Here is a 57,671-nt window from a genome sequence, read left to right as displayed (position 1 = left end):
ACGTATCAATTCCCTGTGCAGAGAAGAGATCTTGTGCACGACGCATATGGCTCGCTGACGTAACGAGGATCACCTTGCTGTCTACTAAACGCGGCGCTAAAAGTTTGGCCTCTTGAGCAGTGTCATAAGCTTTTGGGTTTTGTCTAATGCGATGTGAACTGATCCCCAAAGATAGGGCTGCTTGTGCCATGAGCTCGCTACTTGTTACATTGCTTAAACCTGCGCCGGAGACAATTAATTCAGCATTAGGGTAAATGCGCGCAAGTCTAATGCCCTCAACAAGTCTTGCTATGCCTGTACTCGAAAGTTGCTGATTTGCTGTTAGCTTTGTATTGGGGTGCACGCCGCTGCCCAGAACGACAATTGCATCAATCTGCGGGTGTGCTTTTACAGAGAATGTTTTCTGAGTTTGCTCTTTGTACGTAATTATGAAGTTTGCAAAAAAAGGGGTACTGATCATCCATAACGTTAGAACAGTGCTTAGACAGGCTAGGTAGCTTTTTTTGTTTGCTTTAGAGGTAAGCAGTAATAAAAGAAAAATAATAATAAGAGACATAGGTAGCGGCATCAGTAGGCTACCGAGAATTTTTTTTAGTTCAAACATAATTAGCTCTAACTTTCCCAGTTAGAGCTAGTTTACCCTGTCTGTCTATTATCGGCTAATAGATTGCTTACACGTATTCAAAAAGTGTCTGTAAACAGGGTTATCTTTCATGCTCTTTTTCATTGCTAGGTACATTGGGCGACTGAGGCCGAGTGCACCGAGTGGAATGGACTTTATAAGTCCCTGGCTTTCATATGGTGTTACTAGCCAATCCGGCAGTGCTGCGACACCCATACCAGCACTGACTAGTTGAAAGATCAGAAGGCCCTGATCGACCGACTTGAGTGTACCATCAAAGCGAGCATTTTGAATAAAGTGCTTAAATATATCTTGTCGCTCTTTAGGGATCGGGTAAGAAATGATTGTTTCATCTTTGAGATCTAGTGCCGTGACATAGGCTTTTTTGGCAAGTTCATGATCCGGTGCAACAATTAACTTCAGTTTGAAATCAAAAACGTGTGCATATTCCAGCTGTTCAGGCTCTCTAATATCTGAAGTAAGTACAATATCCAACTCGTCATTTAGTAACTCAGGGATCGCGTCATAGCTGAATCCTTGTTCGTAATCTACGCGGATATCTGGCCAAAAATTATTGAACTCTTTGATAGTTGGTAATAACCAATGAAAGCAGGCGTGGCATTCAACACTCAACTTTAGTTGAGATATTGGTTGATTCAAGCTTTCTTTGAGTCGGCATTTAGTTGCTTCTACTTTAGGTAATACTTCACCGGCTAGCTCTAATAGCAACATACCTTGTGGGGTGAACCGCACAGGTTGGGTTTTACGTTCAAATAATTGACAATCTAATTTATTTTCTAGATCTTTAATTTGATGAGACAAAGCAGACTGAGTTAAAAATAACTCACGTGCAGTGTTCACCAGTGATCCAGTATCTTTCAGGGTAGCAATGGTTTTTAGGTGCTTAATGTCTATCATCATTAATAAATCTCATTCTAAACGTGAGTAAAACTCAGATTACATCCATATTACGCTGTACTAGCAGGTCATTCAACGTCTAGACGTCTACAATTCCACCAGCGATTGTTCAAAATTTCACTAAATCACTATAACACTATTTTTGACAGCGTTGTCATTATTTATTTAACTTTTTTTAAAAAAAATACAATTTAATTTTGCTCAAGTTGCATTTGAGAATCGATCAGTTGAGAAAAATCTACATTAGAATTAGGTTTTAGACGTCTAAATATCTAAGGCGGGGTAATTCATCATGGTCACTATTCATAATTTAGGTTTTCCCCGCATTGGCAAAAAGCGTGAACTCAAATTTGCACTAGAAAGTTACCGGGCTGGTAAGATCTCTCGCACAGAGTTGATCGAAAAAGGGCGTGCGATCCGTGCTGAGAATTGGCTTTACAGGCAGAGCAAGGTATTGAGCTATTACCTGTCGGAGACTTTGCTTGGTGTGATCATGTATTGACGACTTCAATGTTGATTGGAGCAATACCTGAACGTCATCGCCAAAGCTGTGATGACGCCAATATTGACACTTTATTTCGCATTGCTCGAGGTCGCACACCTTCTGGTTGTGTATGTGCTGCGGGTGAAATGGCTAAGTGGTTTAACACCAATTATCACTACATTGTACCTGAGTTGAGTATTAACCAAGCTTTTAAACTAGGCTGGCAGGAGTTATTTGAGCAAGTTAGTGAAGCTCAGCAGTTTAGATATAAAGTAAAGCCTGTGTTGATAGGTCCTGTTACTTATTTATTTTTGGCAAAATGTGCAGGAGAAGAGTTTGACAAACTGACATTGCTAGATAGTTTGTTGAATGTTTATCAACAAATATTGGCAAAGCTCGCAGAGCAAAATATTGAGTGGGTTCAAATCGATGAGCCTATTTTAGCACTGGAAATTGACGACAGTTATCGATCTGCATTAAAAACCAGCCTAGATAAATTGTCCGGTCAGGGCTTTAAAATATTACTTGCAAGCTACTTTGACTCGGTGGCCAATTGTTATCAGGACATCGCCTCTTACCTTGTTGAAGGCATACATTTTGACTGTGTGACTGGTGAGCCAGGTATTGAAAAACTCGATGTACTATTGCGTGATGAGCAAATATTGTCTTTGGGTATTATCAACGGTAGAAAAAACGAGGAGATTGCCTATGGATAGCGCCATCATGTTCATTGCTTCACACGCCTGTCGATCTTGAACAAGAGGAAAAACTCGACTCTGAAATGAGATCTTGGCTCGTCTTTGCGAGACAAAAGGGTACCGAGTTATCTCTGTTCAAGAAGGCATTGTCAACTGACGGCTGTACTACGATTGCTGATTATTCAGCGCCTATCAAAGCGAGAAAGAATTGACCACGAGTAAATAACCTAGATGTTCAAGCAAGAGTAGCTAAATTAACGGAAACAGATGGTCAGCGTAACAATCCCTTTTCAACACGCAGTCTAAAGCTGGCGAATGTTTTACAGTTACCTTTATTGCCAACCACAACCATAGGTTCATTTCCACAGACACAGTCGATTAGAGTCGCACGACGCGCTTTTAAAGTTGGAGAGCTTACAGAAGCCGCTTATCACGCAAAAATGGAGGCCGAAATTTGCGATGCAGTGCATGCACAAGAGGCACTTGATTTGGATGTGCTGGTCCACGGTGAAGCTGAGCGAAATGATATGGTTGAGCATTTTGGTGAATTGCTAGATGGATTCGCCTGTACGTAATTTGGTTGGGTGCAAAGTTATGGCTCTCGCTGTGTTAAACCGCCTGTCATTTGGGGAAACGTTGCAAGAGCTAGGCCTATGACTCTTGGCTGGACTGCGTTTGCCCACTCGTTAACTAAAAAGAAGATAAAAGGCAGGTTAACGGGGCTCATTACGCTACTATTTTGGTCTTTTATCCGTGATGATGGAGATAAACAAGGAATTGCCCATCAAATTGCCTTGGCACTTCGGGATGAAGTTGTTGACCTGTAAAATGCAGGTATCGAGATCATCCAAATTGACGAACCTGCATTCAGGGCAGGGATGCCACTCAAAGAGTCGCAGTGGTCAGCTTATTTAGATTGGGCAGCATACACTTTTCGTGTTTCTGCTGGTAGTGTAAAGAATGAAACGCAAATACACACACATATGGGTTACTCCGAATTCAATGACATCATTGAGGCGATAGCTGATTTGTGCTCTTAATTGCTCAAAGGAGTTGAAATGTACGAACCTAGATATGCCCTACGCGGGCATATCTAGTAATACTTAATCTGAGTGTTCAATTACTTTGGCTGATTGCGCATGTAAAAAAGCCAGCGCCTTTTGACTCGGCATTGGTCGAGAAACCAAATACCCTTGTCCCAACTGACACCCTTTACGTTTTAACCTTGCCCACTGTTTTGGCGTTTCAATTCCCTCAGCAACCACCTTCAACTGCAATGACTTTGCCAGCGATAAAATGGCGTCGATAAGCGGGCTGTCCTTTGTTGAAAGTTGCTCTACAAAGCTTTTGTCTATTTTTAAAACGTGAATGGGTAGCTGATGTAAATAACCGAGCGCTGAGTAGCCGGTCCCAAAGTCATCTAGGTACAGCTGTACGCCTAGCGGAGTAATACCGTTAATGATTTTAGTGGCGAGGTTTAAGTTTTCAATGAGGCCCGATTCTGTAATTTCTAAACATAAACTGCCGCTTGGCAATTTATACTCGTCGTACAGCGCGTGGATATATTCAATAAACTCTAAACTTGCAAAGTGCCGAGATGAGACATTGACAGTCATTTTTATGTCTGACACACCTTGTTGCCGCCAATTTGATAATTGCTTTGCTGCAAGGGTTAAAATATGTCGGTCTAATTCGATAATTTGCCCCGTACTTTCGGCAATAGGAATAAATTGATCAGGTGCAACTAATCCATTTTTTGGATGATGCCAGCGAACCAGTGCTTCAAAGCTGACTACCTTGGGCTGATTTAACGTAAAAATTGGTTGGTAGAACAATTCAAACTCGTCATTAAGAATTCCATGCTGTAAATCATTTTCTATGTCTGCTTGATGTTTCAATTTACTACGCATGGCATTGTTAAAATAACGGACCTGGCTTCGCCCGGCAGATTTAGCTTCGTACATGGCCGCATCGGCTTGTTGTAACAGTGTGATGGCATTGTCCGAGTCGTGTTCGGTGAATGCGACCCCAATACTGCTAGATGCCTGCAGCACATGTGTATCTATAGTGAATGGGTTTGCAATTGCTTGCGTCAATCTTTGTAGTGCTTTTGCGACTTGCTCTTCATCTTGGATATTTTCCATGAAGATAGCAAACTCGTCGCCGCCGAGTCTGGCAAAGGTATCTGTTTTACGAATGCATGTTTGTAGTGCTTTAACTATCGCTATTAAAAAGCGATCGCCTACATCGTGACCTAAAGAGTCGTTGATACTTTTAAAGCGGTCGAGATCGAGGTAAATCAGGCAGTGAAGATTTGACTGTGTTTGGCGACCGAGAGATAAGATTGCATGCTTCATTCTCTCTATTAATAAGTAGCGGTTGGCTAACCCTGTTAAGTCGTCGTGTAAGGCTCTATGCTCGAGCGCTTGTTTAGCCAATCGACGGTCAATGGCCATACTAATTTGTCGACTTATATAAGTTAGGATCGTGTAGTGCTGGCGATTAAATGTTTCATGTTGCTCATAACTTTGCAAAACAATCACGCCTTGATATTGATCATTGACTATAAAAGGCACCCCAAGCCAAGCTTGGGGAGAGCGGCCTATCATTTCAAAATGACCTTGACTAATATGGTGCTGAAATTGCTGGTGGTCACACAATAAGGCGGACTGTGTCCGGATCACATAATATGAAGCGGTATGCTTCAGTTGCGACTTGGACACTTTTTGCTGCGCAAGACACTTATTACCATCCTCTATTAAATACTCGATCTCAAGCATATCTTGTTTGGTATCGTAGATGCCGATAAAGCAATTGTTAGCTGGTAACACGGTATTGATTATTTTATAAAGCTCATCGTAAAACGTATCAAGCTCTTGAGAATGGTAAGTTATATTGGCGATTTTCAGGATACATTTTTCGATTAGCTGCGCTTCATTGAGCTGAGAAACCGTTGCCGTGAGGTGGTCTACCGTGCGAACTTGGTATATTTTGGCGCTTAATAAGTGAGCGACGGTTGAGAGTATTTGTAAGTGGCTTGAAGTAAAATAGTTTTGCTCTGGATGTTCGCAATCGATGACGCCGATTAATTGTTCTTTATATACCAACGGAACGCAAAGCTCGGAGAGCGCAGGCTGGGAATCCGCGATATACATCGGCTCTAGAGACAAGTCACCAGATATAAATGGTTTTTTTGTTCGTGCAACATGGCCAGTTATTCCGGCCGCGATTGGAATAGTCTGCTGTGCTACCTCATAGCGTTCACTGTGTTGTGCAACACCCATACTGGCAACAACCTCTAAACACTGGCAATCTTGATCAGCTAAATAAATTACACAATCAACAAAACCTAAGCGTTTAACAACTTGTGAAGTAACGTAATCAAATAGCTCTTCTAAGTGGGTAATTTGCAATAACGAGGATGAAAACTGATTGATAATGCTCAACTGTTCTGTTTTTGATTCTAGTTTTTTTTCTAACAGCATAGGCAATACTCGGTTGGACATTGATTGTACGTTATCTTACTTAACAATGTAATCTCAAATTATGTTGTAAAAAAGTAGAAATACCACTGTAAAAAAAAGCGCACAATCCGTACTTTAAACAGGTACGGTTGGGACGTAAATGTGTTAAGCCTTTTATATATTGATACCTTATTTAGCATTACATCCAAATGAACACCGCAGGAATACAGTTGAGCCAGCACATTATGTCGCCTACAAAATACCTTGAATAGCTTTACTAAAAGCCTTACAGCGCCTATGATCGGGCAAATTCAGCAGTGGAAATTAGCAATGACAAGTAATCAGACCCTTACCATTACTCGCCCAGATGATTGGCACGTACACTTAAGAGACGGTGAAGTTCTTAAAGATACTGTGCGCGATATTAGTCGATATATGGGCCGCGCAATTATTATGCCTAACCTAGTACCTCCAGCGACTTGTACAGACACTGCGCTAGCATATCGAGATCGTATTATGGCAGCTGGGCCAAAAGCGGGTTTTGAACCGTTAATGGTTTTATATTTAACAGACAAAACGACGCCTGAAGAAATCAAAAAAGCAAAAGCAAGCGGTCATATTTTTGCTGCCAAGTTGTACCCAGCGGGGGCGACGACTAACTCTGATTCAGGTGTAACCGATATAGAAAAAGTATATCCAGCATTAGAGGCAATGCAGGAAGTGGGTATGCTGTTATTGATCCACGGTGAAGTAACTGACTCGTCTATCGACATTTTTGACAGAGAAAAAGTGTTTATTGAGACTAAGTTGGCAAAAATTGTTGATGCATTTCCAAAGTTAAAAATTGTACTTGAGCATATCACGACAAAAGATGCGGTAGAGTTTGTTCGCTCTGCACCGGACAATGTGGCGGCGACTATTACAGCACATCACCTGCTATACAATCGCAATCATATGTTAGCTGGTGGGATAAGACCTCACTATTACTGTCTTCCTATCCTTAAGCGCAATATTCACCAGCAGGCTTTAATTGATGCTGCGACCAGTGGAAGCAAAAAGTTTTTCTTAGGTACGGATTCTGCTCCGCACGCAAAAGATAAAAAAGAAGCTGCGTGTGGCTGTGCGGGAGCATATACCGCACATGCGGCAATAGAGTTATACGCTGAAGCTTTTGAAGAAGCGGGTGCACTGGATAAGCTAGAAGGTTTTGCGAGCTTCTTTGGCCCAGACTTTTATGGCTTGGAGCGCAATCGGGATACCATTACGTTGGAGAAGAGTGCTTGGCAAGTACCAGAGTCATATCCACTTGGTGACACTAATGTTGTGCCAATTAAAGCAGGCGCTACAATAGATTGGCAGGTTGTAGAATAACCATTATGTAACACCATTTATTGGATGTAATAATAAGGCTGCTTTTGCAGCCTTTTTTGAATCTAAACCAAATTGTTAGCTTACCAAAGTTAGACGCTATAAATTGGCTAACTCAAGCACGAATAACCCACAGTTAGGTAGCTCTCGATAATAAAGGTGAGTGACTATTTATAATCACTTTCATTTTGTCTAACTCTTTTTTTGACCAAACTATGCGATGTGAAAGCTTTGGTTATCCACGTGTGCTATGTATCTGTATCCCTCTAAATTAGTCATGTTCGCGCAGTAACTAGTATTATTCGACTATATTGGTTTGAGTTGTTTGTAATACGATTATGGCTGGATTCTGGTTCTCTTATTTTCAAATTTTAGTTGTGTGGTCTTACAAATGTGCAGTTAATTCTGATTGAGTTGCATTGGTTTTCCACGTAGTTTCAGGAAGCCTAACCTTGAGTTGACTGATAAATCTATTAAAAAGAGGTCTGATAACTTAGATAGTTTAAAAGTTAAAGAGAAAAGAATGTTGAAATTTTTATTAGAAAAATAGTGAATCCTCGTCAGAACAAGATATGCTAATTCTTTATTAAACATGGGCTTAATAAAATTCTGACACATGCAAAATGAAAAAAGTTAATGCAGGTTATGTTAATTGTTAAGGTGTACCTATTTTTAATAAATCACGATTTGATTAAAATAATGTCTATTAATTTGAAATTATATAAATATAATATACTCTCAGTATTAGAGCTTTTTAATACTTCAATGAAAATTGTAATCAACACTTTGTGAGAGAAATCTAATGCGTGAAATAAAATCTTTTATTAAAAATGCTAGCTTCAGTGAGCTAACTAAAGCACATGAACTACTTCAAGATGCAATTGCTCAACAACAAGAGCAAGCACAAGCTAAAGAAGAAGTACTAGCTCTGCTAAAAGAAAAGGGATTAACGCTAGATGACTTAGTTGGTTCTGGTGCTATGGACAAGCGCAGCAAAGTCAGTCCAAAATATCGAATTGAAATCGATGGTAAAGTCCATGAGTGGACCGGGCGCGGTAAAACACCAAAAGCGTTCGCAAACGTAAATTTAGATGATTATAAGATATAAGTATAAAATATTTTTAATCACTTTCTAAATTGAAAGGAACTATTCGTTTTAGCAGGTGGAGCACTAAATTGCTTCACCTGTTTTTATTTTCAATACAAAACCACGGCTTACCTGCTTCCATTTATATACTTCGATAGAACCTTACTTCTCTTTTATTCTAAAACTATTTCTTTTTTACTATTGAATTAATTACCTATAATAATTACAAAATATATTGTTGTACCTTATATAGGGTTTCTGTGCGATTACATAATTGTGTACTTTTATGTATGGCTATACCTTGGCGTAGCTCCTCGGGAAGATTCAGTGGTATACTTTTCTTTTGCGTAGATTGATTACTTGAGGTGCATTATTTATACGCTAAGACCCTACCAAAAAGAAGCGGTGGAAAACACCATCACACACTTTAGAAAAAGCAACTATCCTGCTGTCATTGTATTACCCACAGGGGCTGGAAAAAGTTTGGTTATTGCTGAGTTAGCGAGGGTTGCAAAGCGGAAAATATTAGTACTGACACATGTCAAAGAGTTGGTAGAGCAAAACGCTCAAAAATATGAGAGTTATGGATTAAAAGCGAGCATATTTTCTGCCGGTTTAAATAAAAAAGAGCTCGATCAGCAGGTCACTTTTGCATCTGTTCAATCATTGGCTCGTAATCTAGAGCAACTAAATACATTTTATTCTTTAGTCATTATCGATGAGTGTCACCGTGTCAGTGGCGACGAAGACAGTCAATATATGCAAGTAATAAACCGTCTGAAAGAATTTAATGCGCAACTAAAGCTACTGGGCTTAACTGCAACGCCTTATCGTCTAGGGCTTGGGTGGATATATCACGAGCATTACCATGGCTTTATAAGAGGTGATAAAGAGAGCCCATTTTCAAAGTGTATTTATGAATTGCCATTGCGCTATATGATCAATAATCAGTATTTGACACCGCCAAAGAAAGTTGATCCAGCGATTGAAAATTACGATTTTTCAGCATTAAAGCCAGATAGTTTTGGCAAGTTTAGTGAAAGTGATATGAATAACTTGCTAAGTAACCATACCCGCGCCACTAAAAGTATTATTGAGCATGTATTAAAGGAATCAGAGTCTCGGCAGGGCGTGATGATATTTGCTGCAACTGTGCTACATGCAAAAGAAATTGCCAGTTATTTGCCGAGTTCAGAGACTGAACTCGTTATCGGTGATACTGAAAACAAACAACGCGATAATATTATCGTTCGATTTAAGAATAAACAGATAAAGTTTTTAGTAAATGTGTCCGTATTAACGACCGGGTTTGACGCGCCCCATGTGGATTTTATCGCGATCCTGAGACCCACTGAATCTGTTAGTTTATATCAACAAATTGTGGGTAGAGGTCTTCGTTTGGATGAGGGTAAACGAGATTGTCTTGTCATTGATTACGCAGGTAACGACTTTGACCTTTTTCACCCAGAAGTCGGCAGTGTTAAACCCAACCCAGACAGTGAACCTGTTCAAGTTCTTTGTCCAGGCTGTGGGTTTGCCAATACATTCTGGGGCAAACTGGATGAGCAAGGTAAAGTTATTGAACATTTTGGCCGCCGTTGCAAAGGCGTTTTAGAGAATGAGGCCGAAGGTGAGTCGGTACAATGCGATTATCGCTTTCGGTTTAAAGAGTGTGATCACTGTGGTGCTGAAAATGACATCGCCGCACGCCAATGCCTCAATTGTGGCGAAGTCATGGCTGATCCAGACGACAAGTTGCGTGACGCACTAAATCTGAAAAATGCGTTAGTCATACGGTGTTGTGGCATGACTGCTGAAGTTATCAAGTCTGAGGTACTTAAAGTCACCTACTTTGATGAAGATGGCGCTGAAGCAAGTGAAGTGTATGACTTCAATGTCAAAGGCAGCAAGTTTTACTTTCATAAGAACTTTGCTAAGCGAGTTAAATCAGGTAATGCGTTGGGTAAATGGGGAAGTGCAAATGACGTTGATATAACAACCTTGACGGCCCCTGATTTTGTCATTGCAAAGCAACATAAGAAGTATGGCTGGCAAATAGTAGAGAAGATTTTTGACTATAAGGGTAATTTTAGAGTTGCAGACAAAAGTTAATACAATTGCAAGCCGCAGTATGTATAAGTCTGCGGCTTCATCAGGGACTTACTCTTGTGCCATTAAGCCCCAACCATCACCGTATCCTTCATGGCCATTTGCGATGGACTCAAGATATTGCTCTGTTTGAGCGAGCAACTCATGCATTGGAACCATAGTCACGGTAGTTAAAACTTCCCAAACACCAGTGTCTGGACATTTCCCTAACTTAGTTTGCGGTGCTAAATCGTCTTTACTGATGGTTTCAATAAAGCGCTCTGCATTATCTTTTTGCTCAAATAATATGTAGAAATCAATTTTTTGCATTTGCGTAAGATCGACGCCAGCAGCTGCTATCTCAGATAACAGTTGACCATTGTCATCGTTTGGAAATTGCATATCATCACTCAATTAGTAAAATTATGCATATTGTCCGTTATCCTAGCTGAAATAAAAAGCATCGCAGTAAAATATTTGTCGAGAATATGCGGTAGCTTATGATAGCTTTACCCGTATGTAGCGCTTAAAAAGAATCAAAGCGTTGATAACTTTGCTAAAAGGGTTTGTGTGTCACGTCTAATTTGTTTTTTGATCACTCTCTGTATGTATATTCAACCTGTTTTTGCTAATGAGCAAAAACGAATTTCTGAGATCAAAGTACACTCCACCAGTGAGCTTGCTGAAGAAAATGCTCAGCTGTATTTAAAAAAGTACCAAAATACTGTTTTCACACACCGTCAAGAGCAGGCTATTTCGGCCGATTTACAGTTGGCGCTACAGGCTGTGGGTTATTATAACTTTGAAAGTGAACTTACTTATTCCAGCCAAGCGCAGAGTCTCAATATAACCTTGTCATTGGCACCTGCATTGCGTTGGCAATCTGTCGAAGTGCAAATTATGGGCGAAGGCGGCAAAGATCCGGAATTGAGTTTGTTGCTCGATTCCTTACCGATCAAAAAAGGCGAGCAGATCCGTCATGATTTATACAGCGTAGCGAAAAATCAAATTGAGAGTGCATTATTGGAGCGGGGTTATTTTGATTTTGTGTGGGTGCAAAGCACACTGGAGATCCATCGTACTGTAAAGCAGGGGACTGCAAAGCTTATCGTAGACTCCGGAGCACGTTATCAATTTGGTGAAATGAAACTATCAGGTACTTCAAAAGCTGCACATTTTATTACAGAGCTGGCGCCTTTTAGGCCACACACAAAATATGACGCAAAGTTATTGAGCGATTTTAGTCTCGCTTTAAATGAAACTCCCTATTTTGCCAGTGTAAAAGTATACCCTTTACTTAAATCACGTACTGCTGGTCAAGTACCGATCCGAGTGGAGGTGACTGATAAGCCTGCCAACAGCTTTGAAGTAGGAGGCGGTTACAGCACGGATCTTGGTGCAAAGTTTCGCGGTAAATGGAATAAACCATGGGTGAATGATTTTGGTCACTCCTTTAATACTGATTTGAATATCTCTCAGCGCAAACAAGATGTAAGCGCAACCTATACCATCCCAGTTGAAGACCCTAACACTGATGTACTGCGTGTGTTGGGGGGTTATCAACTGCAAGATGATTTAACTGACGGGGTTAAAGTGACAGCATGGAATGTACAATTACAAAGACAGTGGGTTTTGAAAAGCCATTGGGTCAGAACGGCTTTTATAAAACGTGAGCATGAAAGAAGTGAGCAAACTGGACTTATACTTGATACCGAGATGCTACTGCCGGGAGTGAGCTATGCCAAAAAACAGAGCCAAGGGGGAATGACGCCGTATTGGGGAAGTGAACAGCTATTTACTATTGAAGTAGCCCATGAAAGCCTGATCTCTTCAACATCGTTAACAAAAGTGCATTGGAAACAAGCGTGGCTGAGAAGTTTTCAGGAGCGACACTTAATGATACTCAAGGCTGAACTGGGTGCCGTTATTGCAAAAGACTTTGATAAAACTCCACTCAATTTACGTTTTTTTGCCGGAGGCGATCAAAGTATTCGTGGCTTTGCATTTCAATCGATTTCACCCAAAGGTGAGCAGGGGGAATTACTGGGAGCCAAATACTTAGTTACGGCCAGCTCAGAGTATAACTATCAATTTTTGCCAAATTGGCGGGCGGCTGTGTTTGTTGATCTGGGTACTGCAACCAATGACTTTGAAGAGAAGTGGGCTGTGGGAGCTGGATTCGGCGTGCGCTATATTACTCCAATAGGGCCTGTGCGTGTAGATCATGCGTGGGGACTGAGTAAACCAAGCCGCAGTACGCGCTTGAGCATTGTGATAGGGCCAGAAATATGATGAAACAGCGCATATTACTTCTGTTGAAAAGCAAGTGGCTTATGCTGTTACTCGCTGGAATGATAATGCTCACAGTGCTATGTAAAACGCACACAGGAAACCGAATATTGCTCTTAGCAGCAAATTATTGGGTATCGGGACTCAAAGTTGAATTACTATCTGGGCGGTTATTTTCAGGCGGTTTGATTCAATTAGAATATACAGCACAAGGCGCTACTGTTACTGCTAAAAACTTGCATTTGAATCTAAATTGGTTTGATTGTGCAACTCTATGTCTAAGTGTAAGTAGTGGCGAGATAAATGTACACTTAGCAAATTCCTCAGAGGTGAAAAATACGTCATCTTTAGCGCCCACGAGTACTACTGAGGCCAGTGATGAATATATTAAACTCCCATTTTCAATTGGCATTGAAAGTCTTACGGTCAAATCAATGACGCTGAATACTGGGCAGCAACAGGTATCAGCAGAGAACCTCGGACTTGCCGCTAAAGCTAGCGATGCTCATATTCAAGTGGGCTACCTCAGCGCACAAAAATTGATAGTCGACAATCGGGCAGTGGCAGAAAAAAGTGCTTTTGTGGTGCCCGATAAAATTGCGCCTTTGCAGCTTCCCTCGGTATTCATTCCTCTAGATGTTGACATACAACGATTACATCTAGAAGAGATGGTATACCGGACGCCGAGCGATGCACCAACGATACTGGGTGATATTCGTGCTGATATTAGTGTTGAGCAACAAGTAGCAGAGGTCAATCAGTTTCAGTTTACCTATAAAGACGCAATTGCTCGAATGGACTTGCGGTATGATGTGTCGACCAGCGTTATAAAAGGCGCTTTGAGTTATGGCAATGTGTACTCGACAGCAGTATTGCTAGTTGATGGAGACATGGATAATCTAATTTTACGAGGCCGCGTATCAGGAAAAGCCAGCGGCCTTATTTCCTTACAAGTTTCACCTACAGTGGTTAATTGGCCCTTTAACCTTGATGCTCGCCTGTCAAGTTTAGACATTGACCGAGTGGGCAGAGTGAATCACTTAAACCTATCAGGTAGTGGAGACTTAGATAACTATCAAGCCAATATTGACGCGGTATTTGACAGTTCCGGGCATTATGATGTTGGCGAAGATATCTTGTTAGATATGTCTCTGACAGGGCGTTTGTCGAAGATTAATTTCGAGAAAAGTCGTATCACAGTTGGCGATGCATACTCAGAATTGTCAGCTCAGGCTTCATGGCAAAGTGGATTGAAAACACAATTGCAGGGTCGGCTACATGCACTTCCTTTACCACATTTGGGGATTGAGGAGGCGGCAACGTTATCTGGTGAGTATGAGGTACGGTTTTTGTCTGTGCATGATCAGTGGTCAGTTACTATTCCCAAACTAGACTTGAAGGGGAAGGTGGCAGACTTGCCTTTGGAAATTGCGCTTAGCGGAGAAATGGCTGACGATTATATAGGCAAGCTAGAACAAGCCCAGATTAAATATGGTCGCAGCACAGTGATTGCAGCCGGAGTGATTGGCGACAGTGCGGACTTACGTTTCGATGCGAATATAAATCACAGCGCGAATAAAGTGTTACCTTTGGATGCGGTGATGGACGCGCAGCTACACGTAAAAGGTAGTGTTACAAAGCCACAATTAATGCTAAATGCGCAGCTCTCTAAAATTGACTTAGAAGATAAAATATCAATCGCTCAGGGTACATTGTCAGCGCAGCTCGATACACAAAAAGACTATCAGGGACGGATCGAGCTTGATATTTCTGATATCAATGCAGCACAGCTCGATCACGGACAATTACAATTTGTTTTAGATGGAAACCGCCAGTCTCATGCTGCTCACTTGTCATTGCGGAGTGCGCAGTTTGCGTTGATGACAAGCCTGCATGGGCTACTTGATAAAAATATCTGGCGAGGACAGATCTCAAAAGGTGCATTCACAATTGACGATTTAAAAGGAAAGCTTGCAGCACCAGTCGACCTGCAAGTAGGCCAAGATAGTTTCAGTTTGGCAAACACTTGTTGGTTGATCAATGGTGGTAGGGCGTGTGCCTCGGCTATGTTGGCGGAACAACAGGGCGAGATGAGTGTGAATTTAGAGCATATTCCACTAAACAGTGTAAAGAGATGGATAGATAATGGCGTATCTGTTCAAGGCAAGCTGAATGGCGCAGGCAAGGTCTCCATCAAGCATGGAAATGTTGCAGCACTCGATACTAAGCTTTGGGTTAAAGATGCACAGGTGGCGATTGATTTGCCTGCAGAGGTCGAAGTCACCGAGGGTTTACCTATTAATGTGTTGAATGTGCAAGAGTTTGAAGTGTCATTAGCCACAAGCGAGAAAGATATAGAGGCTCAGTGGCATGTAGAGTTTGAGAAACTGGGGTTAATTAAAGGTGGTTTGTCTTTTGCTGATATGCAATTAAGCCAGCAAGCAACGGGATATATCCATATTAATGAGATCAAGCTACATCAATTTACGCCATACGCACGTGCCTATTCTTGGCCTGATATAAGCTTGGATGGTGCGCTAAACGGCACGATCAATTTTTCAGGAGATCTGAGTAACCCATCACTTTTCGGCCAATTACATGCTGAAAACCTGAGTGTTGAGTCGAGTTATTTACCGATGCAAGTAACTGAGTTGACGTTATCGACTGAGTTTGATGAGCGTCAGCTGTCTTTGCAAGGAGGCTTTAAAACACCGCAAGATGGATTAGCACAGGTGTCAGGGCATGTTGATTGGCAATCTGAATTGACACTAGATGCAAGCGTTAAGGGGACAAACCTTCATGTCACACCTATGCCTGGGGTAAAAGTGGCTGTGTCACCCGATCTGACAGTCGGTTATGCTGAGAAGTTAATAGATATTCGCGGAGTGGTGTCAGTGCCATTTGCTCGATTCACCTTAGATACACTGCCGGAAGAGGCCATTGTGGTAAGCGATGACCAGATCATTATAGATGACACTGAGTCCGAAAAGGGCCGGGCGCTTATAGACTATCGTGCTGATATTGATATCAAGTTACTGGACGATGTTAGGGTGGTTGCACTTGGACTTGATGCGTATTTGACTGGGGCACTAGATATAGAACGTCAAGTTGGCAATGCTCCTTTGGCTGGTGGAGAAGTATCCTTGCTAGAAGGAAAGTATACGGCGTTTGGACAAGACTTATTAATTGAAACTGGACAACTCGGGTTTAATGGACCATTAGACAAGCCTTATCTAAATATTCGAGCGATTCGCAACCCCGAGACCACAGCTGACGATGTCATCGCAGGCGTATCTGTTACAGGCAGCATAGCTTCTCCGCAATTAACTATTTTTGCAGAACCTGCAATGGATCAGGCTAAAGCATTAGAGTATTTGTTAAATGGCGCGCGGCTGGGTGCTGGAGAAAGTTCGAATAATACCTTATTAGCTCAGTTCCTGCTTGCGAAAAGCATTGATAAAAGTAAAAGATTATTTACAAAAGCTGGAAAAAAGTTAGGATTAAGAGATATAAATTTAGCGGCAAAGGGAAGTGGTGATGATACACAAGTTGAACTTTCAGGTTACATTACACCGAGCGTACAAGTCAGCTATAGAGTTGGTGTATTTGCCTCATTGAGTGAAATAGCAGTACGTTATCGAATATTTTCAAAGCTTTACTTAGAAGCGACGAGTGGTCTCTACGATAGTATTGATCTGTTGTACAAGTTTGATTGGGGTGATTAATGCGCTATTTGAGCTGTTTGCTCGTTGCCTTGTTTTGTTGTTCGACCCTTGCTAAAGAAGCAAAATATGTAAGAGTCACAGATGGGGCCCATCCTTACGTTATTGAATTGATCGAGCTTGCACTATCGTATCAAAGCACACCGTATAAATTACAGTATATAAAAAATATCCCAACTCAGAGTCGTGCGATCCGCCTACTGGGCAAAGACAATGGCATCGATATTTTTTGGTCTGTAACCAGCTTTGAGCGAGAAAACATTGCGCGTGCGATCAGGGTGCCAATTGTAAAAGGGTTACTTGGTTACCGCATTTTACTGATTGACCAGTCTCAACAGCACCGCTTTTCAAATTTGAGCCATATCTCTCAGTTACAGTCTTTTCATTATGGGCTGAGGCATGATTGGCCAGACCATGATATTTTTGTTGACAACAAGCTGTCTGTTAACGCGTTTCACGCTTTACCCGGCGCTTTAAATATGCTGACCTCAAAGCGTTTTGATGCTATTCCCATCAGTATTTTGGAGCTGCCTGACATTTTAAAAACCTATAATGCTTTTGCCGAGCAGCAGCTGCTACTTTACTATCCATCGGCGGTTTATTTTTTCGTTGATAAACAAGATAATGCACTGTATTCAGTGCTACAAGAAGGCTTAAATAAAGCACTCAAAGATGGCAGTTTTGAACAATTGTTTTCTCGTCACTTTGCCAAGCTTGTCGAAGAGCTTTCACTTGAGCAGCGTACATTGATTGAGCTGAGAAACCGCAGTCTCCCACCGAGTGCGCCGCTTAATAACTCCCAGTTATGGTATAAAAAACAAAATGATAAAAGCTAAATCCGCGTTGCTATGTGCAGTGGTTATGTTGAGCGGTTGCATGCAGCAACCAGACAAGTCCCGTAAAGTTGTGCGTGCACCTTCCGAAATTGTGAATACGGCACCGAGTAGTGCTTGGCGCAGTATTAACAATGACAATGTGATTCGAATTGAACTTGAAACAGGTCATGTCTACGTTGAACTCAATGCCAAATTGGCCCCAAACCATACCAATAATATAAAGCTTTTGGCACGCGAAGGGTTTTATGAGGGCTTGAGTGTATATCGATTTGTTGAAGGTTTTGTTGCGCAAGGTGGAGACCAAACTGGTACTAAGATCCCCGTAAAAGGACAGAAGCGACTCGCAGCGGAGTTATCTTACAAAACAGACAGAGCTTTGAATATTATGGCGTTAGACGGCTCTGATGGTTATGCGATACGCACTGGCTTTTTGGATGGTTTTGCAGTTGGACAAAATCGTGGTGGTACAAAAACTTGGATGACCCATTGTGCTGGTACTTTTGCTATGGCGAGGGGAATTGAGATTAATAGTGGTGGCACTGAGTTTTATATCACACTGGCACCACAGCGTTACTTAGATCGTAACATCACCGTCTTCGGTCGCGTATTGGAGGGGATGCAACATGTTCAGCAGTTGCAAAGAGAGCCTGAAAATGGACGCCTATTTAACCCCATCAAGGGAGTTGAAGTTCTGGGTGACATAGCCTCACAAGACAACAGTGTGTTTGAGTTTTTTGATACTAGTTCGACACATTTTGAGGAGCTGATAGTGGCAAGAACCAATCGACCAGAGCCATGGTTTAAATTTACCCCCAATTTTGTGGATGTGTGTTCTATCGCTGTACCAACAAGAAGAAAAGGTTAAAGAAAGTGCCGTAGTAACGGCACTTTGAAGCGTGTGATTATTGTCTGTTGACACGAATATTAAAGCGGGTTGCATCTTGCTCACTTGAGCGGTAAGGGTTTATATCTAGCCCTCCGCGACGAGTATAACGGGCATAGACTTCCAACTGTTTCGGTTTGAGTGCGCGTTGAATATCACAGTAAATACGTTCAACACACTGTTCATGAAATTCATTGTGGTCGCGAAATGAAATCAAGTATTTCAGAAGTGACTCTTTGCAGATCTGTTGGCCTTGGTAGCGGATCACGATACTTGCCCAATCTGGCTGGGAAGTGATCAAGCAGTTAGATTTCAAAAGATGACTATACAAGGTTTCGGAAACCTCGCTTTGCTCGCCGTGCGCTAATATCCCCTCTTCAGGGCTATAGGCATCAACTTCAATATCTAATTCATCAATGCACTCTCCTGGCAACTGCGTAAATGGTAGACAGTTGTACTCATCAGGGCCGTAAAGTGTCACAGTGACATTACAATTTGCTGCTTTGGAGAGATCGTTGGTTAAGTATTTATGCACTTCTTCCTTAGAGGCAAATCGAGTCTGATTGAAGCTATTCAAATATAACTTAAAGGACTTTGACTCAATAATATGCGAACTTTGGCATGGAAAGACAAAAGTCGCGACTGCAACTTGTGGTTTTCCTTTACTATTTAACCAAGAAAGTTCATAGCCAGTCCAGGTATCCTCACCCTTAAAGGGCAATGCTTGCTCATCGACGGCAATTTGGTCACGGTTGAGCTTTCGCGCAATAGGGTGCAGCAAGGTAGCATCATACTGAGATGCATATTCGGTTGTTTTACCAAGCACTGATGCTTTGAGTTCAGGTGCGTTGTTGTAATCTGTCATGTTTCACCAATAGTGGTTACAATGGCCGGAATTATAGCGAATTAAAATGAGAATGGCAGTATGGCATCTTTAACGACCATGATGGAAACGTTACATCAGCAATATGCGACGACAACGAAACAACAACTCGGGCACCTGCCTCAAATCTCACACGATCCAGACTATCCTAGCGCATGTGAGGTTGGTGAAGCGGATACTTCTGGCAATATCCAGTGGCAAGCGGTTACTCGCCAACCGCAGCAAGGGTTGGAAGATCTTGCTCAAGCATTAGAAGTAGAGTTTCCAGCTGCATTGCATGCCTATTATGGCGCTGTATTTGCGGGTAATATCCGCGCCCAATTTGATGGTAATGATATTGAGTTATTGCAAGTATGGAATGAAGAGGACTTTGTAAATTTACAGCAGAATATTACTGGTCATGTTTTAATGAAGCGACGATTAAAGCAAGATGACACCGTATTTATCGGTTTGACAGACAGAGATGACTTACTGATCTCGGTGAAACTCAATAGTGGTGAAGTATGCTTAGAGTATGTCGGTAAGCCAACACATCATGTGTTGGCTGAGAACATCGAATCGTTTCTAGCAGCTCTAAGCTTTAATCACTGAAAATCCCATGAAATATTCGATACTAAGTGACACTCATCGCATTTAAAATCGAATAGCCCAAACCATGGCTCACTGAGTGCCCAGTCTCCATCGCAACCTGGGCACTTTCTTTGCCTCTCCTTTTCAAGGCTTTCACCGCCAACGCGATATAGATAATAGTAAACTGGCTTTTTGGTGAGGTAGCGAATACGTTTTGAGAGATCTAAGCCTCTGCGTGATAAGTCACTGGATAAACTAGTTATCTCTTCTAAAGCGGCAAATTCACAGCGCGTGGCTCCATTGATTTGGATTTGGTCACAAGCTTGCCAATCTTCTTGCCATTTTATGAGTGCTTTATAGTCACCATTTGCAATTGCAGGGATGTTGTAAAGCGGCACTGGTTGAAAGTCATCACCACAGTATAACGGGCTACAAGTATGGACATAGGTTGTATAAAGGATATAGCTAGATGGCGCTTGGCACAGGTCAGCGCCATTAGCGTGAATATCTTGACCAATCACTTTGACTTTTGGGGCCAGTAAACCAGCTTGTTGCAGCTGCTCAATTGCATGCTTGACGAAGGGGCTATGATGTAAAGGGTGTAGTGAGTCTTCGAGCGGGCACATGACTCGAGTGACGAAAAAACCATCTTTGAGTACCGTTGGAAATTCATCACCTATGATCTGACCATTAAAACGTAATGCATTCACAAGCTGGTTTATGGCCTGCTCAGCCTTTTCAAGGGTCGTGTCTTGGTAACAGTCAAATGTTAAATCTACAACGAACATATTACTTTTTCTCTTCTAGTAGTGCTAGGAGTCTGTCCAATTTAGCTTCTATTCTGTCTAATTGGTTTTGTGGCTCGGTAGGTTCAGGTGCACTGATTGTTGCAGATTGAGTTATAGCATCTGGGTTATTTTTATATGCTGCTAATGCGGCAATAATAACTGGCATAGGCAGTGGCTCTGTCAACTTAGCTTTGACGGTGGCCACTGTGGGTGTTTTACCTTCGGCAAGTAATATACTGATGGCTTGTTGAGCTGCTGGGTGCATAAGAAAAGACCAAAAAATAAAGCTTAGTTTATCATTTTTATCTTATTTGCCCAAAGAGAGATCTAAGCTTTGAGGTGCATTGGACGCTCATCTTAACAAAGTATCTAACGTATCTATGATTTCACTCCAGTCAGCATCTTCTCTTAAAGACTCTTCAATAAAATGTTTTTGGCCCTGATTCCAAAATGGCGCATCGACCAACAGTGTTTGGCTAGGTAGCTTATTGTTGTTGATAAATTGCGATATTTTCTCATCACTATTTTCTAAGCCTAGTTGGGCAAATAGTGATTTTAGTGAGTGGTAGCTGTTATCCATATGTTCTCCATTGAACAAGAAATACTCTACAACTATAGTAAATTTACGGCTGTTTTATACATCAGATTTAATTCAGTACAGCCAAGCCATTTATATACGACTCTCTATTTTAGAATAAATAATATACAAGGGAATATTATGTCTAATACAGAACAACAGGCGCAACTCCCCGCAATTGGTGCGAAGTTTATTGAGCCAGAAGATATTCATGTTGCTGCTAGCCTGCTATTTCAAGCTTACAGACAAGATCCATTACTGATTCAAATTTTAAATGAGCTAAACCAAAGTAAATATGATGCGAAACTTAGAGCGCTCATACGCCAGGAGTTGTCTCGTTTTAGCAAGTCGGGTCAACCGATATTAGGTATCTATATTGAAGATAACTTAGTGGCGGTAGCATGTGCATTTGCATCACATTGTGGAATAGAGAAGAGCTTTGGTTGGCATTGGAGGTTGACATTGATGATGGGGGCGGGCGTGTTGCAAGCCAAACAAATCATGGAAAAAGAGCGCACAATAAAAGCACATTTAAGCGAAATGGGGGAATACTATTTCCTATCTTTTATTGCTGTAGATCCTCATTATCAAGGGCAGGGTTTCGGTCATTATCTGCTTAGCGCACTGGATACCTTAGTACGTGAAAATGACTTTATGTCTGGTATGGCTGTGTTTGTCACACAGGGTAATCAAGTGAACTTTTTTGAAGAGCATGGCTACCATTTGATCAAAGAAGTTGTCTTTCGATCGGTTTCTGGCGAGTTACTGTTTAAAGCACGAACAGACGTTTTGGAAAAAACACTGTAAGACTTTTCCTACAAGCTTGTGCGTATTCGTGGGAAGTATTGCGTGTTAGTATCTTTAATATGTTCTTAAGCTATTGTTTTAAATGTAATTAACCTAATGTTTCAATAGTTTTTAAGTTATTTAATTGAGAATATATCCTATTTATTAGCGCTAATGTGCGTAGACTTATTGGTGTTGAAGGACGAAGGGATGCGAAAGCAAAGATTGCTACCAGGAAGGTTTCGGAAAAGTTATACACGGGAAGTTCGGAGCGCTTAAGGAACTAAGTGAAGAGGAGCCAAGAGGCTAGGATAAAGCACAGGATGTGCAGACATAGGAAATGTCAAAAAGGATAGGAGCGCCGATGGATTAGGTGAAGAGGAGCCAAGGTGGCAAAGGAGACAGCACAGGATGTGCAGACATAGGACATGTCGAAAAGGATAGGAGCGCCGATGGATTAGGTGAAGAGGAGCCAAGGTGGCAAAGGAGACAGCACAGGATGTGCAGACATAGGACATGTCGAAAAGGATAGGAGCGCCGACGGATTAGGCGAAGAGGAGCCAAGGTGGCAAAGGAGACAGCACAGGATGTGCAGACATAGGACATGTCAAAAAGGATAGGAGCGCCGACGGATTAGGCGAAGAGGAGCCAAGGTGGCAAAGGAGACAGTACAGGATGTGCAGACATAGGACATGTCAAAAAGGAGAGGAGCGCCGATGGATTAGGCGAAGAGGAGCCAAGGTGGCAAAGGAGACAGCACAGGATGTGCCGACATAGGACATGTCGAAAAGGATAGGAGCGCCGACGGATTAGGCGAAGAGGAGCCAAGGTGGCAAAGGAGACAGCACAGGATGTGCCGACATAGGAGATGTCAAAAGGGATAGGACAGCCTAAGGAAAAGGTAATTAAGGAACAGTTAATACTTGGGCATAGGATGTACGGGCATAGGATGTGCCAAGGGAATTGATTGGAGCGCATAAGGATACTGCGTAAGAGGAATGAGTGTAGGATACACGTTGGATAAAGGCAGGGAAGAAGATCGGGTGTGATTGGATGTATACCCGTTCAGGGGATGATGAATGTTGGCGGCTTGCTTGTATGTTGTAGGCAGAGGTAGCGGATACCTCAAATGGATATCGTCGGATTGGGGCGTAACAATAAGGGTTGCGCCTTAGTTTCCTTATTTTATCTCAGTATATCAGTATTATCTTTTCATTAATCTACGATTCTGTGCGGTGGCACATCTACCTTAACCAGCATTTGATTTTCTAAGTACAGTGTACCTTTGTATGCATTGTCCCTATCTGAGCTGAACTCAAATAGGAACTCACTTTTTATACCTAGTTGGCCATTCTTAAGTACGCCCAAGCGACGCTTTTGGCAAGCGACGCTGAGTAATTGCACATTTAGCTTTTCACTTTGTTGAGCTGCGTGCTCACGGGCAGCCTCGGCTATTTGCCGACTGAACCAAAAAAAGCCACATGTAGAAATAATAAGTATAAATAGCCAGAGTGTTATCATTTATGAAAATAGCCTACCAATTGCCCGCGACAGTGTTTCGCTGCGATTTTGCGCACGAAGTAAACCTAATACATGAGGACGAAGCATTGGAATTGCAACCAAGTCTGTGAAAATACTTTCAAAAATTCCTTCAACCTGATTGTTTTGGGCTGCTTTGTCCATAAACATATACAGCCTATCTGGATCGGTTAACGTTTCCCAACCGCGCCCCGCTATCGTCAATAATATGTCTGCTTCAGTGCTTAGCTCAGATTGCAGCAAGCTATCTACAGCTTGTGCGATCAGGCCTAAACCGTGGCTTCCCGACATAGCTCTGAAGTTATTAACAGCCCCGTAAAGTTGTTTGTTTGATACGCTTTTGTCTAGATCTCGCAGTAGGTTTTCAGTCAGTTCCGTAGAGATACTGACATGTTCAAGCATTGCGGCAAGTGGGCTCTGGACTTGCTCAGGTAAATTTGGCCACAAGGCGATTAAATTAGCTTGGTTTTGACTATGAGGCAATCGCATTGCAAAATCAGCAAGCCCTTGTAATGCAAGACCTTGCCAATCTGTTTTTCCTTGTGTTGTGAAGTAGTGCTCCACTGATTCATAGTATTTAGAAGCGGGGCGTTTTAGCTCACACTTCATCAGAGCGTTAAATGCAGCAAGTTTGTTGGCATTAGGTGTATACACATACGGATTGTTATCAAGCTTACCCTGAGCCGCCTCACCTGTCAGCTGTGTGCCTAACGCTTCAAGTACCATAGATGCAAAGTGATCTCGGCTGGCAATGTTGAGTTTGCTTTGCTCATCAAGTGGGAATTTTAAAAACCACACATAGGGATCGAGTGTGGCTTGGTTGTCCCAAAATTGGATTGCAAGCAAAGCATGACCTCCTAACGGGTAGGGATATGGCACCTGAGTATTTTCGATTTGGTCAAATTGCTTTTTGTCTATTTTCGTAATACGACGACCAATGTCATATACACGCCATTGCGTGCCTGCTGAAGTTAAAAGTTCACCTAGGGTAGAGATATGTGTCGTCATTGTTTGCTCACGAAAGATTACAGTGGCGCAATTATAACGGTATTTAGAGCAAGGAGTAAGGGGGATAGCTGCAGATAGACGTGCAATCGTCACAATGATAAATGTGCTTAACCTTGAGCAATGATATACTCCGGGTTTAGATAATAAAAGTGGGAGCTTAAAAGTGAGCCAAGCGGTTTTACAACACCTTGCTGAATTAGAACAACAGCTAAAACAATCTCACCTTTGGCAAACTGAGCCTGTTGACAGTCAAGCATTGGCTTCGGTGCAGCCATTTTGTTGTGATACATTGCGCTTTGAGCAGTGGCTACAATTTGTATTTATTCCAAAGATCCACGAGATGGTCGTCAATCGCCAGCCGCTGCCTACAAATATCGCCATATCACCTATGTGTGATATTGCTTTTACGGGTCACCCACGACAACAGGCTCTATTTAATTGCCTCAATAAGCTAGATGTTTTGATAGCAAATGGAGCGCAGTAACGTATGTTGGAGATCATCTATCAAGACGAAAATTATGTTGCTATTAATAAGCCTTCTGGTTTACTGGTTCACCGTTCATTCTTGGATAAACGAGAAACACAGTTTGCAATGCAAATGCTCAGAGATCAATTAGGGCAACATGTATTTCCTGTACATCGCTTAGATAGACCCACCAGTGGCGTGTTACTGTTTGCTCTGAGTTCTGAAGCTGCAAGAGATATGAACCAGGTTTTCATAGATGGCGCTATCCAAAAGCGCTACCTCGCGTTAGTCCGTGGTTTTAGTCGAGATGAGGTTTTTGTTGATAAGCCACTTAAAGAGCAATTGGACAAAATTGCTGACAAGTTTGCAGATCAAGATAAAGCACCTCAAGAAGCACAAACTTTAGTACGGTGTTTGCATCAAGCAAGTTTAGATATTCCGTTTGGTAAGTATCCGAGTATTCGTTACTCGCTGGTGGAGTGCTACCCTAAAACTGGGCGAAAACATCAGATCCGTCGCCATTTAAACCACTTATCGACACCCATTATTGGCGACGTTAATCACGGTGATAATAAACACAATCACTTTTTTCGTGATCATTTTAAACTACAGAGACTGATGTTATTTGCAACTGAGCTAAAGTTTCTTCATCCTTATACTGAACAACCTATTTTAATTCGAGCCAATCTAGGTGAGGAGATGTTGGATATCTGCCATCAACTAGGCTGGCCATCAACCGAGAAGGATTATCAGTAATGGCATCAATCACCTTATTCGTAGGCAGTGTATATGGCAATGCAGAAAACTTGGCTACGCAAATCGAGACACATTTAACTGCGCAGGGTCATCGAGTTAACATAGCAGATCCAGCCACCATTGATGAGGTTAAATCTGCGGAGCACGCGTTATTCGTTTCGTCTACTACCGGACAAGGTGATATACCTGATAACCTTTATCCTCTGTTTATTCAAATGCAAGCACAAATGCCAATGTTAACGAATAAAAATGTAGGTGTTGTTGCTTTGGGAGACAGCAGCTATGGAGATACTTATTGCGGTGCCGGGCGTCAAATTGATGCCTTGATCCAAGAGCTAAATGCGCGCATTGTGCAACCTCGTCTTGATGTGGATGCCGGTGAGTACTTTGAACCTTGGGAAGCCGTAGAGCCTTGGCTGACAAAGTGGGTTGCAGCATTGTAATTTAAATTAAAAAGGGCCCTGCATTAGGCCCTTTTTAACTGTTCTAGCTGCGTTTGACGTCAACTTTTAACTTGAGCTTCTGACCGGGATGAAGGTATTTTTGGCCCGCAATATCATTCCACTTAATAATATTTTTAATCGAGACATTAAACTTGTTTGCGATACGCGCCAAAGAGTCGCCTTTGCGGACTTTATAAGTAATCGTGCGCTCAGTGCTTTGCAGCCCTGAGTTTTTCTGTTTTGGCTGAGACTTATATATGCTCAGCTGTTGGCCTAGTTTCAGTACAGAACTCGTTTTTAGCTTGTTCCATGCGGCCAACTGCTTGATTGTCACATCATGTTCGCGACTAATATCCCAAAGAGTATCACCACTTTTTACAGTATGTGTGTACTTACTTTGCTGTGATTTGTTGGCTACTTTCCTAACTGGTGCTGGTAGGTGCTCACTTTTCAGCTCACCTTCGCTCAGCGGTACAAGCAGCTTTTGTCCAACTCGAATGATATGGCTGTTTAGCTTATTAAGCGTTTGAATTGCAGATGGACTCGTATCGAATTTACTCGCAATTACAGAGAGGCTATCGCCGCGATTCACGGTATAGTATTGCCAGCGCAATCTCTCTTGCATCGGAGTACTGGCAAGTTTTGTTTTGAACTGGGCGATTTTATCGGTAGGCAGCAATAAGCTGTGAGGACCTTTTGGATCCGTAGCCCAACGATTGAAACCAGGGTTGAGACGATATAGTTCGGTCAACGAAATTCCTGCCATATCAGCCGCTAGTGCCAAATCAATTTGTGTCCCGACTTCCACTGTATCGACAACCTGCGCATTGATAATTTTATTCCATGTCACCTTAAACTCCTCTTGGCGCATCAATAGATCAGACAGTGCGAGTAGCTTCGGCACATATGCAGTGGTTTCACGTGGTAGATCTAAAGACCAAAAGTCAGTTGGTAAGTGCTTTTTACGGTTTTTCCTAATTGCGCGCATAACACGACCTTCGCCAGAGTTGTATGCAGCAATGGCATTGAGCCAGTCACCATCTAGTGTTTTATGAAGGTAAGTTAAGTACTCTAAGGCTGCGCGGGTTGATTGTACGATGTCACGTCTTCCGTCATACCACCAATTTTGCTTGAGGTCGAATCGCTCTCCAGTTTGCGGCATAAACTGCCAAATTCCAGATGCGCTTCGGTGGGAGTAACCAAAAGGATCAAAAGCACTCTCTACAATAGGTAGTAATGCAATTTCGATAGGCATTTGGCGCTTTTCTACCTCTTCGACAATAAAGTATAAATAGGGCTCTGCACGCTTCGATATGCGGTCTAAATAGGCTTGATGGCGTTGGTAATAGTTTCTCTCTGCCACAACAGGTCGGTTTTGAGGCACTGGGATCGACAACTGATAGCGGATCCGCTCCCACACATCGTCGAATACTGGCGGAGGTTCATCAGCTTCAATAGGAATTTGAATTGCATGAGATAACACATCACTGATCTGTGAAGGGCTGGCGTGATCTCGTATTTCAGTTTGTGGGGGTTGCGTTTGAGTTTGCGTTATTTCACAGCCTGTTATTAAGCTCAAAATCGCAATTATCAGCAGTGGCTTTTTCATAAATCTCTTTTTGTCGGGCAAAAACCCGTCAATTTTAACCTTATCTGAGGCAATTGCAAAGCGAACGTATTTTTGTCCATAGTAATGTTATGCTATCTGCAATAGTTGGGCCGTACGCGGTTATTATTTTATAGGGAGTAGACCGCTTCAGTATCTGTCACAGTTGAGGTATTGAGCGCCTTTTTACTGTGACAGTGATGAGCTTTAAAAATTATCTTTCCACAGTCTCAGATTTGCAAATTTTTGCCAGGTAGTATCGGTGGAACCTTGGAAGTTTTTAGGTAAATGGTCCAAGATCGTCTCGTGCTCAGCCCTTAAAAATGGATTTATTTGGCGTTCGATCCCCATGTTTGTTGGTAATGTTGGTAAATCTTGGCCCCGCTGTTGTTGACACCATGAAATATGTTTTTCAAGCAACTTGTTGTTTGGCTCTACGGCGTGAGCAAACGCCAAATTAGCTAGCGTATATTCATGGGTGCAATAAATCTGGCATGAATCAGGTAATTTTAGTAGTGACTGTAAAGAGTGCCACATTTGCTCAGCAGTCCCTTCAAACAGACGACCACACCCACCGCTGAAGAGCGTATCCCCAGTGAAGGCCAGCTGCTCGTTGACATAACAGATGTGATCCAGTGTATGACCTGGGGTGTGTACTATTTTAAAAGTGATATCTGCTATAGTTAGCGTATCGTCAGGCGACAGGGCGTGAGTTATCCCGGTAAATTTTGAGTCTTTTGGACCATAAACAGGAATATCAGGAAATTGTAATAGTAACTCTGCAACGCCATCAGTATGATCCCAATGGTGATGAGTGATCAAGATACCTGAAAGAGGACGGTTTTGGGTGGTTAAAAACTCGATAACGGGCTGACTTTGCCCAGGATCAACGACCCAAGTTTCTGGACTATGTGTATTGCATATCGCCCAGATATAATTGTCGTTGAAGGCCTTGATAGGTTCAACTTGCGCCATAACTCATTGCTCTATAAAGTGAAGGTGTCAACAAGTATAACGAGCGTACGGGATGAAACCAGCATTAAGTTTTCAGCAAGGGCCTAAACCCCAATCTTGGCAAGATTTTCCACATGGAGAATATCTCAAAGCAGGTATTGAACGTCGCATGGCGCGCTGGTTGCCTCGCATGTTTGGTTACCATATGCTTAAGCTAGGTTGTTTAAGTGGTCAGCTTGATACATCGGATAGCATGATAGATCACCAAGTCTGCATTTCGCCCAGTGGTCCGCACGCTGGCGTAATAGCCGAGATTGATGAATTGCCTTTTTATGAGCACAGTGTTGATGCGTGTATTTTATCTCATGGCTTAGAGTATCACTCGGATCCACATCATATATTGCGAGAGGCGCATCGAACTTTAATTCCAGGTGGCTATATCGTGATAACGGGATTCAATCCCTTTAGCTTATGCGGATTGGCACACATGCTACCATTTAGTGGTGAAAAACTACCTTGGTCTGGGCGCTTCTTTACACCCTCAAGGGTTAAAGATTGGTTGAATTTATTGGGATTTGAAATAATTGCTGATGAGCGCTTTATCCACGCTTCTTTAGCGAGGGGATCAAGGTTATCTCGATTTGCGCCATGGCGGAGGTTTTGTCGTCACTATTTAAAGCCAATGGGGAGCGTTTATATGTTGGTGGCGCGTAAGCGTGTCGCCCCCTTAACACCGATCAAGCCAAAGTGGCATGCAAGGCCAAAGTGGACGCCAGCAGTCAAAGGCGCGAGGTTAAAACACTCCCGAAGTCGGCAAGATTAATGTCTTAATCTTGTGGCTTATAGCCCATATCTTCAAGTAATTTGTCTTGTGATGCAGCATCTCGCGCTAAGTCGTCAACCAGTTCATTGTACTTGTTGCCCGCATGACCTTTAACCCAGCGCCAGTCAATGGTGTGCCTTTGACTTGCTTCGTCTAGGCGTTGCCATAGGTCGACGTTTTTGACAGGCTGTTTAGCGGCGGTTTGCCAATTGCGTTTTTTCCAGTTTGCAAGCCAAGACTCAATACCTTGTTTAACATACTGGCTGTCGGTATAAAGGGTAACTTGGCAGGGACGCTTGAGTGTTTCTAACGCAACTATCGCGGCCAGCATTTCCATACGGTTGTTGGTGGTCAATTGGTAACCTTGGCTCAATTGCTTTTCATGGCCTTGGTAACTCATATAGATGCCATATCCCCCAGGTCCTGGGTTACCAAGGCAAGAGCCATCAGTATAAATTTCTACGATTTTTTGCACGAATTTGCCTGTATAGTGTAGCTTGGGCTGATAGGCGCTAACCTTAACAAAGTTAGGCTGTAAGCGATATGATTAAAAATAAAAATCAGCTTCTTCAACTCACCGAGATGCGTACCGTGTAGGGCATTGACCTAAAACTGAGGATGCAAAAATACTGACTCTGTCTTTATGGGTCATTGGAAGCTAAGTCTGACAGCCAAAAATCGCTCTGAGTGATCACTTCATGTGTTCCGACAAAACCATAGAGACGCGATTGTGGTCTATATTTAGGAGAAAATGCGCCTATGCGACTTACAATTTTTTTGTCTATCTCGTTGCTTATATTGTAGTAATTTAACTGTCCATTTGAACCAATATAATAGACGCCATATGAGTCAATATCCCAGTTTCTATCTAATTTCATATTGTAAGGGACTGAAATTGCTTTGAGGCTATTTTTGAAGTCCCATTTCCAGAGAGTTTGCTTGTGTGCATCTATGTAAATCAGATGCTGTTTGTTGGGGGTAAATCTCGCCTGGTAAACCTGTTTGGTTGGGTGTTCGATAATTGTTTTTTTAATAGGGTCAAATTTGCTTAAAGCCCAATTGCTGCCTTGTAGTTTTGAGTACCAAATGTGATTATTACTATCCCAACCTACCACATGTAAAGGGGAAGTATTGCGCCAGTATACGATTAGCTTTTGTGTACTGATGTCATAAAACATCACCCCATATTGATTATTGCGCTTTACAGATGCTGCTAATTGTTGGCTGTTTTTTGACCATGTTAAGTCATAAATATCATTAAAATTGGAGTCTTTGACGCTATGTAGTTGATTATTGTATCTCAGCCACAAGGCTTTGTTGCCCTTGCGGGTTGAGGCAAAAGCCATTCTGGTCGCGTCTGGGCTGATTGCAAACTCACTGTCCGAACCATTAGATAAAGTAACAGGTAGCGCTTTATCTCCGACAGTGCTGTCAATAACTTGCCCAATAGAACTGGTACTTTGAAAAGAAAGTAATAACTTACTTACGTCTGTTGCCACTTGTGCGAATGCAACTTGCTGATTGGGTATAGGGGTTAGTAACTTATGAGTATCGCCAGATGCGGTAACAGAATATAGTCCTTGTTCATTGCTGTACAGCAAGCTGTCATTATTGAACCAATCGAAAGAGGTGATATTGCTTTGATATTCAGTAATCTGTGTTTCTTGTCCATCTAAATTGACAGTAAAAATCGCATGTTCGGTAGGGGCTTTAGTTCGAATAAAGGCCACCTTTTGACCCGAAGGCGAAAATATAGGTTGTCTATCTGAAAAGCCATTAGGTGGTGAAGACAGTGGTTTATTCGAGGAGTATAAAGGGTCAAATAGGGTTATTCGATGTGTGGAAAAAGGAATTTGTCTTTGAGTAAACACGATTGATTTGCTTTGAATATGGTGACTTAGCCCTAAACTTTCACTGCTCAATTCAACAAGTCGCTTCATCGCTTTTTTGTCAAAGTCAATTAATGCGATCGCATAGGGTTTAGCTTCGTTTGTATGTTTTATAACTGCTAACACTGAGTTTGCTTGGGGCGCGACGACCGGAAATGAAAACTCGGTATCTGCGCTGTTATAATAGGCTCTGGTATTGCTTTTCACTGACATCAAAACCAGTGTATTCGTGGCCTTTTTATTCGATTCTATGTAGGTTAATTGTGTGGCATCTTCGCTAAGGTGCGGCGTCAATTTTACTCTGGTACTGTAAGTTAGTCGTTTGAACTCCCCATTTAAGAGGGGCTTAATCGGCTGCTTGGGCCGAAAAGAGTAACTCGATGTGAGTATAGCAATCAGCAGCAAACTACATAGCACTATCGATACCCCTGCTATTTTTTTTGTCCTGTTGTGCTGCAAAGGCGGGGCAATATGTTTTACATCAGCGACTAGGCGGTATCCAGACTTGCGTATTGTTGCTATGTAGTGCGGCTCTGTAGAGTTATCGTTGAGTGTTTTTCTTAATGTAGAAATGACGCGATTTAGAGCATCTTCGGTTACGACTTGGTTGGGCCAAAATGTATTGAATAGCTCTTCCCTGCTAATTATCTCACCTGGACGAGCTGCCATGTATTGCAAGATCAGCGCAGCTTTTGGCTCTAACCTTACCTTTTTTTGTGCACGTGTTGCGGTTAGTCTTTTGCAATCTATAGCCCAATCATTGACTTTAAAGTGATCGAGAATAGTGTGTCTATGATGTGCCATAACCAGCTGAAATAATTATTTTAATCGAATATTGAGCTTATCATAATTAGACGGTAATTGATTGCCATTGAGAATATGCGTTGGCAGCCGAACTTGGTCTAGGCTAATTTTTTCATAGTCTTTATGTAACCTACAATTTTTTATAGATTATTGTTTTTCAGTTAATTTGTTTCCCTATGCTGTGAATTACTCCATGATATTACATGATAGAACCTAATGCTCTTTTAATTTATTGATTTTTATGGTTATATTTTTCAGTTCGAGAAGCCGATACTCTAGTGATTCAATTCGTTAGCTGGTACTTTAAGTGTGCCTTTTGTATGAGTTTTAAAAAGCAAATAACTCAGTAAGTTCAATACCCATATCAATGACGAGAGAAATATGTATCACAAAAGCAATCCACTTTTGGTCATTTTAAGCGTGTTAATGTCCTTTACGGCGTTCGCTGGATTTAATGATGGCCCGTATATCTACCCTGATAAAAACGGTTATCGCGCGGATTTAATTTGCCAAGGAAAAAAACGAACGTTTGTCATAAAAGAGCACAAAGCAATCGACTTCTGTGGCCGAAGTATGAAATTAAACCTAGTGTCTAACGCGCCAACAGAAACTGTGTATTCAGGTGCGTTTCCTGTTGTTGCATTGAGCGATATTCACGGTCAGCATGCGCTGATGATGCAGCTATTAAAAGCAAATAAAATAATAGACCAAAATGGCAACTGGATATTTGGCAAGGGCCATTTGGTTATTACCGGAGATATTTTTGACCGGGGAAGTCAAGTAACAGAATCTTTGTGGTATATCAAATGGTTAGAAAATGAAGCGGCAAAGTTTGGTGGGGCAGTGCACTTTTTGCTGGGTAACCATGAAGTTATGGTGCTCAATGGCGATTTAAGGTATTTACATAAAAAATATGAACAAACGGCATCGTTAATGAATAAGCCATTTGATCAACTATTTTCAAAGGATAGTGTGCTGGGGCAGTGGTTGCGCTCCAAAAATGTAGTGATAAAAATCAATAACAATGTATTTTTACACGGTGGCTTCCATCACGAAACTTTAAAATATGATATTGGCTTGAAAGACATCAATAAAATTTTTAGAGAAGAGCTGGTAGAGCAAGAGCTCAGCTCAAAAAAACGCTCGGAGTTAGGGCAGTTTTTACATGGCAGAAAAGGTCCGATCTGGCACAGAGGTTTTTTCTCAGAAGAACAGAAAGCACAATTAGCACCGCTGTTGGCGCGTTTTTCTGCTAGTCGCTTTATTGTTGGACACACTTCGCATAAAACGGTGATTAGTCGCTACAATGGTAAAGTGATTGGGGTAGATAGCAGCATCAAGCTGGGTCATAAAGGTGAATTATTATTTATTGAAGAAGATGGGTATTGGCGTGCAGATATGCAGGGAAAAAGAACACCATTGTTTGCTAAGTAACAAGCCAAGGTCTCGCCAGTCCATCATGGCAGCTGTGTGCAGCAATGGTTTGATAAGCCTGAGTGCGATGAGTCTAGTGTAATCACTAGACTCTTTGCTTATCTCATTTAGTGTATAGACAGCTTCAATGACACTCCTTGAAAGCTTTCCTCAGTGGTGATGTGAATGTAGTGCCAGCCTTTTTGAATAGCTTTAATTTTCAACTCAGTGGCATTGCCGGGACTTGTGTCACGGGCATCCCATTGTTGTTGATCGGGACGCTTTGCATATCTGTAGAGTGGATCTGCATTGCCACTACCATGTCCCATTTTAATAAGTAGATCTTTACCTACATCTTGGTCATTGACATAGAATTGATATTGCAATTGTCCTGTACGGTTTTGCTCTTCTAAACAGTAAGTTTGATTGAGCAAAAGTCTGCCTTCGGCTTGGGGAGTCGTGCCTTGTGCACAGCTATCAACTAGGTCAGTGTGGGCTAAAACGTGTGCTGATGTGGTATCTGAGTTGCTGATCCCCTGAGTGTTCGACACGGTAAGTGACACTGCATACTCTCCAATTTGATCATAAGTGTGGGTCGGTGATGCCAATGTGCTGCTATTTCCATCTCCAAAATCCCAGCTGTAAGTCAATTCACTTTGATTGGGATCGTTGCTGCCGGCACTGCTAAAGTGGACTGGTGTGCCAAGTGCCGTCTGGTAAGGCCCATTGGCATCCGCACTAGGGGTAGGAGCTGAAGTTTGATCTTGAGTTGCCGTTAGAGCTACATCTGTAAATGATTTATGGCCGTAGAGCATCACATAGTAAAGGCCTGTGCGTATGTCTGTTATTTCACATGACTCGGCGTTGCCGTTTTTGTAGGGGCGACAGTCAAACTCAGTATTGGTAGGGTGCACAGCCCTTCTGACATACAGATCCGCATCACCTTGTCCGCCAGAAATAGAGATTGTCAGTGACTTTTCAGTATTTTTAACCTCATAGAAAAAGTATATAGCCTCCTTTGCGCCACCTGAAACTTTTATTGGCTGGTTAAGTTTGAGTTCTGTATCTGATGATGGGAGTACAGAAATACGACTATTTGTACTTGAGCTAATGCCTTGGTTATCAGTTATAGTCAGGCTGACTGCATAATCTCCTGCGCGACTATATTGATGGTTGGTATTGGCCAAAGAGCTACTATTTCCATCTCCAAATTGCCACAAGTAATCGGCAATTCTGCCATCACTATCGAAGGAACCTTCACTGGAGAAATGACCTGACTCAAAAACAGACAGCTGGGTGGGTATCTGCATCTTCACTTGTGGAGGGTTATTGATTGGGTCTTCACCATTATTATGTCTCAGTGTGAAATAATCGACAATATCGCCCTGTGGACCGATCACGTTTGCGGTGAGCATTGTGTCTTCAATATCCAATACAATTGAACCTCGGCCACCATAGATGTAGTCAGTAGGGTGGCGTTTCCCTTCAGTAATTTCATCTGTTCGAACTAGTCTTGCATATCCTCGGCCACTTCCTGCACCAGCCCCATGGGTGATGAATATCGCCCCCTTTTGGCCGCGTTTTTTGGTATAGGCCCCTTCTTTATCTAGTTGGCCGCTGCCACCTTGGATGACGTGCTTTGACGGGTCGTAGCTATTTGACATGCCATAGTGATCGGCCATTAGCACAGAGCGCGTGTAAAAGTGATTGTGGCCAGCCATTATTAAGTCAACGCCGTACTCTTCAAGTATGGGTAAAAATCGCTCTCGCATGTATATCATGTTTTCTGCTTCATCGGAGTCATGACCGCTTTTTCCATAGACAGGGTGGTGAAAAGTGGCGATGAGCCACTCGCTGTTGTTAGCTGCTAAGTCCTGCTTTAGCCACTCCAGCATGGCATCTGATTCTTTATAATGCTCTCGGTCTGATGAGTTCAGAACAACCACGTGAATATTGCCATAGTCAAATGAGTAATACGCTTCATGTGAAGATGCAATACCGCCAGATTGTCCTTGTGTTGGCAACGTAAATAAGTCGTAAAATCCACCATTTTGGGTGTCTACATCGGCAGAGCGGTTGTCGTGGTTTCCCATAATTGGCCACAGTGGAGATTGTTTTAATAGGGTAGGGTACTGAGCAAAGACAGCGTGATCATATTCGACAATGGTACCGTCATTGTATGCGTTATCTCCAAGCATCAACCAAAAGTCCGGCGCTTGGTTCGCAGAGAATGTTAAAAAGCCATCTCGAACAATTTTCTGAGCATTGGTGTCGGGGTCAGTTCCCGCTCGTCCAGGATCACCTAGCACCCATATCCGGGTTTTCTTTTTAGTATTTTTTACCGGAGCCGTATGAAAATAGGTATGCTCATCTGCGCCACTTAACAGCTTTTCGCCGTCATAAATTGCATAGAAGTACTTTTGGTCAGACTCTAAGTTTTGCAGTGTAATTTCATGATTTTTAGTTGCTAGGTTTTCACTGGTGACGACATTCAGTGTATCTAATGATTTGCCATAGCGAAGTGTTGTTGATGAATTTTGATCCGTGCTCCAACGAATGGTGACGTGGTCCTCCCCCGTCATTTGCAAGTATGGCCCTCGGGTTAAATTTTTCGCGACAGTAGTTATTGGTATACACAATAAACTCGCAGTAAAAATGATATTCTTCAATGTTGTTTTCATCTTAATTGAACCTGTAATGTTGTTTGTTATGCAATGGGCGAATAATGAGCCCATCACTACTTTGTTCGAAAAGTTGAAACATTGCTGGTGATAAAGGTAGATATAACATGATATAAACTAATGAGCTTTTTTATTTATTAATATCAATTGGGTAGAGTGTAGGTACCAAACTGCAAAGTAATATGCGTATGAAAAATACTTGTAAATTCCTCGTGATGCTTTGGCTTGGCTTGTTTATTTCGACAGCCAACGCTCAAAGTGTTGTCATACCGGTCAATTCAGTTTGGAAATATTACGATCGCCCCCAAGCACTTGCCAGTAATTGGGCGAGCATTGAATTTGATGACTCAAGTTGGGCGTTAGGAAAAGCGCAAATTGGCTTTGGTGAAGGGGATGAGCATACGCTTATTGCCAAAGAACATAATGGTCAGCCTATTCTTGTGCATTACTTTCGACATAAATTTAGCTGGGATACACAGCGAGCTTTAACTAGCATCACATTACGTTTGTTAGTGGATGATGGCGCACGCGTTTATCTTAACAACCAAGAAGTGCACCGGCAGTTTTTGCCAAAAGCGTCACTCCCTGAAACTCAGCTCGCATTAGGCTCTCTTATTGAGCACAGCTGGTATGAAGTGGCACTCAAAGGTCAAATTGAGTTGAAACGTGAAAATATTTTAGCTGTGGAGGTAAGGCAAGTATCGACCACCAGTAGCGATTTGAGCTTCAATCTAGAGTTGATCATTGAAGAGAATTGAGGGCGCTTGCGGGTGTAGGTATGTTGATGTGATACATCAATTGATAGAAAACTACTTGGGTTGTCGAGACAATTAGTAGAATGTGCTTTGAGCGCACAGTCTGTAAAAGTGACCGTTACTCATCGCTTGAGATTACTTGGCCAAGTGTTTTTATGCCTAACTCGCTACGTTTTCCCGGTATATAGTTATACCTTGAGGGCTATGTAATAAACCTAAAAGTGGGTTAATATGGGCACTTGAACTGAGAAATGAATTACAGAGATCATAAACCATGGTAAACCGTCAGATAGTTCTGGATACAGAAACCACCGGCATCGATCCCAAGGCCGGACATAGGATCATCGAAATTGGATGTGTTGAATTGGTTAACAGGCGTCTTACGGGCAATAATTTTCATGTCTATATCAATCCGCAAAGAGACATCGAAGAAGAAGCCATTGATGTTCACGGTATTACAAATGAATTTTTGCGTGGTAAACCATACTTTCACCAAGTTGCTCAAGAGTTTCTAGACTATATTGAAGGGGCTGAGTTAGTCATTCACAATGCTCCGTTCGACGTCGGTTTTATGGATCACGAATTTGCGATGTTGAATCAAGGGTTTCCTACCACAAATGATGTATGTGAAGTGCTTGATACATTAGTAATGGCGCGTAAGTTGCATCCTGGTCAAAAGAACAGTCTTGATGCCTTATGTCGACGTTATGATATAGATAACTCAAAGCGTACTCTTCACGGCGCATTGCTGGATTCTGAGATTTTATCAGATGTTTATTTAGCAATGACTGGTGGGCAGAAAAAGCTCAATCTTGCTCAGCAACTTGAAGGCGGGCAACAGGAAAATTCAGGTGGGATCCGGCGACTGGCTGCAGATAGGCCTAAGTTGCGCGTGATCCATGCAAGTGAAGAAGAAGAGCAGGCACATCAAGATAGGATGGAAATCGTCAACAAGGCATGTGGACAAAGCCTATGGCAACAATAACGAGGTAACATAAATGCGAATTTGCTTAGCAGTGTTGTTAATAATTGTAGGTTGGCAAGCTTACGCTGAAACACCAGATATAACCGTACTTAAACGCGATGGTGTATCAAATGAAATTCCACTGCTAGACAATCGATTTCGAATTGACCACAATGTCGACAAAATTACATTACTTTTCTTTCGCGCTCCTGGCGCCCCCGCTGTTGTGCTGGTTCGGCCTGATGGCAGCAAGATTTATTCTATTCATGCCGTTAAGGATGAGGCATTGGAGTGGTACGACGAAATCAGCTATGACCTCATCATTATAGATAAACCTATGCCTGGCCCTTGGCAGGTACTAGGGCAGATCCTAAAAGATAGCCGGATCATGGTGCTTGGAGAGATTGAGCTGGCTGTAGAACCTTTACCACCTATGTTGTTTCGCGGTGAAATGCTAAAGGTGAACGGGCGGGTAACCAATGATGGTAAGCCAATTGATGTCGGATATTTTCGCGATGTTGTCACTCTATACGTTGAATTTGTAAGTACCAATAACGAGCAGTATGCTAATTTTGGCGCGGGTACTCAAAGTGTCACTGAATTTAAAGATGATGGCCGCGATTTCGACGAACGCCCTCTTGATGGGGTATTTACTGGCGAATTTAAGCTGGTTTTTCCAGCTGGGGAATGGCAACCCGAGTTTTTTATTGAAACTCCCATTTTAAAAAGGCGAGTTGTTAAAGACCCAATTGTCATTGCAGAGCCACCATTTAGCTTTGAGCTGCAATTGGCCGATGACGAAGAGTTCGAGCATGAACTGCTTATCAAATTGGACCGAGAAATTGTTAAGCCAGAAACCGTTATCTTGCAGGGAAAAATTTTATACCCAAATGGTGAAGAGCAATTGTTTACCCTCAATGAAGCTGAACGCTTTTATCGTCAGTTGCAAATAAAAAACTATGATTGGGGTCGTTACAGCATTCAATTGTCTGCGTTTGGGGAAAATATCAATGGTCGTGAGTTTATGGCGGCGATCCCTGATTATAACTTTGAGATTGAACGCCCCATCGAAAAGGTACCTGAGCTGACGAAGCCCATTTCACCTGCTGAGCTCTTGGGTGAACCAGAGCCGAAAGAGCCAGAAACCAATACGGGCTTAATCGTCTCAATTGTATTGGTTGGCAATTTGTTGGTGTTATTGCTTGGTTGGTTGGCAATTCGAGTATTAGTGCAAAAGAAACCGATCAAATTCTCGATTCCATTACCTACTTCAATACCGTTTTTAAAGAAGAAGCCACAAATGGATATTGATGAGTTAGATGAAGAAGAGCAAAAGGCTGCGGATAAAGATTCTGATTCAGGCGATGTGTTAAATTTATCTATGTCTGAAGACAAACGATAAATAGATACAAATTATTGCGGCAATGCTATGTGAGCATATATCGCAAGGTTACATTTTTGATTGAGTTCTATACAAGGTGACGTAATTTTCATCGAGTAACGGCATTTCTCGTTAAAAATACAGTTTTTTTCAAAAAAATAGTTGACTCTGAAAGGGGTCATTCGTATTATTCACGCCGCTGTCAGGGAGCACACCTTGTCAGTGAGATACAAAGTTATCGCGGAGTGGTAGTTCAGTTGGTTAGAATACCGGCCTGTCACGCCGGGGGTCGCGGGTTCGAGTCCCGTCCACTCCGCCATTTAATTTTGTATTGCGATGTAAGCTGGAGTGGTAGTTCAGTTGGTTAGAATACCGGCCTGTCACGCCGGGGGTCGCGGGTTCGAGTCCCGTCCACTCCGCCAACCGCTTACACACTATGTGCATTGCTTCTTTGGAGTGGTAGTTCAGTTGGTTAGAATACCGGCCTGTCACGCCGGGGGTCGCGGGTTCGAGTCCCGTCCACTCCGCCATTTAATTAAAGAAGCAAGCTAAATCACTTGGAGTGGTAGTTCAGTTGGTTAGAATACCGGCCTGTCACGCCGGGGGTCGCGGGTTCGAGTCCCGTCCACTCCGCCATTTGGCTTTATAGTGTTTTAGCAAAAAAATATGACAATACGCTTACTGCGGAGTGGTAGTTCAGTTGGTTAGAATACCGGCCTGTCACGCCGGGGGTCGCGGGTTCGAGTCCCGTCCACTCCGCCATTTAGCGTAAAAAGATATCTCTGCGGAGTGGTAGTTCAGTTGGTTAGAATACCGGCCTGTCACGCCGGGGGTCGCGGGTTCGAGTCCCGTCCACTCCGCCATTTGATATCTTAAAGAACATATACATACCACTGCGGAGTGGTAGTTCAGTTGGTTAGAATACCGGCCTGTCACGCCGGGGGTCGCGGGTTCGAGTCCCGTCCACTCCGCCATTTATGTCTCAATGCATTCTCTATTTCTTCTTATAAATATCTGAATTTCTTGCTCCCTTTTTTATTTTTCCAGATCACTTTTTCCTAATCTATATATTTGATTTTTGATTGTATTTTTACTATTTACCAGTAGATTGGTTTTCGTTGGCCTTAAAGGGTGATTGGTGAGGGCTAAGAGAAAAAGAGCATCCATGCCCTTTGTTGTATTAGTTATTACCGTGAATCGCGCTCATAAGCGCTCTGAGCACTTGTTGGTCACGCTCCTGCTTAAGTAGTGGCTTGAGTTTGTCGACTACGTCTTGATTGTGGCCAATTTGTTTCGCAGCAGCATTGATTGCAGCGACGCGGACAGTGTTGTCTTGCTGTTTTTGCGCAAACAGAATCACTTTGTTAACTTGAGTTTCATTTAGCTGATTATTACCCATTGCAGATAGCAATGCTTGCTGTGTCTGCTGATCAGATTCTCTTTGCAGTGACTTTTCTAAGTAACCCAAACTGATCTCATTGGGCATATTGCCCAGGGCTTGTGCTGCCGTTGCGCGGAGCTTAGCATCATCGCTGCGCAAAAACTTTGAGATGCTTTCTTGGTGTGTTGGATCGGCACTGTTCCCCAGTGCAGTTAACAAGGTTGCCTGCTTTTTATTATCTCGTGTGGTGATGAGCCTATCAGCCAATGATTCAGTCAGTGATTGCGCAAACTCACTGCCCGTTTGATTGCTCGCTATTACGCCGAGCACCATCAGCGCTGTGCGCGCGAGTTTTTCATCGATTGCGGTTAACTCGGAACTATCGATGTGGCTGTAAAGCTTATCTACTAGCTCAGCCGACAGAGGTTGTTCACTGTATTTGAGCGCCATTAAACTGCGAAAGCGCTGGTTGGCATCCAGTTCTGTGTCGAGATATAGATCCGTCAGTAATTGATGGGCATAGTCAAAGTCGCTCTTTCCTATCATTAGCAATAAACGACTCAGCTGTTTGTCTGCAAATGCCCCTTGTTTGATCAAATTGTGCAGCGTGCTCAAGTAAATTTGATTGTCATATAGCAACTGTAAGAGGGCGTCGCTTGATAGAGCTTGCAGATCTTTTTGTAACAATAACTGGGTAAATATCTTAGCATTATCTAGTGGTACTGGACGTGGTTTTGGATAAACACTATTTAGTGGCAATATCGGCCATTTAGCTGGTGAAAGTGGCAAAGACATTAAAGCAATGTTGGTGGGGATAGGAGCTTGTTTCTGCCTATAGCGAATGGTTTGAGAAACATTGATATTGATATCGCCCTTATCACTTTCAACGACGGTATTATTATACCCTTGCAGTTCACTTATCCAGCACTTTGAGGTCTTGAAGGTGAATAAATCTTGTTTTATTTTCGGCTTCTTAAATGCAAATAGCTGGGTGCCTTGGGTAGTTAGAGTGTAATCGAGTTTTTGTTTTTGCACGGCGCTGTTAGCCAGCGTCTGATATCGAACTCGATAGCGACCTAAATTGTCACTTTCTTGAATAATTTTTGGTGACTGCAAGTCATATTTCTGGAGATGTTCAATATGAAACTGTTGGTAAATTGCCATCAGTTTTTGTTCATCTTCTGGTTTAAGCTTGGCACCAAAGTGGTAATCTAAAATATCACCGGATGTTGCAGCGATTTTGACCGCAAAAGGAACGCGATAGTATTGAGCTTGAATTGGGGTGTTGTCCAACTGTAATTCAGCAGACGACAGCTGCAAGCCTAGCCAATAAAATTTTTCGTCTTTGAGCAGTGGCCTGAAAACTAGATCACCAGTAACAGAGAGCTTATTTTGACTTGGTACATTGAGAGTGGTCATATTTGTACTTGCATGCGTAGAAAATTCGCCCCAGCGCGCGCACTCTTGGCTGGCATTAACACTGCCAAATGGCAGTGTTAATGTGCAAAGTAATAAAGGGGTTGCCCGTTTCATACTTTACTCGGTTAAAATTTAAAACTGTCGCTATAGTCCAGCATTTGCCATGTTTTATTATACAAAGCACCTGTGTCATAGAGGGTTTTTGTTGCTGTTTTGGTTGGGAATGAACAACAGAATTCATAGCCTGGATATTTAACCCACAGGTAGAGTTCACCTTCGATGGCTTTCATGTGATTGCTGACATCAATGCCGTAGGTTATCTCTGAATCGCTGATAGCTTTGCTGATGTCTGTGTAGGCAGTGGCAGACAGAGTCTCCGAAATAATTAAAAAGTCGATGCCGATGCCACCACTGGCAATCAACAAATCTATGCCTGCTGTAGCATAGGCGTCTAAGCTTGCAGTAAGTATATCGCCGCCAATGCTAAAGCGTTGATCTGCATATTTTAGCTCCGTACCAACACCAACTTCTCCCTTGATACCAGCGGACACGCTGACAGGAACAATGGCTATAGTAAAGGTGGTCGAAAATAGTTTCTGTTCCTCGCTCCAGTCATGTTTAAAGCTTTCATCCAATGCTGTAACAGAGTCTGATTCAGCAATTAAAGACTTGCCTAATAGAGATACACCCATTGAGTAGCTAAGAGTGCCATTTGCCCCGTCGGCAATACCACTGGCTCCAGCGGAAAATAGACTGACGCTGTCATCAAACATGTACAAATCGAAACCACCACCAGATGATGCCCATGCATACCCTCCGTCAGTAGCTTTTAGAATGATAAGTGACAAGAAACTAGGCACAACGGCAACTTTGGACTTATCACCATAGGTGTTGCCAAACAGGTCTAGAAGCACAAACTGATCTGAGGTTTGTTGACTGATGGTCAGCCCCATTTCATCTGTAGGAGCGCTACGAGCGGCGCGATTTGATGCTGTGGTGTTGGTTGGTAAATTATGCTTTTTGAGCAGCTCATCACTTGGCGTTGTATCTTGGTACAGGCTATATGGGACTTCAAGTGTGAAGGAGTTATTGCTGGTATCAGCTTCATCAAATTCTGAGGTATCGTGGAGTGTAAAGCGAATATCCAAGGTATTCTCGCTCGAATTTGGATCAAATGCCTGCTGGATTTTATGTAAAAGAGCACCATTGATGGCAATGTCATATGGGAAGTAATGGCTTTGCTCAAATTGGGCAAATGTAATACGCATTTTTTCAGCGTAATGCTCTTTGCCTTCTTGCCAAAAGTGCGCGGTGTACGCTTGGTCTTCAATGATGATTTCAGCGCTCACATCGGCTGCATTTGCAGTGTTACCAAATTTGCTGGCGTCGATATGACCGATGATATCAGAGTGTTTTTGGCTAGGGTTACCTTCAGACTCAGTTTCGCGCTGCCCTATATCTGGAAACATCGCAAAGCCGTCACCAACAGTGGCTTTATCGAGGACGAAGTCATGATAATGAGCGGCATCCATGGTGATTTGAGCATAGGTGACTAAATCATTGTCTGCATGGCCGCGTGAGCGGTTGTCGTCTAGGTTTGCTTCATCGACAATTATTTTTGCACTGTCGACATACGCACCGATTAAGTATTCTCCACTTGGCATTTGCTGGTTTGGAAACATTAAAGATGCAGTGAAGCTTTGTGCACCTGACTCTAGTTGAGCAATGTGATGAACTCCAAGGTTAAAACCTTCGGGTTTATCTTCTGTTTCAAGCTGCGCGACTTTGTCTTTTGGAATTGCCATAAAGGTAACACCAATGTTTTGAGTCTCTAACAACTCTGAGCTAATTGAATAGTCCAGTGAGATAGGTTGGCCTGGTTGGTAAAGAGTATGTTGGGGTGTTTTGATCTCAGTTAACGCGACATTAGGCACTGTGTCAACTTGCACGGTTTCTTCGGGCGTTATGATATCGAGTCGGTTGTCACTGCTATCTAAACAGGCAGTGAGCAAAAATGGCATGGATAGTACCAAATACTTAGAGCGCATCATGTATATTTCACTATTTTTAATTACATCGCGATATTTTTATCATGAAAAAGTGGAATGATTGTGGAGAATGGGATTGGATTATACTGATTTGTAAGTTTATCAAGCCAGCTGATTGCAGCTGGCTTAAAGGTTTTTTTGTCAGGTTTTTTTCGGTTGAGGTTTAATGCGTTTTATATCCGCTTCAACAGACTCCATTTTAGCAACTCTTAGTGCGCCATCCGGAGCAATATCATAGTGCCAAATTAGAGGCTCCTGCTTTAATTTTGTGACTTGGTGTGGTGCCGTTAACGGCAATTTCCAGATGATGTCTGTTTTTGACCAAGTAGATTGCCAATAAAGCGTATCATTAATCAACCGTGGATTTTTAATCATGTGCACGGCATCGCTGGGTAGCTCTGATACAAGTTGTTTATGCGCGTTGAAGTTGGTCAGCGATTGTGATTGAAATAGTGTGTTGCCCTGTAGCACTATCCAGAGCTGTTGTTTGGTATCAAAAATTAAAAAATCAGAAGCAAACTTGGTTTTTCTCAGCAGATCTCCATCCAAGTTAAAGGTGTGTACAAACTCTGTATCACTGGACCAAATATTTTGCGCGTCAAGCCAGCCAAATTGATGGGGAGCGCTGGTATGCTGACTGTTAAAGCTAACTAGGACATCTTCTCGATTATAAAGTACTAATTCGTTGTCTCGATTTGAAAGGATCTTACTAAATAGCGGATCCCAGGCTAAAAAGTTAACGTATTTGTATCCCTTATGGAAAGAAAGTTGCTTTACTTGGTTGTTCGCGTGCAAGTAAATCTCACATTGACCTGTTCGACGTGACATAAAGACGGTTTCACCTAATGGATTCGTCACGGGGAGAAAGTCATGACTGGAGCTAGAAAAAATGGGCAGGTTATCTTGATCTCGAATATTCACTTGCCAGGTTTCCGCTGCTGTATATATGTCTCCATTTTTATCAATAGACAAATTTGTAAACATCCCTTGCGATGTAGCAAAAACAGGGTAAGTTTGGCCGCTTCTCAATTTCGCGACTAAATTATGGTGAGCGCTACCATCGTTACTGACAATACTTTGTTTGGCTGGATCGAAGTTAAATAACCAAAGAGGGTAAGGCCAAGTCATATGAATGTTGCCATCCAAGCTGACCAGCCGCGAATGATGGTCGGCATCGACAATGACATAGTAAACTTGATCTTCCCAGGCGCGGATTGCGCCAATATAGCTCTCATCTGATTTTTGGGGTAAGGGGATTTTGACTAGCTGTTGTTGTTCAATACGATATAAGTAAGCGCTGTTACCTGTTTTGTCACTAACGGTTAAGATCAATTCGTTATCAGATTGCCAAACAGGTGGGCGAATCAAGTGACATGGGATGGGCGTGCTGCTGTGTATACTGCGTGCTTGTTCATCACTGATATGCAAAACGCACATATCATTTTGATACTGCCAAAATGCCAACTTTGTTTTATCCGGGTGCCAAGTTGGGTGGGCAATACGGGTATCAAAAGTTTGAGAATATTGATTTTGGCCTGCTTTGGTCGTGATTTTTAAGGTATTAAATTGCTCAATATAAGCTAGCAAATCATGTTGCATATGTGCGGCGACATTAAACTCGACACCTAATTCATAGGTAATATCTTCACGCTCATATTGTGTTGGTTCTATTGTATCCGGTGCGGAAGATAAAAATGCAATGGTGCTAAAGCAGGCACCTGCACACAGTGTCAGTGCCCAGTTGCGCTTTTTTGCCATCAGTAACTGCATACATTTGTATAGGTTTGTTTTTGAGCTAGGTATCTGACTCGTGGTAACCAAATTTTGAGTGGCAACCAGTGTCGCTTGCTCCAATGTCTCTATCGGTGACACAGAAGGTAAAAACAAGTAACCTTTTTTAGGTACGGTTTTAATGTACTTTGGGTTCTTGGCATTGTCCTGCAACTCTTTTCTGAGTTTGGTTAACAATTGATAAAGGCTATTGGCTTCTACAATGGTATCTGGCCATAACAACTTGTTCAGTGTTTCCTTGGTAAGGACTTGGCCCTGCTGTGCGATCAAGAGAGTCAACAGGCGGGCAACTTGTGGCTCTAATTTAGTCACAGACTGTGCTTGCATATCATGCAGTTCATCTTTGTCATTGAAAAATTGCCAATGGGCAAATTGAAAGCGGGTGGTTGTTTGTGTACTAGCATGTATTGGGCTGTCATCAACAGCAGTGTTTTCACGATCCATCTTTCAACCTTGTTGTCATATTCGGCTCAACCCAAAGGTAACCATGTTCAGGTTAAAGTCAATCTTGTTCAGCCAATTAAAACTATTTTTCAGAAAACCATAAGCTTTTAAACGCAAAATATTTGCTTATATAACAGCCTTCTATACAAAAGGGGAAATTGCATGAGGGCGTTTAACTGGGGTTTAGGGGCTTTGCTTATTGGTGCAAATATTTCTGTAAGCAATGCAAGCTCACTGATTATAGATGGCAAACTTGATGAGCCGGTTTGGCAAACAGCGCAGCACATTGAAACTTTTTTTCAGGTGGTGCCGGCAACTCACGAGGCATATCAGAATAAAGTCAGTGCAAAAATAACTGTGGATCAAGCCGGAATTTACATTGGCATTATCAACTACCAAGATCAAAAAAGTCGCAAAAAACAGTTCAATTTACAAGATGGTTTTATGCAGGCTGAGTTCAACCGAATTTACCTAGATTTTTCTGGTGATGGTAGCAGTGCATACTTATTTGCAACTACGCTTGGAGGTGGCAGACAGGATGCTGTGGTGACCGCACAGCGCACGACGGATCATGACTGGGATGGCGACTGGGAAAGTGCCTATTATGAATATGAAACTTATTGGAGTAACGAAGTGTTTATTCCTTGGCACAGTGTCTCCTTTTCTCCCAATAGGGAGCACTCAGGCCTTGCGTCAATTGGTGTTGGGATCCAACTGTATGAATTAAAGTCTAACCAGATATATGCAAATCAAAAACAGACGCTCGGTAACAGTGACTTTTTTCTAAATATGCCCAAGTTTAAGGTACACATACCCGCACAAACACAACTGAGCTTTGTTCCCTATGTGACACATCAACATCACTTTACTGAGCGCCAAAATAAACAGCGTGAGTCAGATGCTGGGTTTGATTTATTTTATAAACCGTCCCACAACCAAACTCTATCAGTGGCTGTTAACCCAGATTTTGCACAAGTAGACAGTGATGATGTGGATGTGAATTACTCGGCGGTAGAGACTTTAAGAACAGATAAAAGGCCTTTTTTCACTCAAGATATTAGTGTATTTAATGTCGATGTTTTGCAAGATACTAAGTTGATCCATACCAGAAGAATTGGTGCTGGCAGTGACGATGGTACAGAGCTGATCACGCCAATTGATGGCGCAGTCCGGTTTGTTCATCAAGGTACACACAATCAGTGGGGAGCTTTTGCAGTAAGAGAAAATAGTTTAGATAACGCAGTGGGTAAGCACTTTTATGCAGGGAGGTATAGTTATCGCACTGCAAATTGGCGTACTGGTATTTTAGCGACGCATGTAGAGCGACCTTGGCTCAACAGGCAGGCACAAAGCATGGCATGGGATAGTCAATATCAAAGCCAGCGGTGGTCGGTTCAAAGTGCATTGTTGCTCAGTCAAACCGATGAACAAGCGCGACAGACAGGACATGGCGGCTCTCTCAATATTGGCTACCAGTTTTCGCCAAACACCAGTATATCCGGGCAATATCTACGCTTAAATCAGCAGTTTAATAACCGAGATATGGGTTATATGAAACGTAATGATTGGCAGTATGCCAGGCTGCAATTGAGTCATGCAAAGAATATTGGCAATGATTGGTTAACTCGAGTTAAGCACACCCTTGAGGTGTCTTATGAAGCCAATGCGAATGGTTTAAAACTACCTGCCAAACAAGGGTATAGAACAGAGTTCATGATGGCGAATGGGGCGCAATGGACTGTGCATCTTGACTATCTTGATACTGGCTGGCAAGACAATATTGGCGCGCAAAGTGAGGCTTTTATGCAACCTGATGCAGTTGAAGGTCGAGTTTTGTACCAAAGCCCGTACATTGGAGGTTTTAGTTGGGCAGCGAGTATTGAATACGACCAAGAGGGGTTATCTGGGCACGCACAGCAGTATGCACTTGATATGACATGGATGCCCCATGAAAACTGGAATATAAAATTTAATAACTTTTTCCGTCGCGGCGATGGGTGGTTAGTCGCAAATGAGCGCAATCAAATCACACAATACGATCGTACATACTTTGTTAACTCTATAGAGGTGAGTGCATTGCTGGCAAATAACTTGGAATTATCAACGAATTTGCAGTGGTCAGTATTAGAGGCAATGAGCAAAGATGTCTTTATGATACAAGAGGGCATGTTGCATAAGCGTGATCAAGTAGACACCAGTTTTGAGGATAAACGATTGATGTCTCAGTTTAAGTTGCGCTACCGATTAGGGGCCTATTCTGATATTTATTTGGTTTATCGCCGAGGTGGGCGTGATATAACATCATTAGATCGCACGCAAATCGGTCAACAAGCTTGGCTTGAGGGCGTTAAACAAAATTGGACCAAGCCCGATGAAGACAGCGTGATATTTAAAGTGCGATATTTATTCTAAATAGCAAGCGAACTGCGTGAAGAAATCTCAATTCACAATGCTAGGCACAGGTTGCATACTGAATTTTTTGGACAAGGAACGAGAGATGAAGGCGATAGTAAGCTGTGCAATGTTGATGCTGGCTTTGGTTGGTTGCCAAAGTACCGAACACGCGAAATTACCATTATATCAAGCGCAAGATTGGGTTGATGATGGCGTCTTTACTACTGGGGTTGAGGGGCCAGCTGTCGATAAACAGGGGGTGCTTTATGCCGTTAACTATAGCGAGCAAGGCACCATAGGACAAGTTGTTGCGCAAAACCAAGCGTCCTTGTACGTCAACCTGCCTAATGGCAGCGTCGGCAATGGGATCCGTTTTGACAGACGTGGCAACATGTATGTTGCGGATTACAAGCAGCATAATATTTTACAAATAACACCAGACAAACAAGTGTCTGTGTTTGCCCATGAGCCAGAGATGAACCAGCCAAATGACATCGCAATCACAGATGATGGCACCTTGTATGCGAGCGACCCCAATTGGCAAGAGGGTAATGGCCAGGTCTGGCGTATTCGCACTAATGGTCAAGTCGAACGATTAAAAGCGAATATGGGTACCACTAATGGCATAGAGGTGAGTCCTGACAACGCCGTGCTTTATGTAAATGAAAGTGTGCAAAGGCGCATTTGGGCATTTCCCATCTTGCAAAACGGGCAATTGGGAGAGGCTAAGCTGTTCTATCAATTCGATGACCATGGTCTCGACGGTATGCGCACGGATGAGCGCGGAAATCTCTATATCGCACGTTATGGCGCAGGTGAAGTGGTGATCCTATCACCGCAAGGCAAAATGGTTAACACCGTAAAACTAAAAGGCCAGTTTCCGACTAATATCGCATTTGGGGGGGAGTCTGGGCGTCAGGTCTTCGTCACAATGCAAAAACGTGGCGCGATAGAGACGTTTTATAGTGAGCACGTGGGCAGAGCGATGAACACATTGTAACTTTACCAGCCTGATATGTTTTGCAACACTTTTTTGTTCCTACATTGGTGAGGTGCTTGTTAGTATTTGCTAAAAAGAACAAGTAGCTCACATATGATTCAGATAGAAAATTTAACCAAAGTTTTTATTCATAAACCCATTTTTGAAAACTATCAGGCTCAATTTGAAGCTCAAAAAGTTTGTCTAGAAGCACCCAATGGGTTGGGGAAAAGCACGCTATTTACATTGATTGCAGGCATCGACCGAGCTTATAAAGGGACAATTCTTTATGATGGTAGCCTCATCGAGTCGCCCCAAACTAAAGTTGCATTGGCATCTGATGCTATCGCATACCCAGAATTTTTAACCGCTAGACAGCTGTTGTCCATGACACAAAAGAGTTGGCAATGCACTTTTCCTGAAGCGCTAATAGAAATGTTGCAATTTACACCATTCCTAGATACATCCTATGCAGCTCTGTCTTCAGGGAATCAAAAAAAGTTGCAGTTGATCAATGCACTGATGCGCCAAACTCCTTATATGATTTTAGATGAACCCAGCGCGGCTCTCGATCATCAAAGCCTTGAAAAACTATTGACCTATTTACACAGTTATCAAGGGCAACTGTTGATCAGCTGCCACGAACCGGCGCCATTTTTGGATATTGGCTTTGTGTCTCAACCCTTGTTTGCTAGTTAGGGGGAAACTTGGTTCACTATTATCGATATCGTTTAAATGCATTTCGGGTTGAACTAAAAGCACTTCGCCAGCAGTTGGCAGAATTTTCACTCTTGCTTGGCACGCTGTTTTTCATATATGTGCCGAGTTTGGCAATGGGTGTGTTTTTCGCGTTGGGGAAAATTGTTCAATACGAAACGGATTCAGAGGTGATACGGGTCACTTTTGGTTTTTTGTTGCTACAGAGTTTACTACTGCAAACTTTAAAAAGCGCAGTATTGGATACCGCACACCGAAACTATCATAGTTCGATATTAACCTCACGGCTTCATAAGTGGATTGCTGATCAAGGGCTACTGTTAATGTGTCATGTGTTATTTTTAGCTGCACTTGCAATGGCGCTAGCGATGGGTTGGCAAAATGTGATGCAAGTTCCTCATTTACTACTTTTTTTGGCGGCACAACTTGGTCTTGCAATGACGCTCTTGTATCGGCCAATATCTCTGTTTGCGGTGTTAGTTAGCGCATTTGGAATGGCGTTGTTTATCGAGCAGATCACAGTGTATTACGCTGGATTGTTTGCAATGCTCTTGCTTTCTTTGTTTCTACCAAGCAATTATCAAGGAGTTAAGCTTGAGCGAATATCAACCTACACATATTGGTTACAGTGGGCTATGGAGCAGCCATGGGTTCTGATCTGGCGATTTGGGCTGACGATACTCACTTATTGGTGCACATGGGTAATCGTCACTGAGCGCCCAGACTTAAAGAGTTACTATGTGGTTATGGCACAACTATTTGCGGTACTCTGGTGGGGGACGTTATTGATTGATACCAATAAACAGGTGCTTCAGTTTAGTCGGTTTTGGTCTAGCATATCGAAATTAGACAGCATGCAGCGCAGCCAATGTGTTGTTGTGTTTAGTGTTACGCTCACAGTTTGGAGCAGTGGTATCGGCATCTTTGGTTTGGGGCTTTTCGAGTTACTGACGGTTTTGGTCACGCCTGTTTTGATGTGGGTCATTCTGCATTCGGCTCGATACCTTGCATTAGTTTGGGCCGTTTCTGTGGTCGCCATTATGCTTGCGAAAGTGCTGGTGAGCTAAATATAAAAAAGGCCGTTGATACCGGCCTTTTATTAGATTGTAACTTAATGGCTAGGCTGCATCGGCGTTTTTATCCAATATACGCGCTTTGCCAGCCAGTAACTCGGCCGGGTCGAAATCATCGACATTAATCACAGCCAATCGCTGAGCCTCAACAGCGGCGAGGCTGTCTGCTTCTTGCTGCGTTAATATGCCACTTTCCAATCCCATTTGGGCGATTTTATCTAGCTGCATAAATGGCAGCTTTTGTCCTTTGGCACGACATACTTTGTCGAAAATAGGCTCTACAGCTAAGATGTCTTTAAGTGTCTGCTCCTGTTTGCCAATTAGATTTAGCGGTTCATCAGTGGTGTAGATGTAATTTGCAAGGCGATCACGTGTCTCATTTGGTGTTTGCAATAGTTTTGCGATGTCATGTTCCATTTCGTCGGTTGGCTTACGCACCGGACGGCCGAATGGAAATAAAACCAGCTTGAGAGCAGCGCGCAATGCCATTGACGGCATATTGTTGATAAGATCAGCTAAGGCACGCTGACAGAGGTATAAGTGTTCCTGACACGCCCACTTAACCAGAGGCAGATCTTCTTTTTTACGACCTTCATCGTTGTATCGTTTCAGTGTGGCAGATACAAGGTATAAATAACTCAACAAATCTCCAAGTCGCGCAGAAATACGCTCTTTGCGTTTCAGAGAACCGCCAAATACAGCCATACAGATATCTGACATCAATGCCAATGATGCACTGTAACGAGCGGCGTTTCGATAGTAATCAGCTGTTTCGTCATTAAACGGTACGCTTGTAAAGCGCCCACCAGTTAATGCTAACCATTTGGTGCGTACTAAATTAGAAATAGTAAACCCAATATGGCCCATCAAGGCTTTGTCAAAGCTGTCTAGTGCTTCTTGCTTATCTTTGATATTACAGGCGTTTAGTTCAGCAAGTACAAACGGGTGGCAGCGTATCGCACCTTGACCATAGATGATCATGTTACGCGTAAGAATATTAGCCCCTTCTACGGTAATCGCGATAGGCGCACCCTGATAGCCTCTGCCAAGGTAGTTATTTGGCCCTAAGCAAATGCCCTTGCCACCATGAATATCCATAGCATGAATTGTGGAAGCACGCATTTGCTCTGTTAAATGGTATTTAAGAATGGCAGAAATAACAGACGGCTTTTCACCTGAATCAACAGCCCCTGTCGACATACTTAGTGCAGCATCACTACTGTAGGCATAGCCTCCAAGCTTAGATAGAGCTTCTTCGATGCCTTCCATTTTTCCAATTGGTAACTTAAATTGGCGACGGATACGGCTGTACGCACCGCTTGCGAGCGCTAGTGTTTTAATGCCACCAGTGGAGTTAGAAGGAAGTGTAATAACACGGCCAACGGATAAACATTCGACCAGCATACGCCAGCCTTGTCCTGCCATTTTAGGTCCGCCAATTATAAAATCGAGTGGCACAAATACGTCTTTTCCGCGTGTCGGTCCATTTTGGAAAGGCACGTTTAATGGAAAATGACGACGGCCAATTTCAACGCCAGGCATAGAGGTTGGAATAAGTGCACAGGTGATACCTATGTCTTCCTTATCACCAAGCAAACCATCTGGATCTTGCATTTTAAAAGCGAGACCAAGTACGGTTGATACTGGTGCGAGCGTAATATAACGCTTGTTCCACGTTAAACGGATACCCAGTGTCTCTTTACCTTCCCATTCGCCTTTACATACCACACCGAAATCCGGAATAGATGAAGCGTCCGAACCAGCTTCTGGCGATGTTAATGCAAAGCAAGGGATCTCGTCTCCCGCAGCTAGACGTGGCAAATAGTGGTCTTTTTGCTCTTGTGTTCCATAGTGTTGTAATAGTTCGCCAGGGCCGAGTGAATTAGGCACGCCCACAATCGATGAAAGCAATAATGATTTACTGGTTAACTTTTGTAACACACAGGATTGTGCATAAGCTGAAAATTCGAGGCCGCCATACTGCTTTTTGATAATCATGGCAAAGAACTTATTGTCTTTTAAATACTGCCATACCTCTTGCGGTAAATCGGTTAACTCGTGCGTAGCTTCCCAGTCATCTAGCATGGCACATACTTCCTCAACAGGGCCGTTTAAGAAAGCTTGCTCCTCTGCTGTGAGTCTTGGTTTTGCAAATTGATGTAATTTATTCCAATTTGGATTGCCGCAAAATAAATCTGCTTCCCACCAAGTTGTCCCCGCATCGATTGCTGATTTCTCAGTTTCAGACATGGTTGGCGTCACTTTTTTAAACGCCTTGAACAGGGGGGTAACTATATATTGTTGACGGATGTTGGTGACTGAAAATGGAATTGCAATGGCCAAGAAGATAAGCCAAGACAAAGCCCCAAAAGCGTCGGCAAAAGTACCAACGAGCAGCGTTGTTGCTGCAACACCTAGGCAGGTATTCCAGCTGGCGCGATGATAACAGGCCGCGCTGACCAGTGCTATCAAAGCGATAGTGAATAAAAGTGTCATGTTGTTCTTCCTTATTAGAGGTCTGACCACATGATTAGGCTAGCTTGTCTGACCAGCTATTTCAAGCAAAAAAGCCTTCCATTTAACATTTTAGAAGCCAAGTTTTGACCATACCAGTGCAATGTTGGACTTAAAAATTGTTCAATTGCCAATTTTGTAAACTTATCTATATTACAAAAAAGACCTAAGGAGAGGTTACTTATGCAATTGGGGAATATATGTATCATTGTCATTACTTTTACTTCGATGTTATTGAGTGTGGAAGCTTTTGAGTACGCTATTTTTATTAACTGTCTCAGTAGTGTAGTTTGCGCGTGTTACGCCTATGGCGGTGCGCTGTACACGGCATTTTTCTTGGCTTGGTGTAATGTTCAAGCTTTTGTGTTTAGCCCTTTGGTGAATGTCGCAGAACAACCAAGTGTAAAACTATTGGTGTTGTTTTTACTCTGCTTGATGTTTGTCGCGCTAGGCATAGGCGCAAGGCGGAACTAGGGTCTGTGCGACAGGTGGGTTACAATATAGCTCCGTGCGATGTTTAGGAATAATTTAAATGAAGATCTTGGCTGATCAAAATATGCCTTTGGTGGAAGAGTTTTTCTCAAGCTTTGGTGAAGTAGTGCGCTTTGATGGACGTAATATTGCTGCAGAGCAAGTGCAAGAAGCAGATGTGTTGTTAACTCGTTCAATTACGCAAGTTGACCAGCAATTACTAAGCAAAGCGAACAAGCTTAAGTTTGTTGGTACAGCTACGATAGGCGTTGATCACATCGATCAGGCATACCTAGCTGAGCGTGAAATTGCTTTTTCGAGTGCACCAGGGTGCAATGCTGTCGCTGTTGCCGAATACGTTATAAGCGCTTTATATGCATATAGCCAAGATCGTGATGTTGAGTTACGTGGCAAAAAGTTAGCGATTGTCGGGGTGGGTAATATTGGGAACTGTTTGCGAGAAAAATTAGCACACAGTGGTATCGAGTTAATTTTGTGTGACCCTATTCGCGCAGAACAGGGAACCCTGCCAGAGCATGTTAATATTGATTCCGCGCTTGAATCAGCTGATTTTGTTACATTTCATGTGCCACTAATAAAAACGGGCGCACATCAAACCAAACATTTACTAAACGTTGACAGAATTAAAAAGCTTAAACCCGGCATGCTAATTATTAATGCGAGTCGCGGAGATGTTATTGATAATCAGGCCCTGCTAAATGCAAAGACGTCAGGTCAAGCACTGGAGTTGGTACTTGATGTATGGGAAAACGAGCCAAATATTCTGACCGAACTGATACCTTACTGCTTGTATACGTCGGTTCATATTGCTGGGCATACCCTAGAAGGCAAAGCGCGTGGTACGCAAATGCTTTATCAGGCATTGTGTAAAACATTGGGTGTTAGCGCGACAAAACGGCTGGAAGCATTTTTACCAATACCAGCTCTAAGTCAATGCCATCTCAACAGTACATTTAGCCAAAGAGATTATGGCCGTATTGTCCATATGATCTATGATATTCGCCGTGATAATGGTTTAATGCGAGCCAATTTAGAAAGTCAGGGGTTTGACGTGTTACGCAAACAATACCCTCCGAGAAGAGAGTTCTCAACATTGAAGGTATCGACGCCATTGGCACATACGCAGAGATTGCAACAACTCGGCTTTCAAGTAGAAATGAATGAGGAATAAAAATGTCGCAGAAATTTAACGTGGCGGTACTGGGTGCAACAGGCCTAGTTGGTAAGCAAATCATTGAAACATTGGCGGAAAGAAAGTTTCCAGTCGATAAGCTCTATCCCCTTGCTAGTAGTCGCAGTGCAGGTGAAGAAATCGATTTTATGGGCGAAAAAGTCACAGTTTTAGATGTGGAAGAGTTTGACTTTGCGCAAGCACATATAGGTTTGTTCTCAGCTGGTGGGAGCGTTTCCGAAAAATACGCGCCGATAGCAGCCGAAGCAGGCTGTGTAGTGATAGACAATACGTCGCATTTTAGATATGACTATGACGTGCCACTTGTGGTGCCTGAAGTAAATGCAGCTAGCCTTGCTGATTTCAGGAATCGCAATATTATCGCCAATCCAAATTGTTCAACAATTCAAATGCTGGTGGCATTAAAGCCGATTTATGATGCGTATGGCATTGACCGTATAAATGTTTCAACATACCAAGCTGTTTCGGGCGCAGGAAAAGAAGCGGTAGATGAATTGGCAAAACAAACAGCGAACCTTATGAATGCAAGACCAATGGAAAACGAAGTTTTTCCGAAACAAATTGCATTCAATGTGATCCCACAAATTGATGCTTTTCAGGAAAATGGCTACACCAAAGAAGAAATGAAAATGGTTTGGGAAACGCAAAAAATATTGGGTGATAGCAGCGTGATGGTTAATCCAACCGCTGTGCGAGTTCCTGTGTTTTTTGGTCATGCCGAAGCGATCCACTTAGAAACTCGTATGCCGTACGATTTAGAGCATATTAAACAATTACTTACTGATGCACCGGGTATTGAGCTGATTGAAGGTGAAGAAGATTATCCAACGCCTGTGAGTGATGCGAGTGGTAATGATACGGTTTACGTGGGTCGATTACGCGCGGATATCTCACATCCAATGGGACTAAATTTGTGGGTTGTATCTGACAACACTCGTAAAGGTGCGGCAACAAACAGTGTGCAAATAGCAGAAGAACTCGTTGCAAACTATCTTTAGTAATACTCAGAGGCAAAATGCGATGGCAGCGTTTTGCCTCACTGGTTACACAAATCCTTCTTTTACCACCTCCCTGATTTATAAAACAATTTCATTCTAATTATAAAGTATTAGTACGATGTTAAGAATCAATACACAGACAATGGATATTCCCTTATAACTGGTTTATAGTTTGCAATTGGAATAGAGCTTGCAAAAAGCAAAGATGAGCAAATTTATTATTCACTTACTGGTTGAGTAAGTGGTCACCTTAAACAAAGGAACAGCATGCGCGGTTTAGCCTTATTTTGTATCCTAGCATTGGCTTTCATAACATCTCCTGCACACACTCAAGATGGCACAGTGTTGAAGGGTCCCAAGGGTGTTGATTATGGGTTAGAGGGACGTTCAGTTGGTCCTATTAGACCTTCAGATACTTTGTGGCGCCTAGCGCAAAAGATTAGACCTGATGACTCTGTGACTATTTATCAGGTAATGAAAGCCCTCTATGACAAAAATCCAAGCGCATTTTTAGACCAAAACCTCAACCATATGCGGGATGGGGCGTATCTGCGTATTCCAACTCTTGCAGAAATTAGACGAGTCAACCCTAGCATAGCAAAACAAAAGTCAGATCAAGATGATGCGTTATGGGAGCGCAAGAAAAATGGCACCTTGAGCCAGTCTGATATCAATGATGCCCAA

At 42.6% G+C, this 57,671-nt stretch carries 44 protein-coding genes, 7 tRNA genes and 2 pseudogenes (2 of these 53 only partly in view); 34 read left to right on the top strand and 19 right to left on the bottom strand.

Annotation, left to right across the window (positions count from 1 at the left end):
• Nucleotides 1-604 carry the 5' portion of a YdcF family protein gene (locus J8M00_RS08875; RefSeq protein ID WP_211009889.1) on the bottom strand. 161 nt of this gene lie to the left of the window's left edge, so 604 of the gene's 765 nt are visible here — the first part of the coding sequence; it begins with the start codon at nucleotides 602-604; its stop codon lies beyond the left edge, outside the window.
• A gap of 48 nt (nucleotides 605-652) precedes the next feature.
• Entirely contained in the window at nucleotides 653-1,540 is an 888-nt protein-coding gene (locus J8M00_RS08870) for a LysR substrate-binding domain-containing protein (RefSeq protein WP_211009936.1), read from the bottom strand.
• A gap of 292 nt (nucleotides 1,541-1,832) precedes the next feature.
• On the opposite strand from J8M00_RS08870, the pseudogene J8M00_RS28230 reads away from it, so the two are divergent.
• Together J8M00_RS28230 and J8M00_RS28225 are read left to right on the top strand one after the other, a co-directional pair.
• Nucleotides 1,833-2,740, top strand: a pseudogene (locus tag J8M00_RS28230) (hypothetical protein).
• A 317-nt stretch (nucleotides 2,741-3,057) separates the two neighbouring features.
• Nucleotides 3,058-3,762, top strand: a pseudogene (locus J8M00_RS28225) (hypothetical protein).
• A gap of 63 nt (nucleotides 3,763-3,825) precedes the next feature.
• Here J8M00_RS28225 and J8M00_RS08860 read toward each other — a convergent pair.
• Nucleotides 3,826-6,228, bottom strand: a complete 2,403-nt coding sequence (locus J8M00_RS08860) for a bifunctional diguanylate cyclase/phosphodiesterase (protein ID WP_432652261.1) — start codon at nucleotides 6,226-6,228, stop codon at nucleotides 3,826-3,828.
• A 288-nt stretch (nucleotides 6,229-6,516) separates the two neighbouring features.
• Between J8M00_RS08860 and pyrC the strand changes: the two genes are divergently transcribed.
• From pyrC to J8M00_RS08845, 3 genes are all read left to right on the top strand, one after another.
• A complete protein-coding gene (gene pyrC / locus J8M00_RS08855) occupies nucleotides 6,517-7,557 on the top strand; it encodes a dihydroorotase (RefSeq protein WP_211009888.1) in 1,041 nt (346 codons plus the stop codon).
• A 799-nt stretch (nucleotides 7,558-8,356) separates the two neighbouring features.
• Nucleotides 8,357-8,662 (top strand): H-NS histone family protein, encoded by a 306-nt coding sequence (locus J8M00_RS08850; protein WP_023400905.1) that lies wholly within the window; start codon nucleotides 8,357-8,359, stop codon nucleotides 8,660-8,662.
• A 348-nt stretch (nucleotides 8,663-9,010) separates the two neighbouring features.
• Entirely contained in the window at nucleotides 9,011-10,753 is a 1,743-nt protein-coding gene (locus J8M00_RS08845; RefSeq protein WP_211009934.1) for a DEAD/DEAH box helicase family protein, read from the top strand.
• A gap of 48 nt (nucleotides 10,754-10,801) precedes the next feature.
• On the opposite strand, the gene J8M00_RS08840 is transcribed toward J8M00_RS08845, so the two are convergent.
• Entirely contained in the window at nucleotides 10,802-11,131 is a 330-nt protein-coding gene (locus tag J8M00_RS08840; RefSeq protein WP_211009887.1) for a ribonuclease E inhibitor RraB, read from the bottom strand.
• A gap of 168 nt (nucleotides 11,132-11,299) precedes the next feature.
• Here J8M00_RS08840 and J8M00_RS08835 point away from each other — a divergent pair, with 168 nt between their 5' ends.
• Genes J8M00_RS08835 through J8M00_RS08820 form a run of 4 tightly spaced genes read left to right on the top strand, consistent with a single transcriptional unit; the run spans nucleotide 11,300 to nucleotide 18,441 of the window.
• Nucleotides 11,300-13,021, top strand: a complete 1,722-nt coding sequence (locus J8M00_RS08835) for an autotransporter assembly complex protein TamA (protein ID WP_211009886.1) — start codon at nucleotides 11,300-11,302, stop codon at nucleotides 13,019-13,021.
• A complete protein-coding gene (locus J8M00_RS08830) occupies nucleotides 13,018-16,743 on the top strand; it encodes a translocation/assembly module TamB domain-containing protein (protein WP_211009885.1) in 3,726 nt (1,241 codons plus the stop codon). Before J8M00_RS08835 ends, J8M00_RS08830 begins: the two co-directional genes overlap by 4 nt.
• On the top strand, nucleotides 16,743-17,576 hold the full coding sequence (locus J8M00_RS08825) for a transporter substrate-binding domain-containing protein (protein WP_211009884.1): 834 nt from the start codon (nucleotides 16,743-16,745) through the stop codon (nucleotides 17,574-17,576). Before J8M00_RS08830 ends, J8M00_RS08825 begins: the two co-directional genes overlap by 1 nt.
• Nucleotides 17,563-18,441 (top strand): peptidylprolyl isomerase, encoded by an 879-nt coding sequence (locus J8M00_RS08820; RefSeq protein ID WP_211009883.1) that lies wholly within the window; start codon nucleotides 17,563-17,565, stop codon nucleotides 18,439-18,441. Before J8M00_RS08825 ends, J8M00_RS08820 begins: the two co-directional genes overlap by 14 nt.
• A 37-nt stretch (nucleotides 18,442-18,478) precedes the next feature.
• Here the strand turns inward: J8M00_RS08820 and queF are convergent, their stop codons facing one another.
• Nucleotides 18,479-19,324, bottom strand: coding sequence for an NADPH-dependent 7-cyano-7-deazaguanine reductase QueF (gene queF / locus J8M00_RS08815; protein ID WP_211009882.1), 846 nt, complete (start codon nucleotides 19,322-19,324; stop codon nucleotides 18,479-18,481).
• 60 nt (nucleotides 19,325-19,384) lie between these two features.
• Here queF and syd point away from each other — a divergent pair, with 60 nt between their 5' ends.
• Nucleotides 19,385-19,933, top strand: a complete 549-nt coding sequence (syd, locus tag J8M00_RS08810; RefSeq protein ID WP_211009881.1) for a SecY-interacting protein — start codon at nucleotides 19,385-19,387, stop codon at nucleotides 19,931-19,933.
• Here the strand turns inward: syd and J8M00_RS08805 are convergent.
• The 3 genes from J8M00_RS08805 to J8M00_RS08795 form a co-directional block, all read right to left on the bottom strand.
• Entirely contained in the window at nucleotides 19,927-20,700 is a 774-nt protein-coding gene (locus tag J8M00_RS08805; protein ID WP_211009880.1) for a Zn-ribbon-containing protein, read from the bottom strand. The genes syd and J8M00_RS08805 overlap by 7 nt on opposite strands.
• A gap of 1 nt (nucleotide 20,701) precedes the next feature.
• A complete protein-coding gene (locus J8M00_RS08800) occupies nucleotides 20,702-20,965 on the bottom strand; it encodes a hypothetical protein (protein ID WP_211009879.1) in 264 nt (87 codons plus the stop codon).
• 87 nt (nucleotides 20,966-21,052) lie between these two features.
• Complete coding sequence (locus J8M00_RS08795) at nucleotides 21,053-21,280, bottom strand: DUF2789 domain-containing protein (protein ID WP_211009878.1); 228 nt, start codon at nucleotides 21,278-21,280, stop codon at nucleotides 21,053-21,055.
• Nucleotides 21,281-21,418: 138 nt separating this feature from the next.
• Here J8M00_RS08795 and J8M00_RS08790 point away from each other — a divergent pair, with 138 nt between their 5' ends.
• On the top strand, nucleotides 21,419-22,084 hold the full coding sequence (locus tag J8M00_RS08790; RefSeq protein ID WP_211009877.1) for a GNAT family N-acetyltransferase: 666 nt from the start codon (nucleotides 21,419-21,421) through the stop codon (nucleotides 22,082-22,084).
• A gap of 1,194 nt (nucleotides 22,085-23,278) precedes the next feature.
• Here J8M00_RS08790 and J8M00_RS08785 read toward each other — a convergent pair.
• The gene (locus J8M00_RS08785) at nucleotides 23,279-23,584 is read right to left on the bottom strand and encodes a DUF3301 domain-containing protein (RefSeq protein ID WP_211009876.1); all 306 of its coding nucleotides are present in this window, start codon (nucleotides 23,582-23,584) and stop codon (nucleotides 23,279-23,281) included.
• Entirely contained in the window at nucleotides 23,585-24,610 is a 1,026-nt protein-coding gene (locus J8M00_RS08780; protein ID WP_211009875.1) for a DUF3549 family protein, read from the bottom strand.
• Nucleotides 24,611-24,773: 163 nt separating this feature from the next.
• Between J8M00_RS08780 and J8M00_RS08775 the strand changes: the two genes are divergently transcribed.
• Genes J8M00_RS08775 through J8M00_RS08765 form a run of 3 tightly spaced genes read left to right on the top strand, consistent with a single transcriptional unit; the run spans nucleotide 24,774 to nucleotide 26,275 of the window.
• The gene (locus J8M00_RS08775; RefSeq protein ID WP_211009874.1) at nucleotides 24,774-25,094 is read left to right on the top strand and encodes a YqcC family protein; all 321 of its coding nucleotides are present in this window, start codon (nucleotides 24,774-24,776) and stop codon (nucleotides 25,092-25,094) included.
• A 3-nt stretch (nucleotides 25,095-25,097) separates the two neighbouring features.
• Nucleotides 25,098-25,832, top strand: a complete 735-nt coding sequence (gene truC, locus J8M00_RS08770; protein WP_211009873.1) for a tRNA pseudouridine(65) synthase TruC — start codon at nucleotides 25,098-25,100, stop codon at nucleotides 25,830-25,832.
• Nucleotides 25,832-26,275 carry a flavodoxin gene (locus J8M00_RS08765; protein ID WP_023399624.1) on the top strand — a complete coding sequence of 148 codons (444 nt, stop codon included), beginning with the start codon at nucleotides 25,832-25,834 and terminating at the stop codon, nucleotides 26,273-26,275. The genes truC and J8M00_RS08765 overlap by 1 nt, the downstream gene beginning before the upstream one ends.
• A 43-nt stretch (nucleotides 26,276-26,318) precedes the next feature.
• On the opposite strand, the gene J8M00_RS08760 is transcribed toward J8M00_RS08765, so the two are convergent.
• The gene (locus tag J8M00_RS08760; protein WP_211009872.1) at nucleotides 26,319-27,884 is read right to left on the bottom strand and encodes a lytic transglycosylase; all 1,566 of its coding nucleotides are present in this window, start codon (nucleotides 27,882-27,884) and stop codon (nucleotides 26,319-26,321) included.
• Between the two features lie 204 nt (nucleotides 27,885-28,088).
• Nucleotides 28,089-28,856 (bottom strand): hydroxyacylglutathione hydrolase, encoded by a 768-nt coding sequence (gene gloB / locus J8M00_RS08755; RefSeq protein ID WP_211009871.1) that lies wholly within the window; start codon nucleotides 28,854-28,856, stop codon nucleotides 28,089-28,091.
• Between the two features lie 52 nt (nucleotides 28,857-28,908).
• Here gloB and J8M00_RS08750 point away from each other — a divergent pair, with 52 nt between their 5' ends.
• Nucleotides 28,909-29,658 (top strand): class I SAM-dependent methyltransferase, encoded by a 750-nt coding sequence (locus J8M00_RS08750; protein ID WP_023399627.1) that lies wholly within the window; start codon nucleotides 28,909-28,911, stop codon nucleotides 29,656-29,658.
• Between the two features lie 4 nt (nucleotides 29,659-29,662).
• Here the strand turns inward: J8M00_RS08750 and rnhA are convergent, their stop codons facing one another.
• Complete coding sequence (gene rnhA, locus J8M00_RS08745; protein ID WP_211009870.1) at nucleotides 29,663-30,133, bottom strand: ribonuclease HI; 471 nt, start codon at nucleotides 30,131-30,133, stop codon at nucleotides 29,663-29,665.
• Between the two features lie 166 nt (nucleotides 30,134-30,299).
• Nucleotides 30,300-32,351: a winged helix-turn-helix domain-containing protein gene (locus tag J8M00_RS08740; RefSeq protein WP_211009869.1), complete on the bottom strand. Its 2,052-nt coding sequence runs from the start codon at nucleotides 32,349-32,351 to the stop codon at nucleotides 30,300-30,302.
• Nucleotides 32,352-32,777: 426 nt separating this feature from the next.
• Between J8M00_RS08740 and J8M00_RS08735 the strand changes: the two genes are divergently transcribed.
• Nucleotides 32,778-33,785, top strand: coding sequence for a metallophosphoesterase (locus tag J8M00_RS08735; protein WP_211009868.1), 1,008 nt, complete (start codon nucleotides 32,778-32,780; stop codon nucleotides 33,783-33,785).
• Nucleotides 33,786-33,892: 107 nt separating this feature from the next.
• Here J8M00_RS08735 and J8M00_RS08730 read toward each other — a convergent pair whose 3' ends face one another.
• The gene (locus tag J8M00_RS08730) at nucleotides 33,893-36,445 is read right to left on the bottom strand and encodes a PKD domain-containing protein (RefSeq protein WP_211009867.1); all 2,553 of its coding nucleotides are present in this window, start codon (nucleotides 36,443-36,445) and stop codon (nucleotides 33,893-33,895) included.
• 188 nt (nucleotides 36,446-36,633) lie between these two features.
• Here J8M00_RS08730 and J8M00_RS08725 point away from each other — a divergent pair, with 188 nt between their 5' ends.
• The 10 genes from J8M00_RS08725 to J8M00_RS08680 all read left to right on the top strand — a co-directional run bounded on the left by J8M00_RS08725 (nucleotide 36,634) and on the right by J8M00_RS08680 (nucleotide 40,519).
• Nucleotides 36,634-37,203: a hypothetical protein gene (locus tag J8M00_RS08725; protein WP_211009866.1), complete on the top strand. Its 570-nt coding sequence runs from the start codon at nucleotides 36,634-36,636 to the stop codon at nucleotides 37,201-37,203.
• Between the two features lie 271 nt (nucleotides 37,204-37,474).
• Complete coding sequence (dnaQ, locus tag J8M00_RS08720; RefSeq protein ID WP_211009865.1) at nucleotides 37,475-38,185, top strand: DNA polymerase III subunit epsilon; 711 nt, start codon at nucleotides 37,475-37,477, stop codon at nucleotides 38,183-38,185.
• Between the two features lie 13 nt (nucleotides 38,186-38,198).
• Nucleotides 38,199-39,566 carry a TIGR03503 family protein gene (locus J8M00_RS08715; protein WP_211009864.1) on the top strand — a complete coding sequence of 456 codons (1,368 nt, stop codon included), beginning with the start codon at nucleotides 38,199-38,201 and terminating at the stop codon, nucleotides 39,564-39,566.
• 221 nt (nucleotides 39,567-39,787) lie between these two features.
• A tRNA-Asp gene (locus J8M00_RS08710) sits at nucleotides 39,788-39,864 on the top strand.
• Nucleotides 39,865-39,890: 26 nt separating this feature from the next.
• Nucleotides 39,891-39,967: transfer RNA gene (locus tag J8M00_RS08705), tRNA-Asp, on the top strand.
• A 31-nt stretch (nucleotides 39,968-39,998) separates the two neighbouring features.
• Nucleotides 39,999-40,075: transfer RNA gene (locus J8M00_RS08700), tRNA-Asp, on the top strand.
• Between the two features lie 29 nt (nucleotides 40,076-40,104).
• A tRNA-Asp gene (locus J8M00_RS08695) sits at nucleotides 40,105-40,181 on the top strand.
• A gap of 49 nt (nucleotides 40,182-40,230) precedes the next feature.
• Nucleotides 40,231-40,307 (top strand) — tRNA-Asp (locus J8M00_RS08690).
• Between the two features lie 24 nt (nucleotides 40,308-40,331).
• Nucleotides 40,332-40,408, top strand: a tRNA-Asp gene (locus tag J8M00_RS08685).
• 34 nt (nucleotides 40,409-40,442) lie between these two features.
• Nucleotides 40,443-40,519, top strand: a tRNA-Asp gene (locus tag J8M00_RS08680).
• Between the two features lie 206 nt (nucleotides 40,520-40,725).
• On the opposite strand, the gene J8M00_RS08675 is transcribed toward J8M00_RS08680, so the two are convergent.
• The 3 genes from J8M00_RS08675 to J8M00_RS08665 all read right to left on the bottom strand — a co-directional run bounded on the left by J8M00_RS08675 (nucleotide 40,726) and on the right by J8M00_RS08665 (nucleotide 46,628).
• Nucleotides 40,726-42,459, bottom strand: coding sequence for a HEAT repeat domain-containing protein (locus J8M00_RS08675; RefSeq protein WP_211009863.1), 1,734 nt, complete (start codon nucleotides 42,457-42,459; stop codon nucleotides 40,726-40,728).
• A gap of 11 nt (nucleotides 42,460-42,470) precedes the next feature.
• A complete protein-coding gene (locus tag J8M00_RS08670; RefSeq protein ID WP_211009862.1) occupies nucleotides 42,471-44,396 on the bottom strand; it encodes a hypothetical protein in 1,926 nt (641 codons plus the stop codon).
• A gap of 138 nt (nucleotides 44,397-44,534) precedes the next feature.
• A complete protein-coding gene (locus tag J8M00_RS08665) occupies nucleotides 44,535-46,628 on the bottom strand; it encodes a winged helix-turn-helix domain-containing protein (RefSeq protein ID WP_211009861.1) in 2,094 nt (697 codons plus the stop codon).
• A gap of 162 nt (nucleotides 46,629-46,790) precedes the next feature.
• Between J8M00_RS08665 and J8M00_RS08660 the strand changes: the two genes are divergently transcribed.
• The 4 genes from J8M00_RS08660 to J8M00_RS08645 all read left to right on the top strand — a co-directional run bounded on the left by J8M00_RS08660 (nucleotide 46,791) and on the right by J8M00_RS08645 (nucleotide 51,785).
• The gene (locus tag J8M00_RS08660) at nucleotides 46,791-49,040 is read left to right on the top strand and encodes a DUF5916 domain-containing protein (protein ID WP_247687287.1); all 2,250 of its coding nucleotides are present in this window, start codon (nucleotides 46,791-46,793) and stop codon (nucleotides 49,038-49,040) included.
• Nucleotides 49,041-49,125: 85 nt separating this feature from the next.
• Nucleotides 49,126-50,022 carry an SMP-30/gluconolactonase/LRE family protein gene (locus tag J8M00_RS08655; protein WP_211009860.1) on the top strand — a complete coding sequence of 299 codons (897 nt, stop codon included), beginning with the start codon at nucleotides 49,126-49,128 and terminating at the stop codon, nucleotides 50,020-50,022.
• A 93-nt stretch (nucleotides 50,023-50,115) separates the two neighbouring features.
• Nucleotides 50,116-50,700: an ABC transporter ATP-binding protein gene (locus tag J8M00_RS08650; protein WP_211009859.1), complete on the top strand. Its 585-nt coding sequence runs from the start codon at nucleotides 50,116-50,118 to the stop codon at nucleotides 50,698-50,700.
• An 8-nt stretch (nucleotides 50,701-50,708) separates the two neighbouring features.
• Nucleotides 50,709-51,785, top strand: coding sequence for a DUF6136 family protein (locus J8M00_RS08645; protein ID WP_211009858.1), 1,077 nt, complete (start codon nucleotides 50,709-50,711; stop codon nucleotides 51,783-51,785).
• 51 nt (nucleotides 51,786-51,836) lie between these two features.
• On the opposite strand, the gene fadE is transcribed toward J8M00_RS08645, so the two are convergent.
• The gene (gene fadE / locus J8M00_RS08640) at nucleotides 51,837-54,287 is read right to left on the bottom strand and encodes an acyl-CoA dehydrogenase FadE (RefSeq protein WP_211009857.1); all 2,451 of its coding nucleotides are present in this window, start codon (nucleotides 54,285-54,287) and stop codon (nucleotides 51,837-51,839) included.
• Nucleotides 54,288-54,488: 201 nt separating this feature from the next.
• On the opposite strand from fadE, the gene J8M00_RS08635 reads away from it, so the two are divergent.
• The 4 genes from J8M00_RS08635 to J8M00_RS08620 form a co-directional block, all read left to right on the top strand.
• A complete protein-coding gene (locus tag J8M00_RS08635) occupies nucleotides 54,489-54,779 on the top strand; it encodes a DUF6419 family natural product biosynthesis protein (RefSeq protein ID WP_211009856.1) in 291 nt (96 codons plus the stop codon).
• A gap of 58 nt (nucleotides 54,780-54,837) precedes the next feature.
• A complete protein-coding gene (locus J8M00_RS08630; RefSeq protein ID WP_211009855.1) occupies nucleotides 54,838-55,968 on the top strand; it encodes a 4-phosphoerythronate dehydrogenase in 1,131 nt (376 codons plus the stop codon).
• A 2-nt stretch (nucleotides 55,969-55,970) separates the two neighbouring features.
• Complete coding sequence (locus tag J8M00_RS08625; protein WP_023401182.1) at nucleotides 55,971-56,987, top strand: aspartate-semialdehyde dehydrogenase; 1,017 nt, start codon at nucleotides 55,971-55,973, stop codon at nucleotides 56,985-56,987.
• Between the two features lie 267 nt (nucleotides 56,988-57,254).
• A protein-coding gene (locus J8M00_RS08620) for a FimV/HubP family polar landmark protein (RefSeq protein WP_211009854.1) crosses the window boundary here: on the top strand, nucleotides 57,255-57,671 show its start. It continues 4,965 nt past the right edge of the window; the window shows 417 of its 5,382 coding nt (coding positions 1-417); its start codon is at nucleotides 57,255-57,257; its stop codon lies off the right edge, out of view.

The organism is Pseudoalteromonas luteoviolacea (assembly GCF_018100925.1).
GTDB classification, from domain to species: Bacteria; Pseudomonadota; Gammaproteobacteria; order Enterobacterales; family Alteromonadaceae; genus Pseudoalteromonas; species Pseudoalteromonas obscura.
The sequence above is the reverse complement of the archived record's forward strand: the minus strand, read 5'-3'. Positions and strand labels throughout refer to the sequence as shown.

Excerpts from the sequence above, each read along its gene's own strand:
- J8M00_RS08625 (WP_023401182.1), top strand. The coding sequence starts at position 55,971 with ATGTCGCAGAAATTTAACGTGGCGGTACTGGGTGCAACAGGCCTAGTT.
- J8M00_RS08740 (WP_211009869.1), bottom strand. The coding sequence starts at position 32,351 with ATGGCACATCATAGACACACTATTCTCGATCACTTTAAAGTCAATGAT.
- J8M00_RS08765 (WP_023399624.1), top strand. The coding sequence starts at position 25,832 with ATGGCATCAATCACCTTATTCGTAGGCAGTGTATATGGCAATGCAGAA.
- J8M00_RS08660 (WP_247687287.1), top strand. The coding sequence starts at position 46,791 with ATGAGGGCGTTTAACTGGGGTTTAGGGGCTTTGCTTATTGGTGCAAAT.
- J8M00_RS08665 (WP_211009861.1), bottom strand. The coding sequence starts at position 46,628 with ATGGATCGTGAAAACACTGCTGTTGATGACAGCCCAATACATGCTAGT.
- J8M00_RS08730 (WP_211009867.1), bottom strand. The coding sequence starts at position 36,445 with ATGAAAACAACATTGAAGAATATCATTTTTACTGCGAGTTTATTGTGT.
- J8M00_RS08795 (WP_211009878.1), bottom strand. The coding sequence starts at position 21,280 with ATGGATAACAGCTACCACTCACTAAAATCACTATTTGCCCAACTAGGC.
- J8M00_RS08650 (WP_211009859.1), top strand. The coding sequence starts at position 50,116 with ATGATTCAGATAGAAAATTTAACCAAAGTTTTTATTCATAAACCCATT.
- fadE (WP_211009857.1), bottom strand. The coding sequence starts at position 54,287 with ATGACACTTTTATTCACTATCGCTTTGATAGCACTGGTCAGCGCGGCC.
- J8M00_RS08785 (WP_211009876.1), bottom strand. The coding sequence starts at position 23,584 with ATGATAACACTCTGGCTATTTATACTTATTATTTCTACATGTGGCTTT.
- J8M00_RS08780 (WP_211009875.1), bottom strand. The coding sequence starts at position 24,610 with ATGACGACACATATCTCTACCCTAGGTGAACTTTTAACTTCAGCAGGC.
- J8M00_RS08725 (WP_211009866.1), top strand. The coding sequence starts at position 36,634 with ATGAAAAATACTTGTAAATTCCTCGTGATGCTTTGGCTTGGCTTGTTT.
- J8M00_RS08820 (WP_211009883.1), top strand. The coding sequence starts at position 17,563 with ATGATAAAAGCTAAATCCGCGTTGCTATGTGCAGTGGTTATGTTGAGC.
- truC (WP_211009873.1), top strand. The coding sequence starts at position 25,098 with ATGTTGGAGATCATCTATCAAGACGAAAATTATGTTGCTATTAATAAG.
- J8M00_RS08870 (WP_211009936.1), bottom strand. The coding sequence starts at position 1,540 with ATGATAGACATTAAGCACCTAAAAACCATTGCTACCCTGAAAGATACT.
- J8M00_RS08715 (WP_211009864.1), top strand. The coding sequence starts at position 38,199 with ATGCGAATTTGCTTAGCAGTGTTGTTAATAATTGTAGGTTGGCAAGCT.
- syd (WP_211009881.1), top strand. The coding sequence starts at position 19,385 with ATGGCATCTTTAACGACCATGATGGAAACGTTACATCAGCAATATGCG.
- J8M00_RS08800 (WP_211009879.1), bottom strand. The coding sequence starts at position 20,965 with ATGCACCCAGCAGCTCAACAAGCCATCAGTATATTACTTGCCGAAGGT.
- J8M00_RS08790 (WP_211009877.1), top strand. The coding sequence starts at position 21,419 with ATGTCTAATACAGAACAACAGGCGCAACTCCCCGCAATTGGTGCGAAG.
- J8M00_RS08735 (WP_211009868.1), top strand. The coding sequence starts at position 32,778 with ATGTCCTTTACGGCGTTCGCTGGATTTAATGATGGCCCGTATATCTAC.
- J8M00_RS08750 (WP_023399627.1), top strand. The coding sequence starts at position 28,909 with ATGAAACCAGCATTAAGTTTTCAGCAAGGGCCTAAACCCCAATCTTGG.
- J8M00_RS08805 (WP_211009880.1), bottom strand. The coding sequence starts at position 20,700 with ATGTTCGTTGTAGATTTAACATTTGACTGTTACCAAGACACGACCCTT.
- J8M00_RS08840 (WP_211009887.1), bottom strand. The coding sequence starts at position 11,131 with ATGCAATTTCCAAACGATGACAATGGTCAACTGTTATCTGAGATAGCA.
- J8M00_RS08825 (WP_211009884.1), top strand. The coding sequence starts at position 16,743 with ATGCGCTATTTGAGCTGTTTGCTCGTTGCCTTGTTTTGTTGTTCGACC.
- J8M00_RS08850 (WP_023400905.1), top strand. The coding sequence starts at position 8,357 with ATGCGTGAAATAAAATCTTTTATTAAAAATGCTAGCTTCAGTGAGCTA.
- J8M00_RS08760 (WP_211009872.1), bottom strand. The coding sequence starts at position 27,884 with ATGAAAAAGCCACTGCTGATAATTGCGATTTTGAGCTTAATAACAGGC.
- J8M00_RS08635 (WP_211009856.1), top strand. The coding sequence starts at position 54,489 with ATGCAATTGGGGAATATATGTATCATTGTCATTACTTTTACTTCGATG.
- gloB (WP_211009871.1), bottom strand. The coding sequence starts at position 28,856 with ATGGCGCAAGTTGAACCTATCAAGGCCTTCAACGACAATTATATCTGG.
- dnaQ (WP_211009865.1), top strand. The coding sequence starts at position 37,475 with ATGGTAAACCGTCAGATAGTTCTGGATACAGAAACCACCGGCATCGAT.
- J8M00_RS08860 (WP_432652261.1), bottom strand. The coding sequence starts at position 6,228 with ATGTCCAACCGAGTATTGCCTATGCTGTTAGAAAAAAAACTAGAATCA.
- J8M00_RS08675 (WP_211009863.1), bottom strand. The coding sequence starts at position 42,459 with ATGAAACGGGCAACCCCTTTATTACTTTGCACATTAACACTGCCATTT.
- J8M00_RS08670 (WP_211009862.1), bottom strand. The coding sequence starts at position 44,396 with ATGATGCGCTCTAAGTATTTGGTACTATCCATGCCATTTTTGCTCACT.
- J8M00_RS08655 (WP_211009860.1), top strand. The coding sequence starts at position 49,126 with ATGAAGGCGATAGTAAGCTGTGCAATGTTGATGCTGGCTTTGGTTGGT.
- pyrC (WP_211009888.1), top strand. The coding sequence starts at position 6,517 with ATGACAAGTAATCAGACCCTTACCATTACTCGCCCAGATGATTGGCAC.
- J8M00_RS08630 (WP_211009855.1), top strand. The coding sequence starts at position 54,838 with ATGAAGATCTTGGCTGATCAAAATATGCCTTTGGTGGAAGAGTTTTTC.
- J8M00_RS08830 (WP_211009885.1), top strand. The coding sequence starts at position 13,018 with ATGATGAAACAGCGCATATTACTTCTGTTGAAAAGCAAGTGGCTTATG.
- queF (WP_211009882.1), bottom strand. The coding sequence starts at position 19,324 with ATGACAGATTACAACAACGCACCTGAACTCAAAGCATCAGTGCTTGGT.